This is a genomic window from Streptomyces sp. NPDC056883, from assembly GCF_042788835.1.
Taxonomy (GTDB): domain Bacteria; phylum Actinomycetota; class Actinomycetes; order Streptomycetales; family Streptomycetaceae; genus Streptomyces; species Streptomyces stoeckheimensis.
This window is the reverse complement of the sequence record NZ_JBHUBS010000001.1, coordinates 788,350-845,078: the sequence shown is the minus strand read 5'-3', so window position 1 is coordinate 845,078 and position 56,729 is coordinate 788,350. Positions and strand designations below refer to the sequence as shown.

The window sequence follows — 56,729 nt, the reverse complement described above, 5'->3', positions numbered from 1 at the left end:
GCTGACCATCAGGATCCGGCCCCTGAGCGGGAGCTGCCCGCTGCGCAGCGCCCAGCCGACGACCTTGTCCACCGCGTTGTGCCGGCCCACGTCCTCACGGGCGCAGAGGAGCTCCCCGTCTGCGGTGAACAGACCGGCCGCGTGCAGACCTCCGGTCGCGTCGAAGGTCTTCTGCCGCGCGCGCAGCCGTTCGGGCAGGGCGTACAGGACCTCCGGAGCGAGCCGTACCGGATCCCCGGCGACGTTCCAGCGGGACGCGGTGCGGACGGCTTCGATGGTGTCCTTGCCGCAGACTCCGCAGGCGCTGGACATCAGGAGGTTGCGGTGGGTGGACAACGGCAACGGGGCTTCCCCGTCCCGCAGTTCCGCACTGATCACGTTGTAGGTGTTCTGGCCGTCGGTGCCGGTGCCCGAGCAGTAGCGCAGGGACACCAGGTCCTCGGTCGTCGCGGCGAGGCCCTCGGAGACCAGCAGTCCGGCCACCAGGTCGAAGTCGTCTCCGGGGGTGCGCATGGTCACCGTCAGCGGTTCCTTGCCGAGACGGATCTCCAGGGGCTCCTCCCCCGCGAGCGTGTCGGGGCGCGTCGTGGAGGTGTCGCCGCGCAGCTTGAGGACGGGGCGTCGTCCGGTGACCCGGCTCATGGCGGCTCTCCTTCAGATGACGGCGACGGCGTCGGGACCGCTGTCGGGTTCGAACCGGATGACGACGGCCTTGTAGACGGGGGTGTTGCTGATGTCCGAGGTGGCCTCGAGGGGCACCAGAACGGTGGCTTCGGGCATGTACGCCGCCGCGCAGCCCCTGGCCGTCGGGTAGGAGACGACCTTGAAGTGGGCGGCCCGGCGCTCGCGGCCGTCGGGCCCTTCGGAGACCAGGTCGACGTAGGCGCCCTCGCGCAGTCCCAGACCGTCGATGTCCGCGGGGTTCACCAGGACGACGCGGCGCCCGTCGCGGATACCGCGGTAGCGGTCGTCGAGTCCGTAGATCGTGGTGTTGTACTGGTCGTGCGAGCGCAGGGTCTGCAGCAGCAGCCGGCCTTCCGGGATGGCGAGGACCACCATGTCGTTGACGGTGAAGTTCGCCTTGCCGGTGTGGGTGGGGAAACTGCGGCTGTCGCGGGGTGCGTGCGGGAGGGCGAACCCTCCGGGCCGGCGCACCCGTGCGTTGAAGTCCTCGAAGCCGGGCACCACGCGCTCGATGCGCTCGCGCAGGGTGTCGTAGTCGAGGGCGAACTCCTCCCAGGGCACGTCGTCGCCGGATCCCAGGGCGGCGCGGGCCATGGCGCAGACGATGGCCGTCTCCGAGCGGAGCGCGGGCTCGCCCTTCAGGCGGCCGCGCGAGGCGTGGACGAGTCCCATGGAGTCCTCGACGGTCACGAACTGCGGGCCGGCCTCGGTGCGGTCGGCGTCCGAGCGTCCCAGCGTGGGCAGGATCAGGGCGCGCCTGCCGGTGACGAGGTGGGAGCGGTTGAGCTTGGTGGAGATCTGCACGGTCAGCGCGCAGCGCCGTACCGCTTCTTCGGTGACCGGGGTGTCGGGGGCCGCGGCGACGAAGTTGCCGCCCATGCCGACGAAGACCTTGACCTTGTCGTCGCGCATGGCACGGATGGCGTTGACCGAGTCGTAGCCGTGGTGTCGCGGCGAGGTGAAGCGGAACTCGGCGTCCAGAGCCTGGTGGAAGGCCTCGGGCATGCGCTCGAAGATGCCCATGGTCCGGTCGCCCTGGACGTTGGAGTGCCCGCGTACGGGGCAGACGCCCGCGCCCGGCCGGCCCACGTTGCCGCGCAGCAGGAGGAAGTTCACGATCTCGCGCAGGGTGGGCACGGAATGCTTGTGCTGGGTGAGCCCGAGGGCCCAGCAGACGATGACGCTCTCGGCCTCGCGCACCATGCCCGCGGCCTGCTCGATCTGCGTGCGGGGCAGCCCGGTGGCCGCCAGTACGTCGTCCCAGCGGGTCGTGCGGGCGTCGCGTTCCCAGGCCTCGAAGCCCAGGGTGTGTTCCTCGATGAAGGCCCGGTCCACGACGGAGCCGGGGGCCGCGTCCTCCTCTTCGAGGAGGAGCAGGTTCAGGGCCCGGAACAGGGCGAGGTCGCCGCCCGCGCGGATCTGCAGGAAGAGATCGGTCAGCTTGGTGCCGTCACCCACGACGCCGCGGACGTGCTGCGGGTTCTTGAAGCGCTCGAGGCCCGCTTCGGGCAGCGGGTTGACGCTGATCACCTTGCCGCCGTTGCCCTTGGTCTTCTCCAGGGCGGCCATCATCCGGGGGTGGTTGGTGCCCGGGTTCTGGCCGGCGACGATCACCAGGTCGGCGTGGTGGATGTCGTCGAGGGAGACGCTGCCCTTTCCTATGCCGAGGGTCTCGACCAGGGCCGATCCGGTCGATTCGTGGCACAGGTTGGCGCAGTCGGGCAGGTTGTTGGTGCCCAGGCGCCGGGCGAAGAGCTGGAGGGCGAAGGCGGGCTCGTTGGGCGTGCGGCCCGAGGTGTAGAAGACGGCTTCGTCGGGAGAGTCCAGGGCGGCGAACTCCTCGCCGATGATCTCGTAGGCCCGCTCCCAGCTGACCGGCGCGTAGTGGCTCGCGCCCTCGTCGAGGAACATCGGCTCGGTGAGGCGGCCCTGCTGGCCAAGCCAGTACCCGGACCGGCCGAGCAGTTCCTCGACGCCGTACCGGGCGAAGAAGGCGGGGGTGACCCGGCGCCGGGTGCCCTCCTCGGCGACGGCCTTCGCCCCGTTCTCGCAGAACTCGGCCTTGTGGACCTTCGACTCCTCGGGCCAGGCACAGCCCGGGCAGTCGAAGCCGTCGGGCTGGTTGACCCGTAGCAACGTACGCGCACTGCGCACGACGCCCATCTGCTGCCGGGCCATGCGCATCGCGTTGGTGACCGCGTGCACGCCCACCGCGTGGTGCTCGGGCGGGGTGATGCGGGGGTCGTCCTGAACGGGATCGGACCCGGGTGCGCGGCCGGCCATCATGCTCCTCGATGCGGTCGCCGTGCCCGCACCGGTCCCCTTCGGGTCCCGTGGGACCGGCGAAGCGATCACAACCCTTCGAGGCTACGGCGGCCGGTGTCCTCTGTTCACGGGACCAAAGCACCTGGTCGGCCGGCTGAAGGTCGCGGGGCCGGCCGGCCGAAGGTCCACGGCCGGAAGACCGGGAGGGGTGCCGTCAGCAGGTCTTCCGGTAGGGGAGGTCCGGGAGGTAGGTGCTCCAGTCGGACCGGGAGAGGCCGGTTCCGGAGCGGGTGCAGACGGACTCTGCCAGGCGGTCCGGGGTCACCTGGTGGGTGCGGACGGTGCTGTGTTCGCCCGCGCTGTGCAGGGTCCGGCCGTCGGGTGAGAAGGCGACGGCGACGATTCCGTCGCCGGGGGTCGGCAGCGGTGGTCCCAGCGGTTGGCCCGAGTTCACGTCCCAGAGCCGGAGCGTGCCGGAGGCGCCCGCCACGGCCAGCGTGCGGCCGTCGGGGGAAAAGGCCAGGGCGGTGACGGCCTTCGCGGAGTCGAGGCCGATCGCGTCCGCGCCGGCCGGGAGGGTGGCCAGGCGTCGCTCGGCCTCGCCGTCCCAAAGGGTGACCCCGCCCGTCGTGTCGCCGACGGCCAGGCGCGTGGTGTCGGGGCTGTAGGCCATCACCCCGCCCTGTTCCGTGGCGGGGCCCCGTTCGGTGCGCCGGCCGGTGGTGATGTCGAAGGTGTCCGAGGAGGTCGTGAGCAGGCGGCCGTCAGGGCGGACCGTGACCCGGGCGGACCGGTCGCTCCGCGGGTTCGGCACGGGGGTGGTCCGGTCCTTCGTAAGGTCCTGGGCGAGGGTCTTCCGCTGTCCGCTCGCCACGTCCCGGACGTCCAGGGTGTCGACGCCCGCCCGCGTCGTGAGCAGGGACCGGCCGTCGGGTGAGACGGCCATTCCCGTGATGGGCATCCGGGCGGCGAAGGGCGGTTCCGGGTCGGTGGGGAGGGGGCGGGCCGTGTTCGCCGGCACGTCCCACAGAGCCGGCTCCTGGGAGCGCTTCGCGGGCGTCTCGCCCGCCGGCCGCTCCTCCCCCGCGTCGGAGCCTTCGGCGAAGTCGGTCCGGGCGTGGGCGAGGGTGCGGCCGTCGGGGCTGAGCGCGAGGAGGACTCGGCAGTCGTGTCGCGCGGGAGTTTCGGTGGGTTCCGGTAGGGCTTTCGGGCAGTCGGCCGGCGGCGTACGGGCCGTGCGGCGGCCGTCGGCGACGGCGTAGGCCTCGAACCAGGTGCTGTCTCCCTGCCGGCGGTCGACCGCGACGGTCGTGGCGTCCGCGCTGAAGGTGCCCGTCGACGCGGGTTCGGGGTTCCAGTCCGCCGTCGCGGCCGTTCCGTAGGAGATCGTGCGCACCACGGTGTCCCCGAGCCGGCGTTCGGTCAGGTACCTGATGACTCCGTCCTTCGGGTCGATCCGGAGCTGGGAGGCGGCCCCGTTGGTGAGGGAGTACCGGAAGACCGGCCTTTCGGGCGCGGAGAGCCGCCACATCAGGATCTCCCGGCCGTCGACGGCCGCGGCGAACCGGCCGTCGGGGCTGGTGGTCATCTCGGTCAGGCCGGGGTGGTTGATCCCGGCCGGTTCCCGGCCCGTGACCGGGTCCCACAGGCTGAGGCCGCCCGGTTCCTGGGCCGCGAGGACGGCGCCGTCGCCGGTGAAGCGGAACGCGTCCACGGCGCACGCTCCGGGGCGGGACGCGGGGAGCTCGGTGCGCCGGGCGACGTCCCAGACCTTCAGGGGCACGTCGGCCCGTTCGAAGGCGCCGACCGCGTCCCCTCCCCGGGCGCACAGGGCGAGGTGGCGTCCGTCCGGGCTGAGCGCCCACATCGGGTGCCGCCCGGTCGGCACCTCGAGCAGGGTGCGGCCGCTCCGTAGGTCCCGGAGCGAGAGCCTGCCGGTGGCACCGTCCATGTCCAGGTCGGCGACGACCTGTTCGGCGGCCGTCCAGCCGATGGAAGCGCCCACCGGGTGGGGCACGGCGTCGAGCGCCGTCCCGGTCACCAGGTCCAGCCGTCGCGCCCCGCTCTCGGATCCGGGCTCCGGCTTCGCCTGGCCCCCCTGCACCAGGGCGGTGCGGCCGTCCGGGGAGATTCCGCGGAACAGGGACAGCGGGTCGAGGGCCGTCTCCGGTCCGACGGCCGTCTTCTTCGTGACGTCCCAGGCGCGCAGGGAGTCCACGTCGACGGTGACCGCGATCCGGCCGTCCGCGCTCAGCCGGACCGGGGACGCGGGGTGGGAGGTCCAGGGGCCCGCCTCGTCCGGTACGTCGTAGGCGTCGGACTCGGCCTGGACGGACGCCGCCAGCAGCGCCGACCGGGTCTCGGCGGTCTCGGCGACCCGCCAGGCGGCCACGCTCAGCCGCATCGCCAACTCGGGGTCGGAGCCCCGTAGGCCCTGGGCCACGGCTGCCAGCTGCGCGGCGGCCAGTTCCTCCCCCTTGGCCTTGCGGATCTCGGCGTCGACCCGCTGCCGTACGTTGTCGCGGCCCTGCTGCCAGGCGGTCGTGCTCGCCATCGTGAGGAGGACCAGGAGGAGGCCGACGACGGAGGTGACGCCGCGACGGATCCGACGCGTGCGGGCGCGGGACGCCAGGCCCGCGCGCAGGAACTCCCTCTCCGCCGGTATCAGTTCGGCGGAGCGGTCCGCGTCGGCGGCGAACGTGGCCTCGGCCTCGGCCAGTTCGCCTCCGCGCAGGAGCGCCCCGGTGTCGCGTCGGCGGGTCAGCCAGTTCTGGGTGGCCTGGGTGAGCCGGCGGTGGCGCCGCAGTCGTTCGCGATCGGTGTCGATCCAGCCGCTCAGCCGTGGCCACGCGGTGATCAGGGCCTCGTGCGCCAGGTCCACGACGTCCTGGTCCAGGGTGACGAGCCGGGCCCGGGCCAGCCGGTCGAGCACGGCCCCCGCTTCGGCGGCCTCCGGCGAGTCCGGGGGCACGAGGATGTCGCGGGGTACGGGCCTGCGGGTGTCGGGGGCTCCGTCGCCGGGGGCTCCGTCGCCGGGAGTGATCAGGTTCAGCAGGAGGCGACGCGCGACGGGGGCGCGGTCGGGCCCGAGTGCCGCGTACACCTCCTCGGCGGTCTGGGCCAGGGCGCCGCGCAGACCGCCGGCCGCCTCGTGTCCGGCCAGGGTCAGCGTGCGCCCGCGGCGGCGCCGCCAGGTCTCCAGCAGGGCGTGGGAGAGCAGCGGCAGGCTGCCGGGTTCGCGGGTGACCTCTTCCACGAGCCGGGCCGTGAGGGCGCGTTCGACGGTGAGGCCGGCCGCTGCCGCGGGGCGCACGATCGCGCCGCGCATCTCCTCGGCGGTCAGCGGGCCCACGGGGAGGGCCGCGGCCCGGGCGGCCTCGGCCAGGGCGGGGTGGGCCAGGCAGTTCGCGTAGAAGTCGGCGCGCACGGCGAGCACCACGCGGATCCGGCTTCCGGGGTGGCGGGCGGCGAGGAGGGCGGCGAGGAAGTCGCGTCGTTCGCCGGGGTCCGTGCAGAGGGTGAAGACCTCCTCGAACTGGTCGACGATCAGCCAGGTCTCGCCGTCTCCGGCGGCGGGGGCGAGAACCGGTGCGTGGGTCCGCATCGGGTGTTCGCCGGGGGTGAGGACGCGCAGGGCCGCGGCGGGTGGCAGCGGTGGTGCGGAGCGGCGCAGTCGCGGGATGAGACCGGCCCGCAGCAGGGAGGACTTGCCGCTGCCGGAGGGGCCGAGGACGACGGCGAAGCGGTGTTCGGCGACCAGGGCCGTCAGGTGGTCGGTCAGCCGTTCCCGGCCGAAGAACACCGCTTCGTCCTCGGGTTCGAAGCGCGTCAGGCCCCTGTAGGGCGCAGTGCCCCCGCTGTCGGCGCCGAGTTCGAGGGAGGCCAGGGCTTCGGTCGCGGCTTCTGCTTCGGCCGCGGCCTCGGCCTCGTGCCATCTGCGTTCCCATTCCGTCCGGGCGCCGCCGCAGACCTCGGCGTAGGCCAGCGTCACGGGCAGGCTCGGGAGCCGCTTTCCGGCGGCGGCCTGGGAGAGCGCCGTCACCGAATAGCCGGCCCGCGCGGACAGTTCCCGGTAGGGGACGGAGCCGGCCGCGCGGCGCAGTGCGCGGAGCTCGGCGGCGAACCGGGCGGTGGGACCGGCTTGTGGATCGAGCGCCTTCTCCGGCCTTCCCGCACCGCGTCCCATGGTGTTCCCTCCCCCGGGATCAAGATCTTTTCCACCGTATGCGGGGGCATCAGCAGCCACAAGGGCCTCTTCAGCCACGGAAAACAATTGTTCAGCCCCCGAATCGACGCTGCTGAACAATCCGCGAGCCGGTGGACTGCTGCCGTACCCCGGTCGCCGAGCGGCCCGGACGGCCGGCCCCGCCCACCCTGCTTCTCCCCCTGGGGGCTGGTGGGACACGGGCCGTCCGGGCCCCGGCGACCGGCCTCACCCCCAACGCCAGGCACACACCGCACACACCACGTACGCCACGTACGCCACACGACGGGGCGCGCGCCATGGCTCCGGCCGCCGTGCGCGCCTTCCACAGGAGCAGAGTTGTTCACACGGACCCACATGCCTCGACGCGCCACGGGGGCCCTCGCCCTCGCCACGGCCGTCGTCGCCCTCAGCACGGGGCTGACCGGCCCCGCGGGGGCGGCACCCGCCGCCTCCCCCACCAGGAGCACCACGGCCGCCCCCGTGACCGTCACGCTGATCACCGGCGACCGCGTGACCGTGAACGGCAGCGGCGCCGTCGTGCGCTTCGAGCCCGGCAAGGGCCGCGAGCGCGTACCGGTCGAGATCGAACGCGCCGACGGCCGCACCCTGGTCCTGCCCGCAGACGCCCGGGCCCTGCTCGCCGCCGGCAAGCTGGACCGGCGCCTCTTCGACGTCACCACGCTCGCCGACCCGACCCTGCGCGCACTGCACCGCGGTGGGCTGGGCCTGATCGTCCAGTACGAGGGCTCCGCCGGGGCGGCGCGTGCGGAGCTGCGGTCCGCCGCCGGCAACGGTGCGGGGCGCACCCTCCAGACCGTCAACGCCGAAGCCGTCAAGGCATCGCCCGCTGACGCCACGAAGGTCTGGGAGGCCCTGACGGAGCCCACCGCGCGGGGCCTGCGCGCCACCGGCGCCGGCATCGGCAAGGTCTGGCTGGACGGCGTGCGCAAGGCGAGCCTGGACAAGAGCACGAAGCAGATCGGCGCCGACCGGGCCTGGCAGGCCGGGTTCGACGGCACGGGCGTGAAGATCGCCGTCCTGGACACCGGTGTCGACAAGACCCACGCGGACCTGAAGAGCCAGGTCGTCGGGGAGAAGAACTTCTCCGACTCCCCCGACACCACCGACCGCGTCGGCCACGGCACCCACGTGGCCTCCATCGCCGCCGGGACCGGTGCCGCGTCCGGCGGGGCGATGAAGGGCGTGGCGCCCGGTGCCAAGGTAATCAGCGGCAAGGTCCTCGACGACCGGGGCTACGGCTCCGATTCCGCGGTCATCGCGGGCATGGAGTGGGCCGTCGCCGAAGGTGCGGCCGTCGTCAACCTCAGCCTCGGAAGCCGCGACTTCCCCGGCGTGGACCCGGTCGAGGCCACCGTCGACCGGCTGTCGGCGGAGAAGGGTGTCCTGTTCGCCGTCGCCGCGGGCAACGACGGTGCCGGCGAGTCCACGGTCGGCTCGCCCGGCAGCGCCGACGCCGCCCTGACCGTCGGCGCCGTCGACTCCAAGGACGTCCTCGCGGAGTTCTCCAGCCGGGGCCCGCGCGTCGGCGACGGCGCGGTCAAGCCCGACCTCACCGCGCCCGGCGTGGGCATCGCCGCCGCGGCGGCCCCGGGGAGCAAGCTCGACACCGACCCCGGCGCCCAGCACCCCGCCCCGGGATACCTGCAGCTCAACGGCACCTCCATGGCCACCCCGCACGTGGCCGGAGCGGCAGCGCTGCTGAAGCAGAAGAACCCAGGCTGGACCGGGACCGAGCTCAAGGGCGCCCTGACCGCGTCCACGAAGGACGGCTCGGTCGGCGTCCAGCAGCAGGGCACCGGCCGCGTGCAGGTGGACAAGGCCCTCACCCAGACGGTGATCACCGAGCAGCCGTCGGTGTCCCTCGGCACGGCCCAGTGGCCGCACTCCGACGACAAGCCCCTCACCAAGAAGATCGCCTACCGCAACCTCGGCGCGACCGACATCACGCTCGACCTCGCGGTGACCGGCACCGACTCCCACGGGAAGCCCGCCCCGGCCGGGTTCTTCGCGCTCGGCGCCACCAAGGTGACCGTGCCCGCCGGGGGACGGGCCGAGGTCGACCTTGCCGCCGACACCCGGCTCGGCGACGTCGACGGCGCGTTCTCCGGCTACGTCACCGCCACCGGCGGCGGCCAGTCCGTCCGTACGGGCGCGGCCGCCGTCCGTGAGGCCGAGGCGTACGACGTCACCATCACGACCGTCGACCGCGACGGCGCCCCTGCCCGCGAGTTCTCCCACTCCCTGTTCGGAATCGGCGGCGCCGCCGACGGCATATGGACGGGGGTCAGCAACGAGTCCGGCTCCGGCACCCTGCGGCTGCCCAAGGGCACCTACGCCCTCCACGGCGCCGTGTACCAGGACGGCTCGGACCTCACCAAGGGCGTCGACTGGCTCGTCCAGCCGCGGCTGGAGGTCGCCGGAACCACCAAGGTCACAGTCGACGCACGCACCGCGAAGCCGGTGGACATCACCGTTCCCGGTCTGGCCACGGCCGACTTCGCCCTGCCGTACTACCAGCAGAAGGTCGGCGAAGGCCACCTCGGCAGCGGCTGGGTCCTCCCCAAGGGGTACACCGGGTTCCGCTCCGCCCACATGGGGCCGGCCGTGACCGACGGCTCGCTCACGCAGAGCTGGCTGGCGACCTTCCTCAAGGACCCTGCCACCCAGTACAACGTTGCCCTCGGCGGTGTCACGAAGCGTCTCGCCACCGGGTACAAGCGGCACCTGAAGGCGACCGAACTGGCGAAGCTCTCCGTGGAGATGGGCGCGTCCGCCCCCGGCAAGTCCGGCTACGCCTACGCCGCCCCCACCCTGCCCGGCATGTCCCAGGGCGACTTCTACGGGGCCAACCAGCCCGCTCCCGGCACCCGTACGCTCATGCTCTCCGCCCTCGACGGTGCCACCTGGCGCAGCGGGTTCTGGCAGCTCGGCGCCCCGAACGCGGACGGCGACCAGCGCATCGAGGCGGACCAGGCCGCCCTGGAGCCGAAGCGCTACGCGGCGGGCTCCACCCATCGCGAGACCTTCAACACCGGCGTCTTCTCACCGCTCCTGGGCGCCCCGGGCCTGGGCGTGTTCCGCAGCGCACCCGACCCGGAGACGGGCAAGCAGACCATCACCGGCGCGGTACCGCTGTTCGGCGACGGCGCCGGCCACGCGGGTTCCTCGGCGCTCACCAAGACCGCCACCACCCTGTACCGCAACGGCGTCAAGGTCGGCGAGAACGAGGACCCGCTGAGCGGCTGGGAGCCCTTCACGGTCGACGCCGCCGATGCCGAGTACCGGCTGACGACCTCCGTCGAGCGGTCCGCGGACGTCTCCGCCGTCTCCACCCGCATCGACACGAGCTTCACCTTCCGCTCGCGTCAGGTCGCCGCCCACACCGCGCTCCCGGTCTCAACGGTGCGCTTCGCGGCCCCGCTCGACATCGCCTCCCGCGCCCCGGCGGGCAAGGTCACCCGGATCCCCGTGACCGTGCAGGGAGCGGCCTCCGGGAAGAACCTCAAGGGGCTCACGGTCTCCGTGAGCCTCGACGGCGGCACGACCTGGAAGCGGGTCAAGGTCACCGACGGCGCCTTCTCCGTCCGGAACCCCGCGAAGAACCAGGGCATCTCCTTCCGGGCCCAGGTCACCGACAAGCAGGGCAACGTATCCGAGGTCACGATCGTCAACGCCTACCTGGGCAAGTGATCCCGGTTCCCTGAGCCCCGTTTACCCGTTCGCCCGTCCGCCCGCCCGCCCGCCCGCCCGTCACGACACGTGGCGGGCGGGCGCTCGGGCGTCCGCCCGGCTCGGATCACGCGCGTGCAGATGTTCCGGCCGGCGCCGAACTCCACCCCCCTTTCCACCCCTGGGTCCAGGTGTCGCGGGCCGCCCCGTAGCAGCCTTGGGGGCATGACAACGACCGAGTGGATCACCGACATCGCCCTCATCCTGATCGTCTTCCGGCAGCTCCGGGAAGGGCGGCTCGACCTCAAGTCCTTCCTGCTCCCGCTGGGGATCGTGGCCTTCGTGGCCTACTCGTACCTGGACACCATCCCCACCGCGGGCCATGACCTGGCGCTGATCGCGGTCCTGGTGGGCGCGGGCGCCGCGCTCGGCATCGCGGGCGGCGTCTACACCCGGATCCGGACGGTCGACGGGCACGTCCTCATCAAGGCCGGAGTGGTGTCGGCGGTCCTGTGGGTCGTGGGCATGGGGGCCCGGATGGGCTTCCAGCTGTGGGTCGAGCACGGCGGCGCCGCCGATGTCGCCCGGTTCAGCGTCACCCACCAGATCACCGGCGACAAGGCCTGGGTGGCGGCGTTCGTCCTCATGGCCCTCACCGAGGTGGTCACGCGGCTGGCGACGATCTTCATCCGGAGCCGCGCCCACACGGTGGTCCGCCCCGTGCCGGTGCTCGACCGCACGGCCTGACCATGCAGTATGTTCTGCGCATGCCCCCGCGCGAGAGCCCTCCGTCCCCCGGGACGGCAGCGTCCCCGGAGGCCGCCCAGCGTCCGGTTCCCGGACAGGATCCGCGGGTCCGGTGGGCCATGACCCTGGCGGTCATCGTCGTCGGAGTCCTGACGATCCGGCCCATGGGCTTCAGTGGCCAGGGCTTGGCCGTCCTCGTCCTCTTCGTGCTCAACACGGCAGCACTACTGGGGCGGGGCCTGCCCGAGAACGCCACGACCCGGCGGTTCGCCCCCGCCTGGCTGGCCGCCGGCGTCCTCGCCGCGGCCGCCCTGATCGGCGTCAGCAGCAGCGGAACGGGCTACCTCTTCGCCTTCTTCCTCACCGGCCACATCGGATTCCGGCTGGAGACCAGGTGGGCCCTGGCCCTCGCAGGACTCTGCAGCGCGCTCTGCGCCGGCGTCCTGTACCTCCACCTCGGTCCGGGAGACCAGGAACTGCCCTGGGTGCTCGGCCTCGCCACCGGCACACCCGTCCTGATCGGCATCCTCAACCGCAGTCAGCGCCAGGCCGTACGGGCGGCGCTCGCCGCGTCCGAGTCGGCCGAACGCGCCGCCCGGGCCGAGGCGCGGACGGCCGTGCTGAGCGAACGCGGCCGGATCGCGCGCGACGTGCACGACGTACTGGCGCACTCGCTGGCCGGGATCAACATGCAGCTGGAACTGACCGACGCACTGATCGACACCGGCGACCTCGAGAAGGTGCGGGAGGCCAACGCCAAGGCCCACGCCCTGGTCAAGGAGAGCCTGAAGCAGGCGCAGTGGACCGTGCACGCGCTGCGCGAAGACGCGCTGCCGCTCGTGGAGAGCCTGGCCGCGATGGTCGAATCCTCCGGTCACCACGACGCCCTCACCGTCCTCGGTACGGCCCGTGAGCTCCCGGCCCGCGTGACCCAGAACCTGCTGCGGATCGCCCAGGAGGCACTGACCAACGCCGCCCGGCACGCACCCGGCGGAGACGTCGGCGTGGAGCTGAGGTTCGCCGCGGCGTCGACGACGCTGACGGTCCGCAACCGCCCCGGCACCCGCGAGGTGCACACGGGGCCCGGCAGTGGGATGGGGCTGATCGGCATGCGCGAACGCGTCGCGCTCCTGGACGGAACCGTCACGGCGGGACCGGTCACCGAAGGGCCGGACCGGGGCGGCTGGCACGTGGAGGCAGTGATCCCGGGATGAGCGAACCGACCGAAGAGCAGCAGAAGTTGAGGGTGGTCGTCGCCGACGACCAGGCCGCCGTCCGGGAGCCGCTCGCCGCGGTGCTCGGCCTGTCCGGGGACATCGACGTCGTCGCGGCCGCAGCGGACGGAACCGAGGTGCTGGCGGCAGTCGCCGCCGGGCCCGTGGACGTCGTCCTGATGGACCTGAGGATGCCGGTCATGGACGGGATCGAAACGACCCGCCGCCTGAGCGAGCAGTACCCGCAGGTGGCCGTGGTCGTCCTCACCACCTTCGCCGACGACGACTCGATCCTGGGCGCACTGGGCGCGGGAGCCCGCGGGTACCTGACCAAGAACGCGGGACGCCAGGACATCACCCGGGCCATCCGGGCCGCTGCGGCCGGCCAGTCCGTGCTCGACCGCGAAGTGCAGGACCGGCTGCTCGCCTCCGCCAGGAGCACGACCCCGAAGGCCTCCGAGCCGGGGCCCGCCCTGCCCGCGGACCTCACTCCCCGCGAGCGCGAGGTGCTCGCACTGATCGGCCAGGGCCTGCCCAACCGGGGGATCGCCGAGAGGCTCTTCATCAGCGAGGCCACCGTCAAGACCCACATCAACAACCTGTTCGCCAAGGCGGGCATCCGCGACCGGGCGGCCGCCGTCCGGCGCGCCATCGAGGCCGGTCTGGCCTGACGCCGTCGCGTCCCTCCTCCCCGGGGCATCTACGGGCGGGCCTTCCACGGGCGGCTCCTACGGGCGGCATGTCGGTGAAAGCGCACTCGAAGCCCGCTGGAAGGCGTGCCGCAACCCTATTCACGCCATTTACCTGCTGGTAACTTACGGCGCGGTTACCACTGGTAACGCATATCCCCCTGTGATCCATCGAGCGAATCCGAGGGACTCATGCACCGCATCGCCATGGGGAAGCTGGCAACCGCACTGGCCACCACTCTGGCCGTCACCGCCGTGACCGCCGCTACCGCCACGGCCGCCTCCGCGGCCCCTGCCGCCTCGCCGACGGCAACGGCCGCGGCGGCGGACGACCCGTTCTACACCTACGACGGCAGCGCGCCCTTGTCCTCGTACGCACCCGGCACCGTGCTCAAGACGCGGACGCTGCAGTACCACGTCGTCGGCATCCCGACGCCGGTCAAAGCGATCCAGCTGCTCTTCCGCACCGCGGACGCACAGGGCCGCCCGTCCGCCGGGGTGACCTCGGTCGTGCGCAGCCTCACCGGGGACGGCAGCAGAGCCGTGTCGTACCAGTCGTTCTACGATTCCCTCAACCCGGCGGACTCACCGTCCCGGGCCATCGCGGGCGACGTCTCGCTCGGGGGCCTGATCGCGAACGGCGAGTCCCTCCTGCTGGTGCCGCTGCTGCTGTCGGGCTACAACGTCATCATCCCGGACACCGAGGGGCAGAGCGCCGACTTCGCGGCCGGCCCGGAGTACGGAACCACCACCCTGGACTCGATCCGGGCCGCGAGCCGGTCCCCGGAGACCGGCCTGAACTCCGACACCCGGATCGGCCTGGCCGGCTATTCGGGCGGGGCCATCGCCACCCACTGGGCGGCCGCCCTCGCACCGGGCTACGCGCCGGACGTCGACCAGAGGCTCGTGGGCTACGCCGAGGGCGGGCTGCTCGTCGCCCCCGCGCACAACCTCAAGTACGTCAGCGGCAGCACGATCTGGGCCGGTGTCGCGCCCATGGCCGTCCTCGGGGCCGCGCGCTCCTACGACATCGACTTCGCGCCCTACCTCAACAGCTACGGCACGCAGGTGTTCAAGGAGCTCGAACGCGGGTCGATCGTCAACGCCCTCGGTCAGTACCCGGGACTGACGTGGAAGAAGATGGTGAAGCCGCAGTACGCGAACCCGAACTCGGTGCCCGCCTTCGTCGAGGCGGTGAACAAGCTCAACCTCGGCTCGGCCCCCACCCCCACCGCCCCCGGGTTCATCGTGCAGGGCGGCGGAGGCGTCTTCGAGGGCACCTTCAGCAACCTCCCGGGCATCGGGCGCGGTGACGGGGTCATGGTCGCAGGAGACGTGCGCGCGCTGGCCCGGCAGTACTGCGACAAGGGCAACACCTCGCTCAAGTACCAGCAGTACGACCTGCTCAGCCATGTCGGCGCCGCCGTACCGTGGGCACCTTCCGCGCTGGTCTGGCTGAACGACAGGTTCGCGGGCAAGACGGCCCCGTCCGACTGTGGCCGTATCCCTGCGGGCAACTCGCTCGCGCCGGAGGTGGCCACGACGGCGCCCTAGGGGCCCGTCGCGTCACGCGACCGCGGGAGGGGCGACGGCCGAGAGACGGTCCGTCACCCCTCCCGCGGCGTTCGCCAGTCGGCAACGATTCCATTCCGCCGGAGGTAATCCGGCCAAAAGACTTCCGGCGCGATGCGACATGTGAAATTTTACATGTCACACATCAGTCGCCCGTGCACTTCAGCACGCGGCCACAACGGCCCCGGAGGCCCCCGCAGATGCATCCCTTCCGGATATCGAAGGCCACTACGCGCAGACTTCCCGCGCTGGGCGCCGCCGTCTTCCTCGCGCTCGGCCTGTTCGCGCCCCAGAGCCAGGCCGCCTCCGCCGGCGCCACGCCCCCGGCCGGTGCGTCCGCACGGGGCACCGCGGCCCCGGCGCCGCGGTCGATCCCGGTCCCCAAGTCGCCCGATGCGATGAGCAACGGCTCGCGTTTCCGGATCTCCTCGCAGGACAGCACCGAGGAGTCCGCCACCGCCCCCGCCCCGACCGTCAAGCCCGTACAGGCGTCGAAGTCCGGCAAGGACGGCCGGCTGTCTTCGGCGGCCGCCGGCGACGAGTGCGGTGACCTCTCCGGCGTGATCAACGCGACCGGCAGCACCCTGGTCCAGCAGCTCAAGGCGCTCCCCCGGATCACCTGTACGTACCCGCTGTTCAGCCTCACCGGTGAGAACGCCCGCAAGGCCTTCAACGAAGCCCAGATGGTGACCGTCGCGGGCGCGCTGCGCGATGCCTCGGCGACCTACTCGGGCAGCAACAGCGCCTCCGTCGGGCAGTTGGTGCTGTTCCTGCGGGCCGGCTACTACGTGCAGGACAACAACGGGGACGTCGTCGGCCCCTACGGCTCGGCGCTCGACGGTGCCGCGCGCGGCGCGCTGGACGCCTTCTTCGCCTCCCCGCGCAGCAAGGACGTCACGGACGCCAACGGCGAGATCCTCAACGAGGTCGTCACCCTGATCGACAGCACCCACGCCGCCGGCCGCTACGCCGGCGTCGTCAAGTGGATGCTCGGCAGCTACGACGGCACGTGGCCCGGCCAGATGAACCTCGCGATGCAGCACGTCGAGTGGGTCGTCGAGAACGGCTTCAAGGCCAAGAACGACGACCGCGGCTGGCGGGCCGCCCTCAAGGCCGACCCCGCCATCCTCGACACCTGGGCCGGATTCATCACGCGCAACGGCGCCCAGCTCAACCGTCTGGACGTGGTCAGCAACGTCGGCCGCTTCCTCGGGTACGCCCTCGACGTCCCCGAGCTCAAGGAGCGGGCCCGCCCGCTGCTGAAGGACCTGATCAACCGTTACCCGAACGTCGGCCCCACCGCGCCGATCACCATGAACCTGGGCTGGTACACGCGCCAGTACGACCGTGGCAACTGCGCGGCCTACGGCATCTGCGACCTGGGCGAGCGCGTGCTCCCGTCGATCCTGCCGATCCAGCACACGTGCACCCCGGGCCTGAAGATCCGCGCCCAGGACATGTCCCCCGGGCAGCTGGCCGCCACCTGCACCAGCCTCGTCAACCAGGACGCCTACTTCCACCGGGTCATCGGCGACAAGGGAGCGATCCCCGGTGACGTGAACACCAACCTCGAGGTCGTCGTCTTCGACGACTACACCAACTACTCGCTCTACGCCTGGGCCATCTACAACATCGACGTGGACAACGGCGGTATGTACGAGGAGGGCAACCCGGCCGCCGCCGGCAACCAGGCCCGGTTCATCGCCCACGAGGCCCACTGGCTGCGTCCGGACTTCCAGATCTGGAACCTCAACCACGAGTACACCCACTACCTCGACGGCCGCTACAACATGGCGGGCGACTTCGAGGCCGGCATCGTCACGCCGACCATCTGGTGGGTCGAGGGCATCGCCGAGAACATCTCGTTCGGCTACCGGGGCGAGCGCAACGCCGACGCGATCGCCGAGGCCCGCAAGGGCACGTACAAGCTCAGCGACCTGTTCGACACCGTCTACGGTCAGGACGCGGACCCCGAGGTCAACTCGAACCGGGTCTACCGCTGGGGCTGGCTCGCGGTCCGCTACATGCTCCAGGCGCACCCCGCCGACGTGCAGACCGTGCTCGACAAGTACCGCGCCGGTGACTGGAACGGTGCCCGCACCTTCCTGAAGCAGACCATCGGCACCACCTACGACGCCGGTTTCGCCACCTGGCTGACGACCGCCTGCGCGACCAACGACTGCGGCCCCCTGCCGGAGGCCCCGTCCACCCCGCTGTGCACCATCAGCGACCCCCGCCAGTTCGACAAGAACTGCCGCCGGGACAACCTCGCGGCCACCGCCGGGAACTACAGCTACCACTTCGTCTACCTGCCGGCCGGCGTCAAGCAGCTGACCATCACCAGCAGCGGCGGCACCGGCAATGCCGACCTGTACTACGGCGGCAGCAGCTGGGCCACCACGAGCAGCTACCAGGCGAAGTCCACGAACGCCGGCAACGGCGAGACCCTGACGGTGGACAACCCGCCTTCCGGGTGGGTCTACTTCAGCCTCGCCGCCGCGCAGAACTTCAGCGGGGTGAGCGTCTCCACGCAGTCCAAGTGAGCCTGCCCGGCCGGTCCGCCCCGTCACGGGGTGGACCGGCCGAGTGCCTTACGGACGCCAGTCGGCCTCCAGGTCATGGGAGCCGGTCTTGGTCAGCTGGGTGAGTGCGGTGCCGTCCGCCCCCACCAGGTAGAGGTGTTCGGGGTCCGCGTCGTCCGCTCCGCCCCGGGTGAAGACCAGACGGCTGCCGTCCGGAGACCAGGAGGGGTTCTTGTCGTTGAAACGGGACCCGGTGACGCGGTGGACTCCGGTGCCGTCGGGGCGGATGAGGTAGATGCGGGCGTAGCCGGAGGAGTCCACCCGGCTGAAGGCGATGAGCCCGCCGCGCGACCAGTCGGGAGTCCAGTCGCGGGCACCGGCCGGTGTGACCGCGGTCTCCGTCAGGGTGGACAGCCGGATCCGCATCACCCTGCTGTGTCCGCTCGCGTCCGCGCGGTTGAAGGCGAGGTGCTTCCCGTCCGGGGACCACGTCGGGTGGAGGTCGTCCGCCGCGGTGTGGGTGAGCCGGGTGGCGGACGTGCCGGCCACCACGGCCACGTAGATCTCGCGCTGGGTGCCGACCGGTTTGGAGTAGGCGATCCGCTTGCCGTCCGGGGACCACGCCGGATCGGAGGCTCCCTTGGTGCCGGGGACGGCCTTCAGGTCGCCGCCCGCGGCCGTCATCGTCCATATGCCGTCGATGGCGCCCCCGGATCCGTACCGGACGAAGGCCACCCGCTTGCCGTCCGGGGACCAACTGGGCATCACGTCGCTGACGGTCGGGGTGTGGGTGAGTTTGACGGACGTGCCACCGCTCGGAGAGATCGCGTAGAGGTCCTCCGTGGGCGCTGCCGCCGTGTAGCGGGCATAGACGATCGATTGGTCGCCCGCCGCGCCCGCTTCCCCTGCGGCGCCGAGGGTCAGGGGTACCACCAGGGCGGCCACGGCGGCGGTCACGGCCGCCCGGCGGCGCCGTGCCGTGCCGCGTCCGCCGGCTCTCCGAGCCGTTCCGGCGGTTCTGTCGTCGCCGGCGTGGTCGTGCCGGTGTCTCGAGGTGTCCACTGCGCTCCCTCCCTGCGGCCTGCAGCGGCTGCGGGCCGATCCAGCCCGTAAACATCTCACCGCCGGGGCTCCGGGGGAAGCAACGGCGCCTGGCGCCCGGCACGTTCAGCAGCCGAGCGTGACCTCGTGGACCACCGGGTTGGCCGCGCGGGGGAACGCGGCCACACCGAAGGTGCCGCGGACGGTCGAACCGCACGGTGCGGTGACGGCGGGAGCGCGTACCTCGAGGGTGGCTCCGGCAAACAGGAGCGGCTTGACCTGCGTCTGAGGCGGGGCGGCTCCCACGACCTCCACGGACAGGGTGGTGAGCAGTTCCTTGACCCCGGGTTGCGGGCTGCCCGGGGAGGGCGGGCCGGCCAGTCCGGCCTTCCCGTAGAACGTGACGGTCGTACCGGTGATCTCCGCGCACACCCGTGTGGCCAGTCCAGCCTGGAGGCCGGAGTTCCCGCAGGAGGTGACCGTCTCCATGACGTCTGCCGGCGGGGCGGCGGCGGCCGGGGTGATCGTGCAGAGGGCCAGACCCAGGGCGGTGGATGCGAGCAGGGCCGATCGGTTCATCACGGTTCGTTCTCCTTGTCAGGGAGCACCGTCCGAGGGGTTCTCGGCCGGCGCTTATGGCATGTGATATTTCACATGGTATTGGAACGGAACATGTTCGCGATCTGAACTCCGCCGGGCCGTATCACGACACTCTGGTCAGGGCCGGCCCGATACGGCAGCAGGGCCCGGACCGCGCGTCGCGGTCCGGGCCCTGCCCCGTGCGGTGCCGCCCTGCGGCGGCGGTGCGTCAGCTCTGTGCGGTGGCGGCGTCCGCCGACTCTGCGGCCTCGGCCACGCCTGCCTTCTCGCGCATCTTGCGCACGAGCTCCGCCTTCTGGTCGGCCGCACCCTGGCGGTCGAGGTTGCGGTGCGGACCGTTGTTCTGCCGTTCGGCGCGCGACTGCCTCTTGCGCTGGCCGCCACCCTGGCCGACGGGGTTGTTGATGTTCTTGCTGACAGTCACGGGTTCTCCAGGTAATGGTGTGAACGTGACAACGTTACCCGGTTCCGTCGGCCCCGCGCACCAGCCCTGACCAGCACCCGCCGGTGGTCGCCGCACGCCTGGGGCGGCGGGGTTACAGCGGGTCGCCGAGGGGTCCGTACTCCTCTTGGAGGTTCTCGGCCCAGTGCGCCGCGAAGTCCGGCTGCGTGCCGTCGGCATCGGTGAAGCCGTACTCCTCGTACAGGCCCCAGGTGGCCAGGGCCCGCCCGGTCTTGGCCATGACGTCCGGGTCCGCGGCCAGTGCGGCGACGGCCCGGCCGAGGTAGGCCGGGGTCTCGGAGTGGGCGAAGTTCGGGTCCTGGGCCGCACCGTCGCGCCAGTTGGCCTCGGTAACGCCGAAGTGCTCCAGCAGGGCTTCGGAGCGCAGGAAGCCGGGCGTGATGGCCACGGCCGCGACGCCGTGGGGCCCCAGTTCGGCGGCCTGGGCGACCGCGAGGCGGATGACCGCGGACTTCGCCAGGTCGTAGAAGAACGTGCCGCGGTAGCGGGCGGTGTTGCCGTCGGTGACCTCCACGACCAGGCCGCCCTTGCGGGCGACCATGAGGGGGAGCGCGAACCGGCTGGTGATGACGTGGGTCTCCACCGCCTGCCGCAGCAGCCGTAGACCGGTGTCCAGGTCCTGCTCCCACAGGGGGCGTTCCCAGTCGGTCAGCGGGTCTCCGCCCCACACGGAGTTCACCAGGATGTCGAGCCGTCCGTCCTGTTCGGCGGCGATCTTCTCGACGAGGGCCCGGACCTCGTCGGGGCGGCTGTGGTCGGTGCGTGCGGGAATGCCCAGGCCGCCCGCCGCGGTGACCTTCTCGGCGGTCTGCTCGATGGTTTCCGGGCGGTCCAGGTCGGAGCGGCCGCCCGTACTGCTGCGGCCGGTGACGTACACCGTGGCGCCGGCGGCGCCGAGCTCGACGGCGATGCCCCGTCCGCCGCCGCGGGTCCCGCCGGCAACGAGGGCCACCTTTCCGGCCAGCGGGCGTGCGTCGGTCTTCATGATTCCTCCAGGTCGTGGCCGTCTCGGCGCGGAAGGTGAGGGGACAGTGCGGCATCGAGCTCCTGCCGGAGCCGTTCTTCGAGGGTGCCTTCGCGTTCGAGTGCCCAGGTCAGGCCCGCGCCGGCGGTGACCACCTGGACGGTGCGGGCCAGCGCCGCCGTATCGGTTCCGGAGCGGAGCTCGCCCGTGCCGGCCGCCTCCGTCAGCAGTTCCTCGATCGCGCGCCGGTGAGTGCGGTGAATGGCCAGTGCACGCTCGTAGAGCTCCGGATCGGCAAGATCCATGCACAGGAACGCCAGATGATGGGCGAAGCTCTCCGGCGTGGCCATCACGGCCGCCGACTCCACCGTCAGCGCCGCCAAGGCCCCGAGCGCCGAGTCGTGGGACTGACGCACCCGCCCGGCCGCCTCGGTCGCGTCCTTCTCGGACCGGTCGGCGAGGGCCAGGAGCAGACCGCGCTTGGAACCGAACCGCTGCACCAGAGTCCCCGGCACCAACCCGACCTCGCGCGCCACTACGGCCAACGTGAGACCGGCCGGACCCACCCGCCCCATGACCTGCGCCGCCGCCCTCAGGATGACCACATCCTCGATCCCTCGGGGACGCCCCATCACCGCCACCTCCATAAGTAAATGCACGTTCATTTATTAAAGCACGCAGGTCCTTCCCCCGGCTACGGCGTGGGAAGGCCTACGGTGCGGGTGGCCCGCGGTCAGCGGCGGCCGGCGGCCAGGACGATGAGGAACTGCCCGCCGCCGGACTGGATGTCGGCGGTCACCGGCATCCCCGGCACCAGCCGGGAGAACCGGTCCACCAGCCAATCCGCCGCTTCCTGGGCGTCCTTCTTGGTCGGACAACGGCCCACCATCTCGCGGCCCCCCTTGCGCTCCAGCCTCTCGGCGACGGCGATCAGCGGCGCGGGTTCGACCACGTACAGGCGCTCGGGCCAGGCGATGACCACCTTGACGGCACCCTTGCGGGTGTTGCATCCGCGGTGCGCGAGCCGTTCGGCGACCTTCGCCTTCCGGTCGGCGGTCCGGCTGTCGACGCTGGGCCCCCGGGGGTCGTTCACCGACTCGTCGGGGTCGACCGGTTCGTCACACACCCAGCACCGCCAGCCGTCACGTTCGGCCACATCATCAAGGAGACTCATCCGAGCAAAGTACCTGCCCGGCCACCACCCCGCGCACCAGGGCCACGCGACGACTCAGCTCGGCGGCGGCGGGGGCGGGGGCGGTGGGGTCATCGCCCAGCGGATCGACCGGGTGAGGGCCCGGCCGGAGAGGCGTACGCAGGTGTCCACCGGGGCGGGTGCGGGGCGCAGGCCGAGCAGGGCCGGCGCCCACGGGGGCAGCAGGGCGATCGCGTTCGCGGCGAGCAGCGCGTACGGAACCCGGGCCGGCCAGGGCAGGGGCGGGTGGCGGAGCAGGAAGCGTGCTGCTTCGAGCGCTTCGGGGGTGGCCCGCAACTCCGGCCGGTATGCGGTCAGGAGGGCGAGGAGCGCGGACCGGTCGCGGGGCGGGTCCACCACGCCGAGGGCCGTTGCCACCCTCGCGGTGTCCGCGACGTAGGCGTCGTATCCGGCTGCGTCCCACGGGTGCGCGCCGAAGCGCTCGTGTGCGCGGAGGAAGCTGTCGACCTCCGCCGCGTGCACCCAGCCCAGCAGGTGGGGATCGGCTGCGCGGTACGGCTCGCCCTCCTCCGTGGTGCCCCGTACCCGCTCGTGGACCGCGCGGACGCCGTCGACGGCGAGCTGCGCGTCCTGCGCCGTGCCGTAGGTGGTGACGGCGAGGAAGGTGCTGGTGCGCTGGAGCCTGCCCCAGGGGTCGCCGCGGAAGCCGGAGTGCGCCGCGACGGCGCTCATGGCGAGGGGGTGCAGGGACTGGAGCAGGAGGGCGCTGAGGCCTCCGATGAACATCGAGGCGTCACCGTGGACCGTGCGGATGGGGCGGTCGGGGCCGAACCAGCGGGGTCCGGGTGTGGTGTGGATCCGTGCTCGGTTGGCGGGGCCCGAGGGTCCCGCCACCCGGCTGAACAGCGTCGAGCCGAGCCTCTCCCGCAGGGTCCGGCCACCGGCCGAGGACGTGTCCATGGTGGTGTCCTGCCCGCCCGGTGCCCGGTTCAATGCTTGTCCGCGGCGCGGCTGAGCGCGCCCGGCCACCATGCGGCCGGGCCGATGTCCCGGACGAGGGCCGGTACCAGGAGGGACCGGACGACGAGGGTGTCGAGGAGCACGCCGAAGGCCACGATGAAGGCGATCTGGAGCATGAACGCCAGCGGGATGACGGCGAGCGCGGCGAACGTGGCGGCGAGGACGACACCCGCGGAGGTGATCACGCCGCCGGTGGCCACCAGGCCTCGGAGCACTCCCCGGCGGGTGCCGTACTGAAGGGATTCCTCGCGGACGCGGGTCATCAGGAAGATGTTGTAGTCGACCCCGAGCGCCACGAGGAAGACGAAGCCGTAGAGGGGTACGGAGGAGTCGGTCCCGCTGAAGCCGAGGAGCTGCTGGAACACGATCGCGGAGATGCCCAGGGTCGCGACGAAGCTGAGGGCGACGGTGGCCACCAGGAGGAGGGGCATCAGCAGCGAGCGCAGCAGCCCCACGAGGATGATCAGGATGATCGCCAGGACGACGGGGATGATGAGCGCACGGTCCTGCGCGGCGGTGCGCTGGGTGTCGTACTGCTGTGCGCTGTATCCGCCGACGATCGCGTCGGCATCCGGTACGGCGTGGAGCGCCTGACGCAGTCGGACGACGGTCTCCTGCGCCGCCCTGCTGTCCGAGGCGGCTTCGAGCGTGGCGTCGAGGCGGACCCTCCCGTCCGCCACGAGCGGTGCGCCGCCCGCCGGGCCCGGTGCGGTGAAGGGGGTGACCGCGGCGACGCCTTCGGTACGCTCGGCGGCGCGCGCGACCTGGTCGAGCCGGTCGGCGTCCGCGATCACGACGGCCGGGTTGCCCGATCCGCCGGGGAAGTGCTCGCTCAGGGTCTGCTGGGCAGCCACCGACGGGGCGTCGTTCACGAAGATCTCGTCCAGCGGCACGCCCTTGGCGTTGAGCGTGGGGGCGAAGGCCGCGCAGGCCAGGAGGGCGGCGAGGCTGAGGGCCCAGACCTTGCGCGGGGCACGGTCCACCACGGCCGCCACCCTTGTCCAGATTCCGTGGCCGGCACCGTCCTCGGCGGTGTGCCCGATCTTGGCGGGCCAGTAGGCGGCGCGGCCGAGCAGGACGAGGACGGCGGGCAGGAAGGTGAGGGTGCTCAGCACCGCGCACACGATGCCGATCGCCCCCACCGGGCCGAGGGCGCGGTTGTTGGTGAGGTCGCTCAGCAGCAGGGCGAGCAGGCCGAGGGCGACGGTGCCCGCGCTCGCCGTGATGGGGCCGACGGACCGGCGCAGGGCGGCCCGTACGGCGGCGAACCGGTCCGCGCGGGACTGGAGTTCCTCTCGGAAGCGTGCCGTGAGAAGCAGGGCGTAGTCGGTGGCCGCGCCGATCACGAGGATCGAGAGGATGCCCTGCACCTGTCCGTCGACGCGGACGATGCCGCGGTCGGCCAGCACGTAGACGATCCCGCAGGCGAGTCCCAGGGCGAACACGGCCCCGACGATGATCACCACGGGGAGCAGCAGGCTGCGGTAGACCAGCAGGAGGATCAGCAGGACGGCGACGAGGGCAACGGCCAGCAGGAGTCCGTCGATTCCGGCGAAGGCATCGGCCAGGTCGGCCCGGCTCGCCGCGGGACCGGCCAGCTGCGCAACGGTGCCCGGGACCTTCGCCGCGGCCGCCGCGATCTCCTCAAGGGTGCGGGGCAGCTCCTCCCCCAGATCGGGCGCGAGCGGTACGACGCCCTGCAGCGCGCGGCCGTCGGCGGAGAGGACGGCGGCGGAGGCGGCCGGAGCAGGGCCGGGCGGCAGGCCTGCGCCGCTCAGGCCGGCCAGGGCCCGCGTGGCATCCTCCTGCTGCCGGGGGCCCAGCTTCGCGCCCGGTGTCTTCGCCGTCCACACGACGATCACCGGCAGGCTCTCGTCCTGCCGGAAGGCCTTCTGCGCCTCGACGACCCGGGTGGACTCGGCGGTGCGGGGCAGGAAGGCGGTCTGGTCGTTGGTGGCCACCTCGCCGAGCTTCCCCGCGTACGGGCCCAGCCCGCCTCCGACGAGCAGCCATGCCACGACGAGGACGGCAGGGATCAGCCATCGGGTGAAGCGTGGTGAGGCGGACATGGCGCTCCCGGGGTATCCATCGATCTATCTCGACAGTTAACAATCTCAATGATTGAAATAGATTAGACGACCGGAGCTGTCGCTCGCACCCGACCACCCCTGTATTCACCCGGAAGGGCCGGGACGGATGCGTCCCGGCCGCGGATTCAGCGCCCCGGCGCTCGCAGGTCGCCGAGTTCCTCGTTCATGGCGGCGAGGAACCGCAGGGCGACCGCGAGTTCCTCCTCGCTGAACCGCTGCCGCGCGTGGTCGGTGGCGTCGGCCAGGGGCTTGAACGACGAGCGTGCCGCCGCCCTGCCTCGTTCCGCGTAGCGGATGTGGATGACGCGGCGGTCCTCGCTCTCCCTGGAGCGGGTGATGTGCCCGGCACGCTCCAGCCTGTCGAGGCAGGCCGTGACGGCGCCCGAGGTGAGGCCGAGGTGCTCGCGCAGCCGGCCCGGGGTGAGGGGCTCGGCGCTGTCGAGGATGACGGACAGGGCCTGGACGTCCGTCGGGTGCAGGCCCTGACCGTGCGCGAATCCGTGGACGAGCCGGTTGATCTCGCCGTTCAACCGTCTCAACTGCACGGCGAACGCATGGAGACTCGCCTCGCCCTTCCCTTCCGGGACACCTCCGCTGGAACTTCGCACATCCGTATTGGCCACCGGACCAGCGTATAGAAGCCGGCCCGTCGGCCCACGTCCGCGGCCGGCCCGCTACCGGCCTCCCGCAGCCGGTCCTTCCGCGTTGCGCCGGAGGGCGTCGCGGAGGCGGGAGGCCTGGGTGACCAGGCGGGAGCGGCCGGGGCGGGACGCGGCCTCGGCGAGGCCCGCCGGCTCGGGCGACGCCGCTCCCGACTGCTCCACGCAGTCGGCTGCCGTCGCGAGGAGGTCCCCCGTACCCCTCGGGTCGGCCGTGCCGGTGAGCGGCACGGGGAGTACGGCGGCCAGGACGGCCCAGGTGGTCGTACAGGCTCCGGTGGCGGCGGCGGTGCGCAGCGAGTCGGCGAGCCGGTTGGGTTTGACCGTGCCGAGGTTCAGGAGTTCGCCCAGGTCGCCGCCCAGGCGGCGTGCGTCCAGTTCCGCCCGGGCCGCGAGGGTGAGCAGCGCGTCCACGGCCCGGAGCCGGTCCTCCGGGTGGCGGGCGCCGAGGCCGGTGGCCACGGCGAGGTGCAGGGCCGGTCCGGCGGGTCCGCCGGCCGCGGCGAGCTCCGGGAGCGCGGCGAGGCCGCCGCGCCCTTCGTGGACGGCGCAGGCCGTGACCTCGGGGAGCCACCAGGCGGCCAGGGTCTCCCGGTCCTCGGGCCAGGCCGCGATCAGCAGGGCGTCGGGGTCTTCCCCACCGTCCCAGCAGCGGTCGGTGGCCTTGCGCGCCTGCGCCAGTTCGTGGAACGCGGCCGGGAACTCCCGCAGCAGAGTCGTGCGTTCCGCCGTGTCGAGCACGAGGTGCGCGGGGGTTTCGCCGTACGCGTACGGTACGGCCGACGCGGTGCGGCGGGTGATGGCCGCGGGCTCGCCGGCCTCTTCGAGCCAGGCCGCCAGCCTGTCCCCCTCCGGTGTGCCGAGAGCTGCTGCGGCGGGAACGGCGGCGGGGTCACGGCGTACCCGCAGCAGGGCCTGCGCGAAGTCCACCGGGGCGGGCTGCTCGCCGAGGCCCCGGTACGCGGCGAGGCGCTCGACGAGCACCCGGGGATCCAGGGTGCCGGTCTGCCCGGTGGGTGTGGCGAGCAGGAAGGGCAGCGGCCGGGTCTCGATGTGCCGGGCCGCCTCGACCACGCGGGCGTGGCGGGCGACGGCGAACGCCGTGTGGTGGCAGTCGCTGCGCCAGCTCACGAACGCCTCCGGCAGCTCCCCCGTCGGATGCGCGTCCAGGACGGCGGCGGCGACGTGCGCGAGTCCGGCCAGGTCGCCGCCGTACCGGCGGGACCGGACGGGGCCGAGCCACCACTGGCCGGCGAGCGCCGGGCGCAGCGCTTCGGCGAGGGCGGAGCGGTCCCGGTGCGCGTGTCGGACCAGGCCGTCCAGGGCTCGCTCGAACTCCTCGACGGTCGTGGTACGGGAGTTGATGACGGCCGCGACGAGTTCCACGGTCTCCGCGACCGTCCCGGGGGCCGGGGCGAGCGGGACCGCGGCCGGGGGCGGCGGAAGGATCTCCCGGTAGGGGGCGGTCTCCTCGGCGGGGGCTGCCGCGTCCTGCCCGAGGATCTCCACGGCACGGGCCCGGTGTGCCGGACTCAGCGACCTGGCCTGCTCGGCGAGTTCGGCGCGCAGGGCGGGGTCGTCGGTGAGGTGGAGGGCGGTCAGTTTGAGCGCCCGCTCCTGGATGTCGGTGTCGGGGTGCCCGAAGGCTTCGCCGAGCACCGGCAGCAGCTCGGGGGCGGCCGCCGGGTCACGGCGCAGCTCCTTGCCGATCAGCACCAGCTGGGCGCGGACGAGCTTCTTCTCGGGGCGGAAGAGGACGGCTGCCGACATCTCGGCCAGCAGTCCGGGGGTGAGGTGGCCCGCCGCGGCGAGCCGGGCGAGTATCTGCTGGGCGTACCCGGCCACCGGGGACGGGGCGTCGGCGGTCAGCGCGATCCAGTCGGCGGCGCGCTCGCGCTCTTCCTCCTCGGTCGGCCGGAGCGCCTGCCAGATGGCCTGGTAGGGCTTCAACTGCGTGTACTTGCCGCCGCGCAGCAGGCGGGCCGTACATCCGTCGAGGAGGACGGCACGGTCCACGATGCCGTCAGCCGCCAGGCCGGCGAGGGCTGCCGGCCAGTGGTGGGGATCGTCCGGGTCGCAGCGCCAGCCGAAGAAGCGGACCGGCTCGGCGGTCTCGAAGAGGCACGGCACGAGGGTGCCGACGTGGGGGTCGCGGCGCAAGGCGAGGGCGAGCGGGGCGCGGGAGGTGCCCACGGCCGCGGCCCATCCCTCGACACAGCCGTCGGTGGTGGGCATCGGACAGCCGGCGAGCCGGACGAGTTCGCTGATCAGCGCGTAGTCCTGCTCGGCGGTGGAGGCCCGGGCGGCCAGCCGGTGGGCGAGGTCTCCGAGCCATTGCCCGTCCCGGTCGGCCAGGACGTCGAGCATGATGGCGACGGGCACTTGCTGCCAGCGCCGCATGTCCCGGGCTCCGATCCATGCGGCGGCTGCTGCCGCGCCGGTGTGGCAGCCGGCTCCGGCGACCACCAGGGCCGGACTCATCAGATCCCGTTGCTGCCAGCCGTCCCAGCCCTCGGCCCGCAGGTCAGCGCGCAACTCCTTCAGGCCGACGAGCAGTTCCCGGCGCTGCGTACGGTCCAACAGCATGAGGAGGCTGGGCAGTTCGGCGGTACGCCCGTTGCGCACCGCCGCGAGGGCGGCTTCGTGGCCGGGAGCCTGCTCGGGGGCGGAGGTGAGGTTCATCGTGCGGCTCCGGTGGAAGCGGTGGCAGCGGCAGTGGCGGTGGCGGTGGCGGCCCGGAGGGCCATCCGGGTGGCGAGGGCGTGCTTGCAAGGGCCTCGGCGGCCCCGGTGGTCGGCCCACCACTGGCAGGTGCAGCTGAGGGCGCCGCCGGACTCGCGTACCTGGTAACGGCGTTCGCCGGAGGCCACGACGGAGGTGCCGCGGCGGTCCAGGGTGACCGCGCCGGCCGCGAGCAGCGCCCGGGCGGCGACGAGGCGCGGGTTGTGGCGTTCGGCGCGCCGGGCGTCGTAGGGCAGCTCCCGGTGGAAGTAGGCGGCTTCGGCGATGTCATAGCCGACCCGTCCGGCGGTGCCGAGGCGGGTGAGTGCGGCCCTGACCCGTGCGACCGGGAGGCCCGACTGGTCGGCGAGGTCGGCCGGGTCGATCCGCGGTTCCCAGGCGAGCAGCACGGAGATCAGCTCGGCGTCCTCGGCCGCCGCATCGGTCGCGAGGGCCTCCAGGACGGCGCCTTCGCCGGAGAATCCGCGGTCTGCCTCCGGGGAGAGGGTGAGGGTGAGCCGCATGCCGGGCAGGCCGATCTCCCACGCGGAGGCGGTGGGGTTGGCTCCGTCCGCCGCAGGGCCGTACACGCGCAGGCCGGTGGCCTGTCGCAGTACCCGCTGGAGGGCGGCGAGGCGCTCGGGGCCGGGCAGGCAGACCGCACCGGGGACGGGGCGGGTGGTGGGGCGCAGGGTACGGCCCGCGGGCACCACCCAGAGGGGGCCGCCCGCTGCCCCGCCGCCCGCCGGGGTGCGCGGGAGGGAGCGCAGGAATCGGGCGGTCTCGGCGGGTTCCAGTTCGGCACGCAGGTCGAACCCGGTGGTGATGGCCTGGGACTCGGCGAAGCCGCGCAGCCAGCGGTCGGGCAGCGGCACCTTCTTCTCGACGACCGCGCCGTCCAGGGTGGTGACCGCCATCTCGTCGGGGCCGACCCGCAGGTGCAGCGGGTCGTCTCCGGTGAGCCGGGACAGCGCCTCGCGCAGCGGGTTGTTGACGTCGACGTTGGTGGTGCCGTGGCCGGTGTCGGCGCCGCGCAGCCCCTCGGGCAGCACGTCGAGCCGGGCGTACACACCGCAGCAACCGGAGAAGGATTCGAAGCGCAACCGGTCGCCGTTGCCGGTGACCACCGGGTCGAGCGAGGCGCGCAGGGTGCGGCGGAAGTAGCGGGCCGCGGCCACGTCCGCGACGGCGAGCAGCGCGCGGGCGGCCGCCTGAGGGGCACTCAGGAACCCGGCGAAGAACTGCGGGTGGGCCTCGGCCCCGGCCGGGGTCAGACCGCCCGCGGTCTCCAGGCCGAGGGCCCGGCCCGCCCCGGCGGAGGTCAGCGAGGAGGGGCGCGCGTAGGCGAAAGTGTGTGCGGTTCGCGTCATGAACGGGACGTTAGGCGGAGCCACTGACAACGCCGCCGAGGCAGTGGACGGGGACCGCCCGGCCGCCTAGACGGGCTCCTCGTACAGCTCGAACTCGCAGGGCCCGCGACCACGTAGCAGCCCGAGACGCTTCTCCATGGCGGCGAACCACTGGTCGAGGTCCGCATCGGTGTCGTGGAAGTACCAGGAGTCGAAGCTTCCCGCGGCGTCCAGGGCGGGTTCGGGCTCGTAGCGGAGCTCGCAGTGCACCTGTACGTAGTGGTCGTGCTCGCCGTCGTCGTCGTTGACGCCGAACTGCCGCGTGAGGTCCAGCGTGAACATCGGACGCCCGGTGAAGGCGTACGTCCCGTACTGGAAGAGCAGGCCGTCGGACTCGGGGGACGGCACCGCGCCGAAGCGGTGCTGTGCGAAGCGCACCCAGGCCAGCCATGCGGCCCGAGTGGTCAACTCGGTCGTGGCCGAACGGCCCGCAGCGAGCTCGGCACGCAGCAAGGCGAGGGCTTCTTCTTTCCGTTGGCTCCTGGGCACGCCGGCTCTCCTCGCATCGTGAACCAGCACCTTAGCGGCGTGGAGACGGTTCACATCCTGCTCCGGTCACGGAGGCGTCCGCCGAAGGGCGGGCGGCGCGAGAATTCGTTTGGCGGGCCGCGACGGCCGCTGATACCTTCCCGGAGGCCGTGCAAGAGAACGAGGAGGTGGTACCCGTGAACGCAGTATCGACATGGGTGCTCCCCTCCGGGGTCACGGTCGGACGATAGGTCGTCCGGGAGCGCCTCTCCGAGCACTCCCGAAAGGCACGACCATGGAATTCACTTCTGCGCAGCGTCTCGACGACGGCGTCCTCGAGCGCGAGTTCACCCTCGGCGAGATCCCCGGCACCCTGTGGATGCCCGAATCCGCCGTACCGGTCCCGCTGATCCTGATGGCCCACAACAACGGCCTGCCCAGGAACCAGTCCCGGCTGGTGGCCCGGGCCCGGCACTCCGCGGCGGCCGGCTACGCGGTGGCCGCCATCGACGCCGCCGGGTGCGGTGACCGGCCCCGTTCCGCCGCCGACGAGCAGGCGCGCGGCGAACTTCGCCGGGCGATGCAGGCCGGCGAGCCGGTCGAGGAGATCTTCGAGTCCCTGGTCGGCTCGCTGGTCGAACAGGCGGTGCCGGAATGGCGGACCACCCTGGACGCCCTTCTTGCGCTGCCCGGGATCGGCGGCCCGGTCGGGTACTCGGGATGGATGGCCCTCGGCATCCGCCTGGCCGCGGTCGAGCCGCGCATCGCCGCCGCCGGCTTCTTCGCCGGGGGGTTCGTGCCCCGCGCCCAGCGCGAGGAGGCCCGGCAGGTCACCGTTCCGCTGCTCCTGCTGCTGCAGTGGGACGACGAGGGGAACCCCCGGCAGCGGGCCCTGGACCTGTTCGACGCCTTCGGCAGCAAGGAGAAGACGCTGCACGCCAATCCGGGCGGGCACACCGGTACCCCGTGGTTCGAGGTGGAGGACGGCACCCGGTTCTTCGACCGCCACCTGAAGTAGCACCGGGCCGCCGAGAAGCCGAGCGCCCCCGTCTTCCTCGGGGGCGCCTTCTCGATCACGTCCCGCCAGTAGTCGGCCACCCCCGCCCCCGCCCCCGCCCCCGCCCCCGCCCCCGCCCCCGCCCCCGGAGCGACAACGCCCGAACGCGTTCGAGGTGACGCCTGTTGGTGCGTACGGCCGTCCGAATCGGTGCGGCGGGCTAGCGCAAGGGCTCGCTCAGCTCCATGGAACGCAGCGCTGCCGCGAGGGCTGCTTCGTCGCCGATGTCGAGCGCCGTGTCGGTGAGTTTGATGACGTGTTCGTCGCCGTGTTCCAGGGCCCGTTCGAAGACCTCGTCGGGGGTGAGGACGCCCGGCGGGGTGAACGCGACCGGCGTGCCGGGTGCGTACATCGCGGTGACGGCTGCGGAGGCCGTCCAGGCGGCTCGCAGGCTGGGTGCCCACAGGGTGCGCGGGAGGGCCGGCAGGGTGCGCAGCACGGCGTTGGGGGCCGTGGCGGCGTGCACCAGCATGATTTCGTCGCCGTGGCCGTGGGTGGCGTAGCGGTGGGTGGCCGCGCGCACCAACTCGGCGAGGTGCAGCCGTGCCTGGTCGGGGTCCGTGCACGTGGCCGCCCACACCGGCAGGCCCGTGACACGAGCGAGGCGGTCGGGGAAGGTTCCTTGCATCTCGGCGATGGGCGGTACCGCGTCGAGGGCGGCCGCCGCGCTGTCGGCGCCGGGCAGCGCGACGAGCTCGGCGACGGGGTGGTGGCGGGCGGCCCAGTAGCCGAGGCCGTGGGCGAGTTCGGCCAGGCGTGGTGCGGTGCTCTCGCCGGCCAGGAGGGTGCGCACGGCGTGGCCCACCCGGATCAGCGGATGGGTCGAGCCGCCGTACAGGCCGGGGAGGAGGCGCGGCCACCACTGGGCCAGCACGTCGCGCCAGGGCCGGTCGGCGATCTCGCGCTCGAAGTGGCCGATCCAGTCGGCGGCGCGGCGCGGGTCACCGAGCGCCGTGTGCCAGTTGGCGGCCGTGACCGGCTCGACGCGCGACGGGAACTCCTCCAGCTTGCGCGCGTAGAGATCGAGCCAGCGGTGCACCGAACTCGCCTGCCCGTGAACGGAAAGGGCCTCGACGGCCATCGGTGCGTGGTTGGTCAGCCGCCCGAGCCGCTCGGGGCCGGAGGTGTGCAAGCGCTGAAGCGCCTCGTCGAGAGTTCCCGTCGTGTCCATGACGGCGACCGTACGTCGGCCACGAGGAGCCCGTAACCGGCTGGAGGCCTAGGACCAGGCCTAGGTCCGGCGGTGTGGGGAGGTGGGTGCGGTCGGGCCGGCGTCTGTGCTCGGGGTGGTGCACCGGTGGTGGTCATGGGGGGCGCGGCGCATTCCAGGGCGGTGGAGAGTTCCTCCAGGGCGGCGAGGAGGAGGGGTCCGGCGCGGTGCAGCATGCGGTCCGTCTCGCCTCCGGCAGTGACTGGTCGAGGCCCACGCCGGCCACGGGGAGGGCGAAGACGGTGTACGCGGAGCCGGCTGCCTGGACGGGTGCGTAGCCGGTGTACATGAACAGCAGGATCAGGCCGCCGCAGATCACGGAGAGGGTCCCGGATGCGAGGGGTCCGGGGTGGGCGAGCTGCACGATGGTGCCGGAGATGATCAGGCCGAAGACGGTGCCGCCGAGGCGGGCCGCGGCGCGGCCATAGGTGTGGGAGAAGCCCGGGCGCAGGATCAGGACGGCGACCAGCGGGACCCAGTAGCCGTGTCCGAAGGGCAGGGCGCGGCCGATGAGGTCGCCCACCACCACGACGACGGTGGCGCGGACCGCGTGCCGGAACACCGGTGAGTCGTGGTGCAGTTGTCCGCGTACGGTCCGGAGGGCGTCCTTGGCCTCGGCTCGGAGGGGCGGGCGGGCGGACGGGCGGACGGGCGGACGGACGGACGGACGAGCGTGTCCCCGCCGTCCGGCCGGCGCTTCTCGCCGGTCCGGGCTCCGTCGTCGCTGCGGGCCGTCTCGGCCACGTCGCGCAGCAGGGCGCGGAGCCGGGTGGCCGACTGCTCGGCCGCGCCGGTGAGTGCGGGGCCGCCCGGGGGGATCTCGATCGCGGCGAGGGCCCGGGGCGGGAGGTGCGCCGGGCGGCCGCGGCGGATCGCGTCGGCCGCCGTCTCCAGGATCGCGGCCGACGCGGTGAGCAGTTCGTGGGCCCGGGCGCGGGCGGGGCCGTCCTGGGGACCGTCGGTGACGGCGGGATCGGCGAGCGACGCGAGGACCGGGCGCATCCGCTCGGCCAGGCCCCGGGCGGCGGCGCATCTGGCGGGGGCTGAGCGAAGCCGCTTCCCGGGCCTGGGCGAAGGGGCCCGGGGTGAACGGGGCGGCGGGGTCCTCGCACAGCCGGCGGGCGTAGTCGGCTTCGGCGGCCAGGGCGTCGGCGAGCGCGTCGCGGGGTGGCCCCCCCAGCGGCGGATGGGGAAGAGCACCACCAGGGCCGCCTGCACGAGTCCGCCGGCCGTCATCAGCGCGGCCTGCCCCAGCGACTGCCCGACGGTGGCCGGCAGGGTCACGGTCACCAGCATCACCGAGGCGTTGGTCGTGCCCAGACTGCCCGCGTTGCCTCCCAGCGACCAGGTGAGCAGCGGTTCGAGCCTGGTCCGCTCGATGCGCAGGCCGGCGCGAGCAGTGTCCTTCAGTGTGCTCGTCCAGCCCATGGGGCGAGATTACGGCGCACACCCGGCGACATCGCGGACTGCCGCGATCCCCCTCGGCGCGCAGCAGGTTGCGGCGCTCGCGCCGGGTGAGGGGGGACGCCGTCAGGCGCGGTCAGGCCCTGAGCCGGCCCGCCGCCAGGGCGTCCTTGACCTCGCGCGCCACGCGGGCCGCGTCGTCCGGGTTGTGCACCACGTCCGTGTGGTTCATGTCGATGACGAGGACTTCGCTGGCCGAGTAGTGCTTGTTCACCCAGTCGTCATAGCCGGCCCACAGCGTCCGGTAGTACTCGACGAGGTTCTCGTCCTGCTCGAAATCACGGCCCCGCAGCCCGATGCGGTGCAGCACCGTCTCGAAGTCCGCCTTGAGGTAGACCATGAGGTCGGGCGCCTTGCGGTAGGGCAGGCCGTCGATCTCGCGCATCATCTCGCCCAGCAGTCCCTCGTAGACCTGCATCTCGAGGGAGCTGATCCGGCCGAGGTCGTGATTGACCTTGGCGAAGTACCAGTCCTCGTAGATCGACCGGTCCAGGACGTTGTCGCCCTGCTTGTACGCCTCCTTGATCGCGGCGAAGCGCGTCTGCAGGAAGTACAGCTGGAGGAGGAAGGGGTAGCGCTTGGCCTCGATCTCCTCGGGGCTCGCCGTGTAGAAGAGCGGGAGGATCGGATTGTCGTCCACGCTCTCGTAGAAGACTTCGCTGCCCAGCTCCTTGGCGAGCAGCTCGGCCACGCTCGTCTTGCCGATTCCGATCATGCCTCCGACGCAGATCACTGGCATTCCTCACTTCTCCCTGGGGGTCTTCTGTTCGCGGGCGCGTGGGCCGGACGCCCCACCCCACTGAGACGCGTGTCGGCGGTCGCCCGATTCCCCGTGATCTTCGGATCGTCGAATTTTCGTGATCGGCGTCATCTGGTCCCGGTCCGGGCCTGGGCCCGGACGCAGGACATCCTCCTCGACGAGCCGGACCGGCCGTTCCGTAGGTGCCGCGGACAGCGACGAGCCACCGCCCTGCGGCCGCCATGAAGCATAAATGATGTTCGGCCGGAGAACGTCTCGCGTGTTACTTGGCGGTAGGCAATGATGGCGGGCGACCATCCACACGGCGGAGGCTGAGGCAGCGGTGACGACTTTCGACGGACCGACGATCGTGCACGCGTTCCGGGACGACGCCCTGGGAGAGCACGACGCCGTCGGTCTCGCGGCGGCGATCCGGCGGGGCGAGGTCTCCCCCGCCGAGGCCGCCCGGGACGCCCGCGCGCGGGTGCGGGCGGTCGACGCACGACTGGGTGCGGTCCAGGTGCACGCCGAGGGCCCGGCCCACACCGCCGGGACGGGCGGCGCCTTCGCCGGGGTGCCGACCTTCGTCAAGGACAACACCGACTACCAAGGCCTGCCGACGGGCCACGGCAGCGCCTCCTTCCGTCCGAGGGCCGCCAAGCAGCACGCGCCGTTCACCCGGCAGCTCCTGAGCAGCGGCGTCACGGTCCTGGGCAAGACGCGGCTGCCCGAATTCGGGTTCAGCCCGACCACCGAGTACGACGGTGCGGAGCCGGTGCGCAACCCGTGGCACACGGACTACTCGGCGGGCGGTTCCTCGGGCGGCAGCGCGGCCCTGGTGGCTGCCGGTGCCGTGCCGATCGCGCACGCCAACGACGGCGGTGGCTCGATCCGGATACCCGCGGCCTGCTGCGGGCTCGTCGGCCTGAAGCCGAGCCGTGGACGGGTCGTGGCGAGTGCCCTGGGCCGCCAACTGCCGCTCGACATCATCTCCGACGGAGTCGTGAGCCGTTCCGTGCGGGACGCCGCCGCGTTCCTCGCCGCCGCGGAGACGTACCTGCGGAGTCCCGGACTGCCGCCCGTGGGTCTGGTCGAAGGACCCTCGGCGCGACGGTTGCGCATCGGGTTCGTCCTGGACTCGCCGAACGGTGTGCACTCCGACGCCTCCACCCGGGCGGCGGTCACGGAGACCGTGGCGACGCTCGAACGGCTCGGACACACGGTGGAGCCGGTGGAACTGGGCATGGATCCGAGCTTCACCGACGACTTCCTCACCTACTGGGGGATGCTGTCCTTCCTCCTCGGCGTCACGGGCCGGACCCTCGGCGCGGACTTCGACCGGCGCCGCATGGACGGCCTCAGCCGGGGGCTGCGCGAGGAGTACCTGCGGAACTGGCGGCGTACTCCCGGCGTACTGCGCCGGCTGAAGCGTACGAAGGAGGCCTACGCGGCGTCCTTCCGCGGGCTCGACCTCGTGATGTCGCCGGTGCTCGCCCACACCACGCCGCCGATCGGCCACCTCAGCCCGACCGTTCCCTACGCGAAGCTGATCCAGCGGATCCTCGCGTACGTGGCGTTCACGCCGGTCGACAACGTCGTCGGCACGCCGTCGATCTCCCTGCCCTCCGCCGGCGCGACGCCGGACGGCCTGCCCGTCGGCGTCATGTTCGCCGCGCGCCCCGGCGGTGAGCGCAAGCTGCTGGAGATCGCGTTCGAGCTGGAGGCGGACCGGCCCTTCCGGCGCATCCAGGACCAGTGACCTCGGCACGCGGAGTGGGACGGGGCCCGCGCCCGCTACCCGGCGGCGGCGGGCGGCAGGTGCTCCACGCGGAGGGGCTCGAAGGCGATCCGGGTCAATGACCCGTCCTCCGCCCATCGCACCTCGATGGAACCTTGGTCCGCCGTCACCCCGGTGACCACCTCGCTGCCCGCCTCACTCATCGACTCGCTCATCGGCTCCGGACCGGTTTCGCCGGTGAGCGCGACCAGCGCCGCGTAGAGGCGCGTTCCACCGCCCTCGGCCGTCAGGCGGGGCACGCTCGCCCACCGCGTGAAGGCGGTCCCGGCCGGCGCCCTCGCCTCGTCGCGAGCCTCCCAGCCGTGCACCGGGTGGAGCTCGGAACGCAGCGGCTCCTCGGGTCCCGTGGCCCAGCCCGTCTGTTCCACGCGGGCTCCGTACGGGGCTCCGTACACCCGGTGCACGCGCAGCTCGTGCCGGCCGCGGACGAAGGTGACGCTCTCCACGCGCAGGCCCGGGACGGTGGGCGGGCCGCCCGGGAACACCGGCCGGTGCCAGGAGGCGGCCCAGCCCCAGCCGCTGCCCTGACCGGTCCCCAGCGGGTGGATGCGCCGCCGGACGCTGCGGGCGCCCGCAACGACCACGGCGAGGTGGTTGTCCGGGGTGTTGGCGCTCGCGGTGGGGCCGCTGCGGGTGGAGTAGGCCTGGCGGGAGTAGAGCGGGTCCTCGTCTCGGGCCGCTTCCGGCTGGTCCGGCCCGACGTGGTCGCTGCCGTGGTTGTGCAGTCGTACGATCCCGTCGGCGCGGGTGCTCTGGACGAGCAACCCGGGCGCGGCCAGGGCGAGCACCTGGTCGGGACCCTCGCTGGGCGCGGGCTGCTCCGTCTCCGTCCACAGCGGGTGCGTCGCCGGGGCGAGCAGGCAGACGAAGGCCTTGGAGGCCCAGTACGGCGAGGCCGGACCCGAATAGCGTTGCAGGGTCGCCCCGTGCGGGCCGTGCCAGCCGAGGCCCAGCAGGCCGTCGGCGCCGACGGCGCCCCGGTCCAGGAAGTAGCGCAGGGATCCGCTGATCAGACGGCGCGAGGTGCCGGGGGTGAGCGGGGTGTGGCCGGTGACCGCGCCGAGGCCGACGGCGGATGCGGCGGCGAAGCGGTAGGTGAGGGAGCGCCCGAAGTGGATCGGCGCCCCGTCCGCCCCGAAGAGGAGGGAGAAGCTGTCCAGATGGGCCCGCAGGCGGTCACCGTGCGGGGCCGGCCCGTCCGGCACGGCGGGGAGGGGGCCGTCGAGTCGGGTGTCGAGGTGGGCGTCGAGCACCGGATACAGGTGCAGCGCCCAGCCGTTGTAGTGGTCGAAGGCCCTGCCGTCGCCGTCCGCGTACCAGCCCTGGCCGCCGTACCAGCCCTCCAGGAGGTCGAGGGCCCGGCTGCGGGCCCTGGCCGTCTCGGCGTCGCCGCGGCCCACGGATTCCAGGAAGCCGGCCACGGTGTACGGGAAGAGGTACCAGTTGTTGGGGCTGGGCACGTGCCGCAGGGCTCCGCGCAGCCACTCCTCGGTGCGGTCCCGCACCGCGCCGTCGAGGCGGTCCCACAGCCACGGCCGGGTCAGCCGGAGCCCGAGGGCCACCGACGCCGACTCGACCATCGGCTGGCCGCCCGCGTGGACGTCGCGGATGACCGGCCAGGACTCCGCATCGTCGCGGCCCGGCGTCCGGGTTCCCGCCGCCAGCCCGTCCGCGTACCGCTCCAGCCAGCCGTACGGGTCCGCTCCCCCGGCCCCCGACACCCGGAACGCCGCGGCGAGGAAGGTGCGTGCGTAGCCTTCGAGCCCGTCGGAGCGTACGCCCGAGGCCGACGGCCGTCCGGGCAGGTCGAGCAGGGCCCCGCGCGGCGTGGCCCACCGCCAGGCCGCGCGCAGCAGTCCGTCGGCCACCGCCTCCCAATGCGCGCGGGTGTAGCCGGTGTAGGGGCTCGACGCGCGGTCTTCGCGGGGCAGTCCGGGAAGGGTCATGCGGGGATCTTGATCGAACGGCCGGACCGGGTCAAGGGAGCGGATCAAGGGGCAAGGGCCAAGGGTCCAGGGCCGGTCGAAACGATCCGCCGGGGGCGGGCCTCGACGATCGGACGGGCCTCAGGCCGCGGCGTCCCAGGCCGTCGTCAGCCCGTCCAGCCACGCGGGCGGCAGTTCCGCCGCGTCCCACTCCTCGCGCAGCGCCTGCGGCTCGGCGGCGAGCCGTTCGAGTACGGCGATGCTCGTGGCGGAGTGGACGAGCGAGAAGCGGCCGTGCACCGTGATGGCGCTGCCCGCTCCGAACGTCGCGAACAGCCGCCCCAGCCGGGCCCGGTGCTCCTCGGTGAACTCCGTCAGCCGCCCGGCGTACCGGGCCCGCTGCCGCGGGCTCATCGTGGCGAGGACGGCGGTGAGCACCTCCTCGGTCGCCTCCGGATCCAGTTCGGAGACGTCGGCGAACGACAGGTACAGGGGCGTCAGCGCCACCTGTGTCCGCTCCACCTCCATGCGCCTGGCCCGCGGGCGTTGGCCGGCCGCCTCCTCGTCCCCCTCCGGGCTGACCACCCGGAGCAGCGTCCGCTCGGTGACGGCGCCCAGCTCCGCCAGCACGTCCCCGGCTCCGTCGAGCCACCCCGAGTCGTACGGCTCGCCCTTGTCCCCCGGCGCACTCCGGTCCCCGCCGCCCAGTTCCTCGTACGCGAGCGCCAGCGCTCCCGCCTCCAGCAGGCCGATCAGTTCGCGCGCGTCATCGGAAGGGACCCCTGCTCGCGCGAGGAGTTGCAGGAGCGTCGTCCTCGCGTTGTCGACGCTGATCTCGTCCGGCCACTGCCGTCCCTCGTCGGCCCCGCTCATCAGATCTTCTCCGTTCTCGGCCACCGCACCGCCCAGCACTTCATTGTGACCGAGCGCCGTCGAGGACGGCCGGACCCCACGTTCCCCGGTTCGTTCCCGCAGCCGCGGGCACCGGCTTCCTGAGCTGGGACTCTATGCGCCCGTGCGCTGTTGTCGAGCAGTTTCCCTGCATCCGGCAATCTACCCATAACCTGCACCCGGACCGCGGCGCCCACCCTCGCGCCCGCCCTCACGCCCACCCTCGCAGGAGCAGCCGCTACACCTCCCGTACGTACGCTCCGGCGCGCGCGGCCGCCGCCGCTGCGGCCGCCGCGCGGTCGGCCGCGGCATCGTCGAGCGGGAGGGTCGTGGTCAGGAGGCGGTAGTAGAGGGGGGCGGACACCGCGCGGATCACCTCGTGCGGGTCGGTACCCCCGGGCACCTCTCCACGGGCCACGGCCTCCCGGACGCACTGCGCCCACTCCTCCACGCGCACGGCGTAGAAGCCGTGCAGGGATTCGGCCGCCTTCGGGTCGCAGGTGGCCGCCGCGATCACCGCCTTGAACAGGGCCCCTTGCCGCGGGTCGGCCAGAGTGCGGCACACCAGCCGGGCGTTGGCCGTCAGGTCCCCGAGGAGCGAGCCCGTCTCCGCCCGCGGTACGGACTGTTGCGCCATGTCCAGCAGCACGTCGGCCACGAGGCCGGCGACGGTGCCCCAGCGGCGGTAGACCGTCGTCTTCCCGACGTCGGCGCGCCGCGCGATGTCGGCGAGGTCCAGGTGCGCGAAACCCCGCTCGGCCAGGACGTCCTCGGCGGCCCGGAGCACCGCTTCCCGCACCCGCGCCGTACGCCCTCCGGGCCGCGCGCTCCCCGGCCCGGACCCCGGTCCGGCCGGGCCGGCCACCCGGTCCGGCTCTACTGCGGCGAACTCCATAACGGGACTCCAGTTCCCTTAAGCGACAGGACTTGATACGCTCGGGCCATCTTAACGGAACCGCAGCCCCATTAGATGGAGTTGCGGGTGATGAGGGGATGCGTCATGGAGTACAGGCGGCTGGGGACGTCCGGGCTTCTGGTGCCGGAACTGAGCTTCGGAGCGGGCACCTTCGGCGGGCAGGGGCCGCTCTTCGGTGCCTGGGGCGACACCGGCGTGCAGCAGGCGCGCCGCCTCGTGGACATCTGCATCGACGCCGGGGTCACGATGTTCGACACCGCCGACGTCTACTCCGCCGGCGCCTCGGAGGAGGTCCTGGGAGCCGCCCTCAAGGGGCGCCGGGACCAGGTGCTCATCTCCACCAAGGCCGGTCTGCCCATGGGCGACGGCCCGGACGGGGCGGGGACCTCACGGTCCCGTCTGATCACGTCCGTCGACGACGCGCTGCGCCGCCTGGACACCGACCACATCGACCTCTTCCAGCTGCACGCCTTCGACGCCGGCACTCCCGTCGAGGAGGTGCTGTCCACCCTGGACGACCTGGTCCGGGCCGGAAAGATCCGCTACACCGGCATCTCCAACTTCTCCGGATGGCAGGCGATGAAGTCCCTCGCCGCGGCCGACCGGCACGGCCGCCCGCGCTACGCCGCCCATCAGGTCCACTACTCCCTCGTCGGCCGCGACTACGAATGGGAGCTCATGCCCCTCGGACTCGACCAGGGGATGGGCGCGATCGTCTGGAGCCCGCTCGGCTGGGGCCGGCTCACGGGCCGGATCCGCCGCGGTCAGCCGCTGCCGGCCGGAAGCAGGCTGCACGACACCGCCGACTACGGCCCGCCGGTCGAGGAGGAGTACCTCTACCGCGTGGTCGACGCCCTGGACGAGGTCGCCGGGGAGACCGGCAGGGCAGTCCCCCAGATCGCCCTGCGCTGGCTGCTCCAGCGGCCGACCGTGTCCTCCGTCATCATCGGCGCCCGCAACGAGGAGCAACTGCGGCAGAACCTCGGCGCCGTGGGCTGGACGCTCACCGCGGAGCAGATGGCGAAGCTGGACGCGGCGAGCAGCCGGACGGCCCCCTACCCCTACTTCCCGTACCACCGGCAGGAGGGCTTCGCCCGCCTCAACCCTCCAGTGGTCTGAAACGCGCCCCGCGCGCGGGCCTTCAGCCGAGCCACAGGATGTTCAGCACGGACAGCCGGTGCAGGGGCCGGTTGATCCAGTAGGTGAGCGACAGCCGGCCGACGGAGGCCAGTCGCACGTCCCGCCCTTCGGGGTCGTCCGGGTTCCACTGGCGGAACCCCCAGGGGTCGGCCACGGCGGCGTCCAGGACGTCCCAGACCGCGTTCTCGGCGTCCTCGGGCAGGCTGTCGAGAACCTTTGCGGCCGGCCCGGAGAACCGGATCGCGTACGGCTGTCCGGTCACCGGCGCCTGCTCCGCGGTACGGCCGTCTCCACGAAGGCGCTGTCGTCGTAGCCGGATGCGACGAACGCGTCGACCTCCGGGGCGGAGGCGAGGCGGGCCTGCCAGACCTGGAGGGTCTCGTACAGCACGGCGAGGGAGAAGGTGGCGCGGGACTCCTCCAGAGCGGCGGTCCACTCCCGCTCGAAGGCCGGCACCCACTGCGGGGCCCGGCGGTCGGCACGGAGCCGGCCGAGGAGTTCGGCCGGGGCTCCCGGAGCGGGGGCGTACGGCGTGACGGTGGCGTGGTCGGGCTGCGCGCTCATCGGCTGTTCCTCCCGGCGGGTCGTACCGCCACGGTACGCGTACCAGGACGCCCGGGATGCGGGCATGGCGGGATCCCGCGGCGGACGGGCAGCCGTCACGCTCCGGGTACCTGCACGAATGCGTCCACCGCAGCCCTGGTGAGGGTCCGGTAGCGGTGCTCCGCCGTCTCGGCCGTGAAGTGGCCCGCGAGCTCCAGGGTGATCGAGCCGTGGGCGGCCGCCCAGATGATGTCCGTGACCTCGTCGACGTCCACGTCCGGGCGGAAGACGCCGGCCGCCACGCAGGCCCGTACGGCTTCGCGGAGCACTTCCAGGCTGGCGGCGGCGATCGCGCGGGCCTCGGGAGTGGGGGTGAAACCGGGGATGAGGCCGGCGAACATGACCTGGTAGAGGTTGCGTTCGGTCAGGGCGTTCACGCGGTAGGCCCGGCCCAGATCAGCCAGGTGGGTGGGCGGGTCGGCGGACGGGGGGACGGCCTCCAGGCTGCGGCGCAGGCGGGCGAAGCCCTCCTGGTACAGGGCCTCGGCGATGCCGTCCTTCGCGCCGAAGTGGCGGTAGAGGACCGTGGTCGAGCAGCCGGCCGCGGTGGCGATGCGGCGCATGGTCAGGGCGGCCGCGCCCTCTGCAGCGAGGAGCTGGGCGGCCAGGTCGAGGAGGGCGGCGCGGAGCGCTTCCTGACCTTGGGCCTGGGTGCGGGTGTAGAGGTCGCCGCTCATGCCGGCTGCCAGTCACCGAGGGGGCGGTAGATCGGGATGCCCGCTTCGGTGAGCGCGGTGCGCTTGGCGAAGTACTCGTCGCCCATCGGGTCCAGGCCGCGCAGGGGCATGGTCCCGCGCCAGATCGTCAGGTCCTCCGGGGCGAGCTGCTCGGCGCGTGCGAAGTGCGCTTCGGCTTCCGTCGCGCGGCCGTCCCGGTGGAGCCACAGGGCCAGGGCCGCTTCGGTACGGGCCGACTGCTGGGTGGCGGTGGCACGGCGGGTGTGCCGGGCGACGTCCTCCTCGGACAGCCCGCTGTCGCCGGTGAGGACCCAGCGGTCGAGTGCGGCCAGCGCCGCGCCGGAGTCCAGGCCGGACAGTTCGCGGAACAGGTCGGTCGCGAACTGCGTGTCGTTCGGACGGGCCACCTTCCCCTCCTCGTCGATCCACAGGACGGTCGGGACGTTCAGGACGTCGTAGAGGTCGGACACGACGCCGTCGACGTCGATCAGCGCGGGGTGGGTCACCGCGGCCTCGGCGATCCACGGCGCGGCGTCCGCGGCGCGGCGGTCCACGGCGACGCTGAGGACGCTGAATCCGTGCTCGGCGAGTGCGGCGTGGCGGCGCTCCCATTCGGGGAGGTCGTAGCGGCAGCCGCACCACGAGCCCCAGAAGACCAGGGCGACCTTGCGACCGCGCAGGTCGCTCAGCGAGTGCGGCACGCCGGCGACGTCGGGGAGGGTGAAGTCGGGGGCGGTGGCGCCGGCGAGGGCCTGCGAGCGCTCCTGCGCGGAGACTCCGAGGGCGATCACCCCGGCGTCGGTCGCGACCGGGCGGTCGAGGATCCCGGCGAACGCCACCGGGTCGAGCAGGCCGTCGTGTTCGGCCCGGGCGGCGGCGGAGACGGGCACGCACAGGTCGCCCCGGCACCATCCGTGCGGCTTGCGGACCCAGCCGAGGGCCTCTTCGACCGCCTCGGGGGCCAGGAGGACACGGCCCGCCGGGCCCGCCTGCGCGGCCACGACGGTTTCCCTGCCGTCGTCCAGGATCGTGACGTGCATGCTGTCCATGACAACCCCCGCTGCACTCGTGAAAAAACCTCGTGATGAGAAAATAACACTGTTATTCCCTGTGCGGCAAGGGCATCGGGGCAGCAGCTTCGGGGCTTCCGTACGCTGGCGGCATGCGTACGCGTCCCACCTTGAGCTGGACCCCGACCGCGGACCTGCCGCCCGGCACCACGGACCCGGGGCCGGTCGCCGACGCGCTGCGGGCCGGCGGGGTGCTGGTGCTCAGCGGGGCCGGGATGTCCACGGAGTCGGGCATCCCCGACTACCGGGGCGAGCGCGGCAGCCTGCGCAGGCACACGCCCATGACCTACCAGGAGTTCACCGCCAGCGCTCAGGCCCGGCGCCGGTACTGGGCGCGCGGCCACCTCGGCTGGCGCACGTTCGGGCGCGCCGCGCCCAACGCCGGACACCGGGCCGTCGCGGCCTTCGGGCGAGCCGGGATCCTGGCGAGCGTGATCACCCAGAACGTCGACGGGCTGCACCAGGCCGCCGGCAGCGAGGGGGTGGTGGAACTCCACGGAAGCCTGAACCGGGTCGTCTGCCTCTCCTGCGGCGCCCTCAGCACCCGGCAGGAACTCGCCCGTCGGCTGGAGGAGGCCAACAGGGGCTTCGAGCCCACGCCCGCCGCGCTGAACCCGGACGGCGACGCCGACCTCACCGACGACCAGGTCCGCGACTTCCGCCCGGCGCCCTGCGCGCCGTGCGGCGGCATCCTCAAACCGGACGTGGTGTTCTTCGGCGAGAGCGTGCCGCCGGAGCGGGTCGGACACTGCCGCGAACTGGTCGACGCGGCCACCTCGCTGCTGGTCCTGGGCTCCTCCCTGACGGTGATGTCCGGGCTCCGGTTCGTCCGTCAGGCGGCGCAGGCCGGGAAGCCCGTACTGATCGTCAACCGGGACCCCACCCGCGGCGACCGCCACGCCGTCACCCGGGTCGCACTCCCCCTGGGAACGACCCTCGCCGCCCTTGCCGACGGGCTGGGCCTCCCCCTCGACGAGCAGGACGAGCAGGACGCGCGCCACTGACCCGGCCGGGGCCGGCGCGTCAGGCCAGCGGGCCGAGCACCTCCTGGGATTCGATGAGTCCCTGGTCGCTCGGGGGCTTCCCGTCGCCGAAGACGCGTACCGCCTGGCGCGCCCTGAACTCGGCGTGCGCCTCGGCGGGCTTCGCGTAGCCGTGCCGGGTACGGGCCTGTTCGGGGGTGAGGACCTCCTTGGTGCGGGGAGGAACGCCGAGCTTGACGGGCGCGACCACCTTGACCGTGGAGGGGGAGAGCATCCCCAGCAGGAACAGTTCGACCCGGGGGCTGAGGTGGGCGAGCGCGAAGGAGATCCGCATGACCGGGACGACGAGCACGTCCAGGAGGCGCGACTGCCGGATCTGCGCCATCTCCCGCATCCAGCGCGGCATGGTGGCGACGGTGGCGATCCGGTGCGTCCGCGCCACGACCGTCCGGGCGGGCTTCATCCACCACGCGGTCGCCGGGAGGACCAGGTCGGTGTTCAGGAGGTGGTTCATGGCCTGCCGGGCGATCGGGCTGGCCTCCAGCTGCGGGCGCATGCGCTCGAAGTACGCCCGGATGCCGGCCCGGTCGCGCGGGACGTCGTCGGGCGAGCAGGTCTGGAACTCCGCGGCGAGGGCGCAGGACTCCCAGTACTCCTTCTCCTCCTCGGCGGTGAGCTTGCCGGGCCCGTACTTCTCGTAGGCGTAGAGGATCGAGTGCCAGCCGGTGAGCTGGATCCACAGCTGCGAGGCGGGGTCGTTGGCGTCGTAGGTGCCCTCTCCGTAGGGCAGGTGGCCGATGGCCTTCGAGTGGACCTTGACCAGGACGTCCGCCGCCTTGCACACCTGGTCCGAGCCGGCGAAGGCCACCATGGCGAAGTAGCGCAGCGTGCGGTCGTAGCGGGTGCGGGTGCGCTCGTAGATGCCCTGGGTGCCGTGGACCGCGGCCACCAGCGGCGGGTCGAGCTCCTCCACGACCACGGAGCGCTGGAAGCCCACCGTGGGCGCCGTCGGGTAGCTCCACACCTTCCAGACCACCGATCCGGGACCGAAGAACCCGTAGTCCGCGTGCGGTTCGACCTCTTTGCCGTTCAGTCGGGCCATCAGGCCGCTCCCTCGTGTTCCTGGCAGCGGGTGCGTACCGCTCCCCCGGCAACCAATAAGACAGGACTGTCTTAAATTAAGACACGACTGTCGTAAGATGCCAAGGTGTCGACACCGACGTCTCCCACCGACAGGCCGCGCAGGCGGCGCCCCTACGCTCCGCGCGTCCCGATCGCCGAACGCCGCGAGCAACTGCTCGACGCCGCCCTCGCCGTGATCGTGAGCGACGGCTACGGCCGGGTGTCGATCGACGCGATCGCCAAGCGGGCGCAGGTCGCCCGCTCCGTGGTCTACGGGGCCTTCGAGGACCTCGACGACCTGCTGCTCACCCTCCTCGACCGGCAGCAGGAGCGTGCGTTCACCCGCCTGCTCGCGAGCGTTCCCGACACCCTCCGCACCCACGACCCGGTCGACTTCGCCTGCGAGGCGGTCCACCGGATGGCGGCCATGCTGCGCGAGGACCCGGACACCTGGCGCCTGATCCTGCTGACTCCCGCGACCACTCCCTCGGCCGTCCACGCGCGCATCGAAGCCGACCGGGAGCGGTTCCGTCGCCGGGTCGCCGCATGGATCGAGTCCGCGCCCCCGGCCACGGCAGGGCCCGCACCGGACCCCGAGGTCCTCGCCCACGCGCTGGTCGCCTCCGCGGAACACTTCGCGCGCCTCGCGCTGACCTCCGCCGAAGCGATCGACGCCACCCGGCTCGCCGGCCAACTGCGGCTCCTGCTCGGCGGCATCTGGTCGTAGGGAGCGGAACGGACCGGCCCGGTATCGGCCCTGCCGCCACGCCCGGTGCCCCGGTCCGCGCCGGATCGGCCGCATCCGTCCCATACTGGGCGGGCGCGGGAACCTGGCCGCGCGATCCGCCGACCGCCCGGGGACCAGGCCCGCAGCCCGCCCCACCCCGTGTTCCGGGGGTGCTCGACCCGTCGGGAGCAGGAGTCGACTCCGCAACTGCGGCCTCCGCCTGAAGGTCCGCCTCCGCCCCGCAGGCGCTACGTCGTCGCGGCCGTGGGGTGCGCCGCGGGAATGGTCGGACTCGACCAGACCATCGTCGCGGTCGCCCTCGATCCGATGGCGCGCAGCCTCGGGCTCACCACCTTCATGATGCACGGCGTGGTGCTCGTCTACGTCCTCGCACTGGCCGCGTTCGTGCCGGTCGGAGGCATGCTGGCCCGCAGGATCGGCCGGCTGACCACCTTCCGGGCCGGCACCGCCCTCTTCGCCCTCGCGTCGGGGCTCTGCGCGCTCGCCCCGGCGGGCGACGCAGCCGAGCCGTACCTGATCGCGGTCAGGGCCGTGCAGGGCGTCGGCGGCGCGCTGATGACGCCGGTGGCCACGTCCGTGATCACGGACGTCTACGAGGAGCGGTCCCGGGGCAGGGCCCTGGCCGTCTACGCCGGTCTGGCACAGCTCTTCCTCGTCCTGGGCCCGATCGTGGGCGCGGTCCTCTCGCAACTCTTCGGCTGGCGGTCCGTCTTCCTCGTCAACCTGCCCGTCGGCGCCGCGTGTCTGTGGATGATCTCGCGGGCGCGGCTGGGCAACCGGGCGGGGGTCGGCTCGCTGTCCGTGGTGCAGCCCCTCCTGGTGATCTTCTCCCTGGTGGTGCTCATCCTCGGGCTCTACCAGTGCGGTGTCTGGGGTTTCACCGACGTCAGGACGCTCACCGCGCTCGCCATCGGCGCCGGGGCGATGCTCGTGGCGGTGCGGCTCGTCCTGAGGTCCCGCCGGCCCCTTCTCGACCTGCGGCTCCTGGGCATCCGGCCGTACGCCGCGGCCGTGGCGCTCACCTTCCTGGTGCAGGGACCCCAGCTGATCGTGCTGGTGCACGGCACGGTGTACCTGCGCCGGAGCATGGGCTTCTCGCTCCTCGCCACCGGGACCGCCCTGCTTCCCCTCGTCGTGGCTTCCGCGGCGGGAACCTTCCTCTCCGGGTACCTGCTGGACCGCTACCGCTCGGTCCGGGTGCCCGTCCTGCTCGGCCTGACGGCGGCCACCGTCGGCGCGGTGGCCTGGACGGCCGTCCTGCCGTCGCTCGCGTACCCGTGGCAGGTCCCCGCGATGCTCCTGGCGGGGTTCGGGATGGGCCTGCCGGTCCCCGCCCTGAGCGCCGAACTCATGCGCGTGGTCCCCCCGGACAAGAGGGCGGACGCCTCCGTCCTGCGCCAGTGCATCCGGCAGCTGGGCGGAGCGGTGGGGCTCGCGGCGGCGGGGGCCGTCGCTCTGGCGGTGAACGAGAACTCCGCCGACGAGGCCGGCGTCATCACCGTCGCCGCGACCTCGGCGTCCTTCGTGGTCGCGATCTGCGTCCTGGGCTTCGCCCTGCCGCTGGCGGCCGTCACCCTGCCGCGCAGGGCGGCCCGTACGGGCGGGTACCGGAACGCGGACGGGCGGCCCGGCCCGCCGTCCCCGTAGCGGCGCAACGAGCCGGCACGACCGCTCCTTCAGCTCAGCCAGACCGCGGTGTCCCGGGGCAGGGCGCCGTTCTCCACGGGGCCGCTCGCGATCAGGACTTCGGTGTTCTCCGGCAGCGGAACCGGGCCGTCCGAGAGGTTCACCAGGCAGCGCACGGAGGACCCGGCGACGGTCCGGGCGAAGGCGAGTACGCCCGGCAGGGCGGGCAGCCAGGTGAATGCGCCGTCGAGCAGGGCCGGTTGGGCGGACCGCAGCGCCAGTGCCCGGCGGTAGAAGCCGAGCATCGAGTCCGGGTCCGCGTTCTGCGCGCGCACGCTCCGGGCCTCCCACTCGGCCGGCCGGGGCAGCCAGCTCCTCGCGTCCGGTGCCTCGTCCCCCCACGGGAGGGGTACCCGGCAGCCGTCCCGGCCGAGGTCCTCGCCTCCGCTCTGGAAGAACGCCGGGTCCTGGCGGAGCGCCGGCGGGATGTCCTCGATCTCCTCGAGGCCCAGCTCGTCGCCCTGGTAGACGTAGATGCAGCCGGGCAGGGCCATCGTCAGCAGGGCCGCGGCCCGGGCCCGGCGCCGCCCGAGGCCGAGGTCGGCGGGGACGCCGTGCACGCGGCGGCCGTCGAGCGCGTACGAGGTGTCGGGGCGCCCGTAGCGGGTGACGTGGCGGGTGGTGTCGTGGTTCGAGAGGACCCAGGTGGCGGCGGCGCCGACCGGGGCGTGCTCGGCGCGCGTGGAATCGATGACCGTGCGCAGCGCCGTCGCGTCCCAGGGGCTCTGGAGGAAGGGGAAGTTGAAGGCCGTGTGCAGTTCGTCGGGGCGCAGGTACCGGGCGAAGCGCTCCGGGTCGGAGGTCCACACCTCGCCCACGAAGATCGGTTCGTGGGCGTAGGAGTCGAGGACCTTGTGCCAGGCGCGGTAGATGTCGTGGACGCCGTCCTGGTCGGCCCAGGGGCTGGGCCCGCCCTCGTGGTCGGGTAGTTCCGGGTCCTTGACGAGGTTGTCGGCGACGTCGATGCGGAAGCCGTCCACGCCCCGGTCGAGCCAGAACCTCAGGATCGACTCGAACTCCGCGCGGACCTCGGGGTTTTCCCAGTTGAAGTCGGGCTGTTCGGGGGCGAACCGGTGCAGGTACCACTCGCCGGGCGTGCCGTCGGCCTCGGTCACCTGCCGCCAGCCCGGGCCGCCGAAGGCGGACTGCCAGTTGTTGGGCGGCAGTTCGCCCTGCTCTCCGCGACCGGGGCGGAACCAGAAGCGCGCACGTTCGGGCGAGCCGGGGCCGGCCTCGACGGCCGCGCGGAACCAGGGGTGCCGGTCGGAGCAGTGGTTGGGAACGATGTCGACGATGACCCGGATGCCCGCGTCGTGCGCCTCGGACAGCAGCGCCTCGGCCTCCGCCAGGGTGCCGAACATCGGGTCGATGTCCCGGTAGTCGGCGATGTCGTACCCGCCGTCGGCCATCGGGGACGGGTACCACGGGCTGATCCACACCGCGTCCACGCCGAGCCGCCGCAGGTACGGAAGGCGCGCACGGATCCCGGCCAGGTCACCGATCCCGTCGCCGTTGCCGTCCGCGAAACTGCGCGGGTAGATCTGGTAGATCGCGGCGCTCCGCCACCAGTCGGAAGGTGCCGGGGAACGGGGTGCGGAAGCCGCTGGAAGGGCCTCGGGGGTCGCCATGCGGCGAATCTAGGGAGGGTTTTTCGGCCGCGTCAACGGTGCTGCCGGAATCTCATGATCGCAATCGATCGATGTGATCGGATACGTGACGGGATCCCCCTGCGCCGTCGTACGGACCGGGGCGGTCCGTAGCGGTCCGGGAGCGGAAGGTGCGACGGTAGGCGTCCGGCGGGACGCCCACCGTGCGGGCGAAGTGGCGGCGCAGAGTGGTGGCGGTGCCCATGCCGGTGGCCGTCGCGATGGTGTCGACCGTGTCGCCGGTGGTCTCCAGCAGCTCCTGCGCCCGGCGGATGCGCTGGGTGAGCAGCCACTGCAACGGGGTGGTGCCGGTCACCGATTTGAAGTGGCGGCCCAGGTGACGTGAGCTCATCCGGGCCCGGCGGGCCAGGTCTTCCACGGTGAGCGGCTCGTCGAGCCGTTGCAGCGCCCAGGGGAAGAGGTCGGCGAGCGGGTGGTTGCCGGGGGCGGGCACGGGGGTGGTGACGAACTGGGACTGGCCGCCGTCGCGGTGCGGCGCCACGACCAGGCGGCGGGCGATCTTGTTGGCGACGGCGGAGCCGTGGTCGAGGCGCACGAGGTGCAGGCACAGGTCCATGGCGGCGGCCTTGCCGGCGGAGGTCAGCACGCTGCCGTTGTCCACGTAGAGGACATCGGGGTCCACGGTGACGAGGGGGTGGCGCCTGGCCAGTTCGTCGGTGTGCGCCCAGTGCGTGGTCGCGCGCTTGCCGTCCAGCAGGCCGGCGGCGGCCAGGACGAAGGCGCCCGTGCACAGGGAGGCCACGCGCGCGCCGGCTCGGTGGGCCGCGCGTACCGCGTCGATCAGCTCGGCCGGCGGGTCCCGGTCGACGTCGGCCCAGCCGGGGACGATCACGGTGTCCGCTCCCGCGAGGTGGTCGAGTCCGTGGTCGGGTTCCAGGCTGAAGCGGTCGATCCGTACGGCGCCCGGTCCGCAGAGCGAGAAGTCGTACCAGGGGTCCACGAGGTGGGTCAGGTCGGAGCCGAAGACCTCGCAGGCCAGGGACAGCTCGAAGTGCAGCATGCCGTCGGTGACGGCCAGCGCGACGGTGGTCATGTCCGGAAGTGTACGGGTCATGTCGTTCCAGACAGTGGTCTCCGGGTGGAGTTCCGCGACAGGATGTTCATGACAGAGCGCGGCGGGCCTGAAGGGCCCGCGGCGGGTCATCCGGGTACGGGCGAACGACGGGGAGCGGGACCATGGGATCAGGTCAGACGGTGGCGGTGTTCGGGGCGTACGGGCACACCGGGCGGTTCGTGGTGGCGGAGCTGGTGGAGCGCGGGTTCGTGCCGGTGCTCTCGGGCCGCGACGGAGAGAAGCTGAAGGCGCTGGCGTACGAGACCGGCCTGGAGGCCCGGCCTGCGACGGTGGGCGATCCCGACGCGCTGGACCGGGCGCTGGCGGGCACGGCTGCCGTGATCAACGCCGCGGGGCCCTTCGCCTCGACGACCGGCCCCGTGATCGAGGCGGCCCTGCGGGCCGGGATCCCGTACCTGGACGTGGCCGCCGAGCTCGAGGCCAACATCGACACCTTCGCGCACTTCGCCGACCGGGCGCGGGAAGCCGGGGCGGTGATCGTGCCGGCGATGGCCTTCTTCGGCGGCCTCGGCGACCTGCTGGCCACCGCGGCGATGGGCGACTGGACCGAGGCCGAGGAGGCGCACATCGCGTACGCCCTGAGCAGCTGGCAGCCGACCGCCGGAACCAGGCTGTCGGGCGCGGTCTCGCGGGAGCGGCGCGGTGAGCGGCGCATGCGGTACGCGGGCGGGCAGTGGGAGTACCGCACCGACGCCGCGCCGACCCTCGAATGGCGGTTCCCCGAGCCGATGGGGGCCCGGCAGGTGATCGGGGAGTTCACGATGGCCGACGTGGTGACCGTGCCCAGCCACCTGTCGATCCCGGACGTGACCACGTACATGACGGTCGAGGCGGTCCGCGACATCGCGGCCCCCGACACGCCGGCGCCGACGGCGACCGACGACAGCGGACGGTCCGACCAGACCTTCCTCGTCGACGCGGTCGTCCGCTCGGGCGGCGCCGAACGCCGCGCCGTGGCCCGCGGGCAGGACATCTACGCCGTCACGGCCCCCCTCGTCGTGGAGGCCCTGGACCGGGTCCTGACCGGTCGCACCCGCACGGTCGGCGTCGCCTCCGCGGGCGAGATCTTCGACGCGCCCGACTTCCTGCGCGCCCTGGCCCCGCACATCACCCTCGAGCTGCTTCCGTAGGGGAAGAGAATGTGACGTCTTGCGAACGGACGGGGTCGAGGTCGCCCGCGGATGGTCAAGGTGATCGACAATGGGCCGGCGCCCTGCCTGCACGGTTGAGAGGAACCCTTGATGACCACACCGCGGGACTTGTTGATCATTGCCATGGACCCGGAGTCCGGTCGGGCCGTCGAACAGGGTGACCTGTCGCTCGCACTCGCGGGGGCCGAGGTGGTCGACCTCCTCGCCGCTCGGGCCATCGGGCTGGACGGCGATCACATCGTGCCCGGCGAGCAGGCGGCGCCGGGTGACCCCCTGCTGGAGGCGGCAGCGGCCTCGCTCGTCCGCGAGGAGCCCTACGAGTCCGTCGCCGACTGGCTGTGGCGCAGGGGGCTCGGGCTGTCCGCGAGCTATCAGGCCGTGCTCGAGGAGGAGGGACAGCTCGTACGCCGACGCCGCCGCGGGTTCTCCCTCCGGGCCGGTGAGCTGGTGCCGGCCGATTCGGCTGCCCGACGGCAGGCCGAGGAGCGGTGGCGGTCGAAGGAACCCGTGCTCGTGCTCCTGGCGGAGGCGCTCGAGGGCGGCGGCGACCGGGGCGCGGACGCTCCGGACGTGGCCGACGACGCCGTCGCGACGGTCCTGGCCGCCGTCAACGACGCGTTGGTGGAGCTGGCGGGCGTACGGCAACGCCGGGCCATCGAGAATGCGGCCTTCGACAACATCTGGCGCGGCAGCGGGGGTTGAGGACTCAGGGAGACGCCGGCGGGGCGCCGTCGACCGCCCACCACCACGCGATCGATGCGATCGGCGGGGGTGTGAGGGGGATGTCGTCCGGTGGGCCGTACCCGGCTCCGGCTCCTCGGGGCTGGTGGCGGGCGCCGCCCGGTTGCCCGGAGTGGTAGCGGGAGGTCGCCGCGCACCAGTCCCGTACGCCGCGGACGTACTGGGTGAGCACGTCCAGATACCGCTGGATCCGCGGGTCCGCCGGGGCCTTCGCGGTCTGCTCCCCCAGGTGCAGGAACCGACGCATGATCAAGTCCCGCAGCTCGGAGGCGGCTTGTAGGCCCTGCCCGGGTCCGGGTCTGTGCGGGCCGTCCAGGAGGGCGATCAAGTTGCCGCTGCGGCTGCCGCGTTGGTTCTCCTTCGCGAAGGAGTGGATGTCGGTGTCGAGCACGACGATGCCCGCCGCCATCTCGGTCAGCGCGCGGATCCGGGGATCCTCCCACAGGGGTGCGGGCAGCGCGGCCCCGACCGCGTCCAGGAGCACGGGAACGGCCAGGGCGGCTCCCGAGTGCAGGCGGGTGAGCAGGTAGTCGCTCACGTCCTGTGGACTTCCCGGCCCCGTCGGGGCAGCGCCGGCGCCGGCGCCGGCCTCGGCGAGGAAGTAGCCGCGCATCGCGTCGACCCATCTCCTGACCTGCACCGGGGTCGCGATCGCCTCCACGCGGAGCCGGATGTCGCGCAGGGCCAGGCCGAAGGGGTCTTCGCCGAGGGGAACCCCGGGGGCCTCGATCGTCCGCTGGAGGCGCGCGACCATCGTGAGCATCTCCGTCGGGGTGAGGCTCGGGACATCCTCGTCGCAGTGGTCGTCGAAGGCGAACACCCACACGGCGAGGTCGCTGAGCAACTGGGCCGCGAACGGGTCGGCGTAGGGGGCGATCCGCACCGCGATCCGGTTCAGGCCCGCGGTCATCCGCGCGCTGCGCTCAGGCCCTCCGCCCAGGCCGAACCGGTTCATGAACTCCGCTGAGCGTACGTCGAAATCGGCCCCGCCCGGGCAGGGGACCTTCGGGCGGGGCAGGCGTTCCGGCGGGGCGTGTCCGCCACGGCCGTCGGTGTGGTCGGCTTCGTGCGTCCGCGTTCCTGGCATGCGTCGTGCTCCCGGGTGGCGGTGTTCTGCGGAGTGGGCGCTCGGTCGCGGCCCATCTCATTGAACGCAGAACGTTTTCTGGGCCACAATGGGCAACCGGGAGCACGCGCGGGGCGCCAGGAGCGCGACGCGCGCCGCCCGCGCCCCGGCTGCCGCCCGCTCCGCCGGGAGCTCCGCACACGGGGTCCCCCGAGCGAGCGACAGCGCACCGGGGCCGGAACCTGCCTAGGCTGGAAGGGTCCACTGCGAGGTGAGGCCATGGCAACGAAACACGGAGCCGCAATCCGCCCAAGACGTCGGCGTCGGATGCCCGTGGTCGCCACCGTCGTCTCCGCCGTTGCCGCCACCTGTCTGGTCGCCGCCGGTCCGCAGGACGGTTCCTGCCGGACGGCTCCGCCGGACAGCTTCTGGCACGCCCCCGTGGACACGCTTCCCGTCCACCCGGACTCGGCCCGGTACGTCGCCTCGATCGGTGCCGCGCAGCCCCTGCACCCGGACTTCGGGGCGGGGCTCGTGGACGGTCAGCCGTTCGGCATCCCGATCACCGTCTCGGACACGGCGGTGCCGGAATCGAAGGTCACGCTGGACATCGCCGAGGAGAGCGATCCGTCCGGGTACCGGATCCCGCAGGACGCCCGGATCGAGAACGGTCCGGCGAGCACCGGGGACCGTCACGTCGTCGTCTGGGACCGCGCCCTGTGCAAGTCCTACGAGCTCTGGAACGCGACGCAGCAGGGCGACGACGCCTGGCACGCCGGCTCGGGCGCGGTCTTCGACCTGCGGAGCCACGCGCTGCGGCCCGCCGACTGGACCTCGGCCGATGCCGCCGGCCTCGCCATCCTGCCCGGGCTCGTCCGCTACGACGAGGCCGCGGGCGGGCTGGTCGACCACGCGATCCGGATGACCGTGCCCCGCACGGATCAGAGCTACGTCTGGCCGGCACGGCACCAGGCGGGTGCCGCGGCGGACGACTCGCTGCCGCCCATGGGACTGCGGCTGCGGCTCAAGAGCTCGGTGGACACCTCGGGCCTGGGCCCGCAGGCCCTGGCCGTCGCCGAGGCGCTCAAGAAGTACGGGGCCATCGTCGCCGACAACGGCTCGGCCTGGTACCTCACCGGCGAGGAGAACCCCGGCTGGGACAACGACCAGCTGGGCGCGCTCAAGGGCTTCAAGGGTTCGGACTTCGAGGCGGTCGACGCGTCAGGACTCCGGCAGTCCCCGGACTCCGGAGCCGTGGCACCCCGCTGACGGCGGACGCCCGACGACCCGACGGCGGACGTCGGACGGCGGACCGCAGACCGCAGACCGCAGACCGCAGACCGCAGGGAGGAACGCTCCTCATGCGCGGAGAAGCATCCGCGACGGCGCGGAAAGGGGCCTTCATTGCGGTCGCCGTCGCCCTGTTCTGCATCCAGCTCGACTTCTTCGCGCTCAACCTCGCCATCCCCGGTATCGCGGCGGAGCTCGGCGTCACCGTGTCGGCGGCGCAGTGGACCTTGTCCGCGTACATGCTCGCCATCGGCTGCTTCTTCATCATCGGCGGCCGGGTGGGCGACGTCTTCGGCCGGCGGGGCACACTGCTGGCCGGAATCGCCCTGTTCACCGCGGGAACCGTGGGCTGCGCCCTGGCTCCCGGCCTCGGTCCGCTGGTCGTGGCCCGGATCGCCCAGGGGGTGGGCGCGGCGTTCGTCTTCCCGGTGGCCGTGTCGGTGATGACCAACACCTTTCCCGAGGAGTCCCGCGCCAAGGCCTTGGGCGGCGTGTTCGGCGTCGCCAACATCGGCACCGCGATCGGCCCCTTCGTGGGCGGCGGGTTCACCGAGGGGCCCGGCTGGCGCTGGATCTTCTGGCTGATGGCGCCGCTGAGCCTGCTCTCGCTGCTCACCGCCCTCGCGTACGTACCGGACTCGCGCGATGCGGCGGCGCCGCGCGAGCTCGACGTGCTCGGCTGCGCCCTGATCGTCGGTGCGCTGGCCGCCCTCACCCTGACCGTGGAGCGCGGTGACGCCTGGGGGTGGAGCAGCGCCCGGGTCTTCCTCGGCTTCGCGGTGGCGGTGGTGAGCGGCGGGCTGTTCCTGGTACGGGAGCGGCTGGCCCGGCACCCGCTGGTGGATCTGGGGCTCTTCCGCGACGTCCCGTACGTCCTGGTCACCGGGATGGGCACGCTCACGAACATGGGCTACGGAGTCACCGTCTTCCTCGCCACCCTCTACCTCCAGGGCGTACGGGGGCTCTCACCGCTCCTGGCCGGCACGGTCTTCCTGGCCCCGGCCCTGCTCGTGGCGCTCAGCGGGCCGCTGGGGGCGCGGCTGGGACGGCACATGCGGCCGACGACGGTGATGGCACTGGCCGGGCTCGTCGCGGGCACGGGGATGTACGCGCTGACCCAGGTCACCGCCTGGTGGCTGTACGTACCGGTGTTCGCGTGGTGCGGCCTGGGCCTCGGGCTGGGCTGGACCTACGCCAGCGTGGCGACGCAGCAGCTCGTCGCTCCGGCCAGGGCCGGGGAGGCATCGGGGGTGCTCCTGACGTTCCTGGTCACCGGAGGTGCGATCGCGCTGGCCAGTACGGCCGCGGGGATCTCGGCGATGACGCCGCAGCGCTCGCCCGAGGAGGCCTACGACGTGATCCTGCGGCTGGGCGGTGCGGCCGTCCTCGCCACGGCGGCGCTCGTCGTGGCGGTACGCCATCGGATCGCTGCGCAGGGCGGTACCCGCTGACACGCCGCGGGGGGGGGGGGCGTCCCCGTCCCACCCCCCCCCCTCTCCCGCCCCGGTCGGGGGGGCCCTTTCTCTTCTCCA

At 72.9% G+C, this 56,729-nt stretch carries 46 protein-coding genes (1 of these 46 running past the window's edge); 16 read left to right on the top strand and 30 right to left on the bottom strand.

Annotated features, from left to right (window positions below; genetic code table 11):
* From fdhD to ACFRU2_RS03975, 3 genes are all read right to left on the bottom strand, one after another.
* A protein-coding gene (gene fdhD, locus ACFRU2_RS03985) for a formate dehydrogenase accessory sulfurtransferase FdhD (RefSeq protein WP_382967264.1) crosses the window boundary here: on the bottom strand, positions 1-642 show its 5' portion. It extends 183 nt beyond the left edge of the window; 642 of the gene's 825 nt are visible here — the first part of the coding sequence; the start codon lies at positions 640-642; its stop codon lies beyond the left edge, outside the window.
* A gap of 12 nt (positions 643-654) precedes the next feature.
* The gene (locus tag ACFRU2_RS03980) at positions 655-2,967 is read right to left on the bottom strand and encodes an FdhF/YdeP family oxidoreductase (RefSeq protein ID WP_382967262.1); all 2,313 of its coding nucleotides are present in this window, start codon (positions 2,965-2,967) and stop codon (positions 655-657) included.
* A gap of 196 nt (positions 2,968-3,163) precedes the next feature.
* Positions 3,164-7,135, bottom strand: coding sequence for a DNA-binding protein (locus tag ACFRU2_RS03975; RefSeq protein ID WP_382967260.1), 3,972 nt, complete (start codon positions 7,133-7,135; stop codon positions 3,164-3,166).
* Positions 7,136-7,510: 375 nt separating this feature from the next.
* Here ACFRU2_RS03975 and ACFRU2_RS03970 point away from each other — a divergent pair, with 375 nt between their 5' ends.
* The 6 genes from ACFRU2_RS03970 (at position 7,511) to ACFRU2_RS03945 (ending at position 17,611) form a co-directional block, all read left to right on the top strand.
* Positions 7,511-10,867, top strand: coding sequence for a S8 family serine peptidase (locus ACFRU2_RS03970; RefSeq protein ID WP_382967258.1), 3,357 nt, complete (start codon positions 7,511-7,513; stop codon positions 10,865-10,867).
* A 204-nt stretch (positions 10,868-11,071) separates the two neighbouring features.
* The gene (locus ACFRU2_RS03965) at positions 11,072-11,593 is read left to right on the top strand and encodes a hypothetical protein (RefSeq protein ID WP_382967256.1); all 522 of its coding nucleotides are present in this window, start codon (positions 11,072-11,074) and stop codon (positions 11,591-11,593) included.
* A 2-nt stretch (positions 11,594-11,595) separates the two neighbouring features.
* Complete coding sequence (locus tag ACFRU2_RS03960) at positions 11,596-12,807, top strand: sensor histidine kinase (RefSeq protein WP_382967254.1); 1,212 nt, start codon at positions 11,596-11,598, stop codon at positions 12,805-12,807.
* Positions 12,804-13,478, top strand: coding sequence for a response regulator (locus ACFRU2_RS03955; RefSeq protein WP_382967252.1), 675 nt, complete (start codon positions 12,804-12,806; stop codon positions 13,476-13,478). Before ACFRU2_RS03960 ends, ACFRU2_RS03955 begins: the two co-directional genes overlap by 4 nt.
* A 210-nt stretch (positions 13,479-13,688) precedes the next feature.
* The gene (locus ACFRU2_RS03950; protein WP_382967250.1) at positions 13,689-15,050 is read left to right on the top strand and encodes a lipase family protein; all 1,362 of its coding nucleotides are present in this window, start codon (positions 13,689-13,691) and stop codon (positions 15,048-15,050) included.
* 218 nt (positions 15,051-15,268) lie between these two features.
* A complete protein-coding gene (locus tag ACFRU2_RS03945; protein WP_382967248.1) occupies positions 15,269-17,611 on the top strand; it encodes a collagenase in 2,343 nt (780 codons plus the stop codon).
* A 48-nt stretch (positions 17,612-17,659) separates the two neighbouring features.
* Here the strand turns inward: ACFRU2_RS03945 and ACFRU2_RS03940 are convergent, their stop codons facing one another.
* From ACFRU2_RS03940 to ACFRU2_RS03885, 12 genes are all read right to left on the bottom strand, one after another.
* The gene (locus ACFRU2_RS03940; RefSeq protein WP_382967246.1) at positions 17,660-18,652 is read right to left on the bottom strand and encodes a hypothetical protein; all 993 of its coding nucleotides are present in this window, start codon (positions 18,650-18,652) and stop codon (positions 17,660-17,662) included.
* Between the two features lie 105 nt (positions 18,653-18,757).
* Positions 18,758-19,213, bottom strand: a complete 456-nt coding sequence (locus ACFRU2_RS03935) for a hypothetical protein (protein WP_382967244.1) — start codon at positions 19,211-19,213, stop codon at positions 18,758-18,760.
* Positions 19,214-19,439: 226 nt separating this feature from the next.
* Positions 19,440-19,655 (bottom strand): DUF6243 family protein, encoded by a 216-nt coding sequence (locus ACFRU2_RS03930; RefSeq protein ID WP_382967242.1) that lies wholly within the window; start codon positions 19,653-19,655, stop codon positions 19,440-19,442.
* Between the two features lie 112 nt (positions 19,656-19,767).
* Positions 19,768-20,679 (bottom strand): SDR family oxidoreductase, encoded by a 912-nt coding sequence (locus ACFRU2_RS03925; RefSeq protein WP_382967240.1) that lies wholly within the window; start codon positions 20,677-20,679, stop codon positions 19,768-19,770.
* On the bottom strand, positions 20,676-21,290 hold the full coding sequence (locus ACFRU2_RS03920; protein ID WP_382967238.1) for a TetR/AcrR family transcriptional regulator: 615 nt from the start codon (positions 21,288-21,290) through the stop codon (positions 20,676-20,678). The genes ACFRU2_RS03925 and ACFRU2_RS03920 overlap by 4 nt, the downstream gene beginning before the upstream one ends.
* A 101-nt stretch (positions 21,291-21,391) precedes the next feature.
* Positions 21,392-21,832, bottom strand: coding sequence for a hypothetical protein (locus ACFRU2_RS03915; protein ID WP_382967236.1), 441 nt, complete (start codon positions 21,830-21,832; stop codon positions 21,392-21,394).
* Positions 21,833-21,886: 54 nt separating this feature from the next.
* Positions 21,887-22,771 carry an oxygenase MpaB family protein gene (locus ACFRU2_RS03910; protein ID WP_382967234.1) on the bottom strand — a complete coding sequence of 295 codons (885 nt, stop codon included), beginning with the start codon at positions 22,769-22,771 and terminating at the stop codon, positions 21,887-21,889.
* A 29-nt stretch (positions 22,772-22,800) separates the two neighbouring features.
* Positions 22,801-24,900 carry an MMPL family transporter gene (locus ACFRU2_RS03905; RefSeq protein ID WP_382967232.1) on the bottom strand — a complete coding sequence of 700 codons (2,100 nt, stop codon included), beginning with the start codon at positions 24,898-24,900 and terminating at the stop codon, positions 22,801-22,803.
* 146 nt (positions 24,901-25,046) lie between these two features.
* Positions 25,047-25,544: a MarR family winged helix-turn-helix transcriptional regulator gene (locus ACFRU2_RS03900; RefSeq protein WP_382967230.1), complete on the bottom strand. Its 498-nt coding sequence runs from the start codon at positions 25,542-25,544 to the stop codon at positions 25,047-25,049.
* Between the two features lie 51 nt (positions 25,545-25,595).
* Entirely contained in the window at positions 25,596-28,262 is a 2,667-nt protein-coding gene (locus ACFRU2_RS03895) for a DUF6493 family protein (RefSeq protein ID WP_382967228.1), read from the bottom strand.
* Positions 28,259-29,671 (bottom strand): SWIM zinc finger family protein, encoded by a 1,413-nt coding sequence (locus ACFRU2_RS03890; RefSeq protein WP_382967227.1) that lies wholly within the window; start codon positions 29,669-29,671, stop codon positions 28,259-28,261. The genes ACFRU2_RS03895 and ACFRU2_RS03890 overlap by 4 nt, the downstream gene beginning before the upstream one ends.
* 66 nt (positions 29,672-29,737) lie before the next feature.
* Complete coding sequence (locus tag ACFRU2_RS03885) at positions 29,738-30,199, bottom strand: hypothetical protein (protein ID WP_382967225.1); 462 nt, start codon at positions 30,197-30,199, stop codon at positions 29,738-29,740.
* Between the two features lie 274 nt (positions 30,200-30,473).
* On the opposite strand from ACFRU2_RS03885, the gene ACFRU2_RS03880 reads away from it, so the two are divergent.
* Positions 30,474-31,196, top strand: a complete 723-nt coding sequence (locus ACFRU2_RS03880; protein WP_382967223.1) for an alpha/beta hydrolase — start codon at positions 30,474-30,476, stop codon at positions 31,194-31,196.
* A 199-nt stretch (positions 31,197-31,395) separates the two neighbouring features.
* Here the strand turns inward: ACFRU2_RS03880 and ACFRU2_RS03875 are convergent, their stop codons facing one another.
* The 4 genes from ACFRU2_RS03875 to ACFRU2_RS03860 form a co-directional block, all read right to left on the bottom strand.
* Complete coding sequence (locus tag ACFRU2_RS03875; RefSeq protein ID WP_382967221.1) at positions 31,396-32,406, bottom strand: questin oxidase family protein; 1,011 nt, start codon at positions 32,404-32,406, stop codon at positions 31,396-31,398.
* 133 nt (positions 32,407-32,539) lie between these two features.
* A complete protein-coding gene (locus ACFRU2_RS03870; RefSeq protein WP_382967219.1) occupies positions 32,540-32,971 on the bottom strand; it encodes an FUSC family protein in 432 nt (143 codons plus the stop codon).
* Positions 32,899-33,873, bottom strand: coding sequence for a hypothetical protein (locus ACFRU2_RS03865; protein ID WP_382967217.1), 975 nt, complete (start codon positions 33,871-33,873; stop codon positions 32,899-32,901). Before ACFRU2_RS03865 ends, ACFRU2_RS03870 begins: the two co-directional genes overlap by 73 nt.
* A gap of 112 nt (positions 33,874-33,985) precedes the next feature.
* Positions 33,986-34,648, bottom strand: coding sequence for a deoxynucleoside kinase (locus ACFRU2_RS03860; RefSeq protein ID WP_382967215.1), 663 nt, complete (start codon positions 34,646-34,648; stop codon positions 33,986-33,988).
* 343 nt (positions 34,649-34,991) lie between these two features.
* Between ACFRU2_RS03860 and ACFRU2_RS03855 the strand changes: the two genes are divergently transcribed.
* Positions 34,992-36,407 (top strand): amidase, encoded by a 1,416-nt coding sequence (locus tag ACFRU2_RS03855; protein WP_382967213.1) that lies wholly within the window; start codon positions 34,992-34,994, stop codon positions 36,405-36,407.
* A gap of 35 nt (positions 36,408-36,442) precedes the next feature.
* Here the strand turns inward: ACFRU2_RS03855 and ACFRU2_RS03850 are convergent, their stop codons facing one another.
* The 3 genes from ACFRU2_RS03850 to ACFRU2_RS03840 all read right to left on the bottom strand — a co-directional run bounded on the left by ACFRU2_RS03850 (position 36,443) and on the right by ACFRU2_RS03840 (position 40,157).
* Positions 36,443-38,392, bottom strand: coding sequence for a DUF2264 domain-containing protein (locus tag ACFRU2_RS03850; protein WP_382967211.1), 1,950 nt, complete (start codon positions 38,390-38,392; stop codon positions 36,443-36,445).
* A 120-nt stretch (positions 38,393-38,512) separates the two neighbouring features.
* Positions 38,513-39,244, bottom strand: coding sequence for a hypothetical protein (locus ACFRU2_RS03845; RefSeq protein WP_382967209.1), 732 nt, complete (start codon positions 39,242-39,244; stop codon positions 38,513-38,515).
* A 256-nt stretch (positions 39,245-39,500) separates the two neighbouring features.
* On the bottom strand, positions 39,501-40,157 hold the full coding sequence (locus ACFRU2_RS03840) for a TetR/AcrR family transcriptional regulator (RefSeq protein ID WP_382967207.1): 657 nt from the start codon (positions 40,155-40,157) through the stop codon (positions 39,501-39,503).
* 105 nt (positions 40,158-40,262) lie between these two features.
* On the opposite strand from ACFRU2_RS03840, the gene ACFRU2_RS03835 reads away from it, so the two are divergent.
* On the top strand, positions 40,263-41,297 hold the full coding sequence (locus tag ACFRU2_RS03835; RefSeq protein ID WP_382967205.1) for an aldo/keto reductase: 1,035 nt from the start codon (positions 40,263-40,265) through the stop codon (positions 41,295-41,297).
* 22 nt (positions 41,298-41,319) lie between these two features.
* Here ACFRU2_RS03835 and ACFRU2_RS03830 read toward each other — a convergent pair whose 3' ends face one another.
* The 4 genes from ACFRU2_RS03830 to ACFRU2_RS03815 all read right to left on the bottom strand — a co-directional run bounded on the left by ACFRU2_RS03830 (position 41,320) and on the right by ACFRU2_RS03815 (position 43,647).
* On the bottom strand, positions 41,320-41,580 hold the full coding sequence (locus ACFRU2_RS03830) for a hypothetical protein (protein ID WP_382967203.1): 261 nt from the start codon (positions 41,578-41,580) through the stop codon (positions 41,320-41,322).
* Complete coding sequence (locus ACFRU2_RS03825; protein WP_382967838.1) at positions 41,577-41,882, bottom strand: DUF6247 family protein; 306 nt, start codon at positions 41,880-41,882, stop codon at positions 41,577-41,579. Before ACFRU2_RS03825 ends, ACFRU2_RS03830 begins: the two co-directional genes overlap by 4 nt.
* Before the next feature lie 95 nt (positions 41,883-41,977).
* Positions 41,978-42,598, bottom strand: a complete 621-nt coding sequence (locus ACFRU2_RS03820) for a TetR/AcrR family transcriptional regulator (protein WP_382967201.1) — start codon at positions 42,596-42,598, stop codon at positions 41,978-41,980.
* Positions 42,595-43,647, bottom strand: a complete 1,053-nt coding sequence (locus ACFRU2_RS03815) for a redoxin domain-containing protein (RefSeq protein ID WP_382967199.1) — start codon at positions 43,645-43,647, stop codon at positions 42,595-42,597. The genes ACFRU2_RS03820 and ACFRU2_RS03815 overlap by 4 nt, the downstream gene beginning before the upstream one ends.
* Before the next feature lie 113 nt (positions 43,648-43,760).
* On the opposite strand from ACFRU2_RS03815, the gene ACFRU2_RS03810 reads away from it, so the two are divergent.
* On the top strand, positions 43,761-44,672 hold the full coding sequence (locus ACFRU2_RS03810) for an NAD-dependent protein deacetylase (RefSeq protein WP_382967197.1): 912 nt from the start codon (positions 43,761-43,763) through the stop codon (positions 44,670-44,672).
* Between the two features lie 19 nt (positions 44,673-44,691).
* On the opposite strand, the gene ACFRU2_RS03805 is transcribed toward ACFRU2_RS03810, so the two are convergent.
* Entirely contained in the window at positions 44,692-45,753 is a 1,062-nt protein-coding gene (locus ACFRU2_RS03805) for an oxygenase MpaB family protein (protein ID WP_382967195.1), read from the bottom strand.
* A gap of 105 nt (positions 45,754-45,858) precedes the next feature.
* On the opposite strand from ACFRU2_RS03805, the gene ACFRU2_RS03800 reads away from it, so the two are divergent.
* Together ACFRU2_RS03800 and ACFRU2_RS03795 are read left to right on the top strand one after the other, a co-directional pair.
* The gene (locus ACFRU2_RS03800; protein WP_382967193.1) at positions 45,859-46,500 is read left to right on the top strand and encodes a TetR/AcrR family transcriptional regulator; all 642 of its coding nucleotides are present in this window, start codon (positions 45,859-45,861) and stop codon (positions 46,498-46,500) included.
* A gap of 282 nt (positions 46,501-46,782) precedes the next feature.
* A complete protein-coding gene (locus ACFRU2_RS03795) occupies positions 46,783-48,168 on the top strand; it encodes an MFS transporter (RefSeq protein WP_382967192.1) in 1,386 nt (461 codons plus the stop codon).
* Between the two features lie 29 nt (positions 48,169-48,197).
* On the opposite strand, the gene ACFRU2_RS03790 is transcribed toward ACFRU2_RS03795, so the two are convergent.
* Both ACFRU2_RS03790 and ACFRU2_RS03785 read right to left on the bottom strand, forming a co-directional pair.
* Positions 48,198-49,835: a glycoside hydrolase family 13 protein gene (locus ACFRU2_RS03790; RefSeq protein WP_382967190.1), complete on the bottom strand. Its 1,638-nt coding sequence runs from the start codon at positions 49,833-49,835 to the stop codon at positions 48,198-48,200.
* A 52-nt stretch (positions 49,836-49,887) separates the two neighbouring features.
* Positions 49,888-50,907 (bottom strand): helix-turn-helix domain-containing protein, encoded by a 1,020-nt coding sequence (locus ACFRU2_RS03785; protein WP_382967188.1) that lies wholly within the window; start codon positions 50,905-50,907, stop codon positions 49,888-49,890.
* A gap of 143 nt (positions 50,908-51,050) precedes the next feature.
* Between ACFRU2_RS03785 and ACFRU2_RS03780 the strand changes: the two genes are divergently transcribed.
* Both ACFRU2_RS03780 and ACFRU2_RS03775 read left to right on the top strand, forming a co-directional pair.
* Positions 51,051-52,079 carry a saccharopine dehydrogenase family protein gene (locus ACFRU2_RS03780; RefSeq protein WP_382967186.1) on the top strand — a complete coding sequence of 343 codons (1,029 nt, stop codon included), beginning with the start codon at positions 51,051-51,053 and terminating at the stop codon, positions 52,077-52,079.
* 111 nt (positions 52,080-52,190) lie between these two features.
* The gene (locus ACFRU2_RS03775; protein ID WP_382967184.1) at positions 52,191-52,802 is read left to right on the top strand and encodes a GPP34 family phosphoprotein; all 612 of its coding nucleotides are present in this window, start codon (positions 52,191-52,193) and stop codon (positions 52,800-52,802) included.
* Positions 52,803-52,806: 4 nt separating this feature from the next.
* On the opposite strand, the gene ACFRU2_RS03770 is transcribed toward ACFRU2_RS03775, so the two are convergent.
* A complete protein-coding gene (locus ACFRU2_RS03770; RefSeq protein ID WP_382967183.1) occupies positions 52,807-53,928 on the bottom strand; it encodes a hypothetical protein in 1,122 nt (373 codons plus the stop codon).
* 306 nt (positions 53,929-54,234) lie between these two features.
* Between ACFRU2_RS03770 and ACFRU2_RS03765 the strand changes: the two genes are divergently transcribed.
* The gene (locus ACFRU2_RS03765; protein ID WP_382967181.1) at positions 54,235-55,176 is read left to right on the top strand and encodes a hypothetical protein; all 942 of its coding nucleotides are present in this window, start codon (positions 54,235-54,237) and stop codon (positions 55,174-55,176) included.
* A 92-nt stretch (positions 55,177-55,268) separates the two neighbouring features.
* On the top strand, positions 55,269-56,648 hold the full coding sequence (locus tag ACFRU2_RS03760; protein ID WP_382967179.1) for an MFS transporter: 1,380 nt from the start codon (positions 55,269-55,271) through the stop codon (positions 56,646-56,648).
* Positions 56,649-56,729: the final 81 nt, after the last annotated feature.

Excerpts from the sequence above, each read along its gene's own strand:
- ACFRU2_RS03980 (WP_382967262.1), bottom strand. The coding sequence starts at position 2,967 with ATGGCCGGCCGCGCACCCGGGTCCGATCCCGTTCAGGACGACCCCCGC.
- ACFRU2_RS03975 (WP_382967260.1), bottom strand. The coding sequence starts at position 7,135 with ATGGGACGCGGTGCGGGAAGGCCGGAGAAGGCGCTCGATCCACAAGCC.
- ACFRU2_RS03970 (WP_382967258.1), top strand. The coding sequence starts at position 7,511 with ATGCCTCGACGCGCCACGGGGGCCCTCGCCCTCGCCACGGCCGTCGTC.
- ACFRU2_RS03965 (WP_382967256.1), top strand. The coding sequence starts at position 11,072 with ATGACAACGACCGAGTGGATCACCGACATCGCCCTCATCCTGATCGTC.
- ACFRU2_RS03960 (WP_382967254.1), top strand. The coding sequence starts at position 11,596 with ATGCAGTATGTTCTGCGCATGCCCCCGCGCGAGAGCCCTCCGTCCCCC.
- ACFRU2_RS03955 (WP_382967252.1), top strand. The coding sequence starts at position 12,804 with ATGAGCGAACCGACCGAAGAGCAGCAGAAGTTGAGGGTGGTCGTCGCC.
- ACFRU2_RS03950 (WP_382967250.1), top strand. The coding sequence starts at position 13,689 with ATGCACCGCATCGCCATGGGGAAGCTGGCAACCGCACTGGCCACCACT.
- ACFRU2_RS03945 (WP_382967248.1), top strand. The coding sequence starts at position 15,269 with ATGCATCCCTTCCGGATATCGAAGGCCACTACGCGCAGACTTCCCGCG.
- ACFRU2_RS03925 (WP_382967240.1), bottom strand. The coding sequence starts at position 20,679 with ATGAAGACCGACGCACGCCCGCTGGCCGGAAAGGTGGCCCTCGTTGCC.
- ACFRU2_RS03920 (WP_382967238.1), bottom strand. The coding sequence starts at position 21,290 with ATGGGGCGTCCCCGAGGGATCGAGGATGTGGTCATCCTGAGGGCGGCG.
- ACFRU2_RS03915 (WP_382967236.1), bottom strand. The coding sequence starts at position 21,832 with ATGAGTCTCCTTGATGATGTGGCCGAACGTGACGGCTGGCGGTGCTGG.
- ACFRU2_RS03910 (WP_382967234.1), bottom strand. The coding sequence starts at position 22,771 with ATGGACACGTCCTCGGCCGGTGGCCGGACCCTGCGGGAGAGGCTCGGC.
- ACFRU2_RS03905 (WP_382967232.1), bottom strand. The coding sequence starts at position 24,900 with ATGTCCGCCTCACCACGCTTCACCCGATGGCTGATCCCTGCCGTCCTC.
- ACFRU2_RS03895 (WP_382967228.1), bottom strand. The coding sequence starts at position 28,262 with ATGAACCTCACCTCCGCCCCCGAGCAGGCTCCCGGCCACGAAGCCGCC.
- ACFRU2_RS03890 (WP_382967227.1), bottom strand. The coding sequence starts at position 29,671 with ATGACGCGAACCGCACACACTTTCGCCTACGCGCGCCCCTCCTCGCTG.
- ACFRU2_RS03880 (WP_382967223.1), top strand. The coding sequence starts at position 30,474 with ATGGAATTCACTTCTGCGCAGCGTCTCGACGACGGCGTCCTCGAGCGC.
- ACFRU2_RS03875 (WP_382967221.1), bottom strand. The coding sequence starts at position 32,406 with ATGGACACGACGGGAACTCTCGACGAGGCGCTTCAGCGCTTGCACACC.
- ACFRU2_RS03865 (WP_382967217.1), bottom strand. The coding sequence starts at position 33,873 with ATGGGCTGGACGAGCACACTGAAGGACACTGCTCGCGCCGGCCTGCGC.
- ACFRU2_RS03860 (WP_382967215.1), bottom strand. The coding sequence starts at position 34,648 with ATGCCAGTGATCTGCGTCGGAGGCATGATCGGAATCGGCAAGACGAGC.
- ACFRU2_RS03850 (WP_382967211.1), bottom strand. The coding sequence starts at position 38,392 with ATGACCCTTCCCGGACTGCCCCGCGAAGACCGCGCGTCGAGCCCCTAC.
- ACFRU2_RS03845 (WP_382967209.1), bottom strand. The coding sequence starts at position 39,244 with ATGAGCGGGGCCGACGAGGGACGGCAGTGGCCGGACGAGATCAGCGTC.
- ACFRU2_RS03840 (WP_382967207.1), bottom strand. The coding sequence starts at position 40,157 with ATGGAGTTCGCCGCAGTAGAGCCGGACCGGGTGGCCGGCCCGGCCGGA.
- ACFRU2_RS03835 (WP_382967205.1), top strand. The coding sequence starts at position 40,263 with ATGGAGTACAGGCGGCTGGGGACGTCCGGGCTTCTGGTGCCGGAACTG.
- ACFRU2_RS03825 (WP_382967838.1), bottom strand. The coding sequence starts at position 41,882 with ATGAGCGCGCAGCCCGACCACGCCACCGTCACGCCGTACGCCCCCGCT.
- ACFRU2_RS03820 (WP_382967201.1), bottom strand. The coding sequence starts at position 42,598 with ATGAGCGGCGACCTCTACACCCGCACCCAGGCCCAAGGTCAGGAAGCG.
- ACFRU2_RS03815 (WP_382967199.1), bottom strand. The coding sequence starts at position 43,647 with ATGGACAGCATGCACGTCACGATCCTGGACGACGGCAGGGAAACCGTC.
- ACFRU2_RS03810 (WP_382967197.1), top strand. The coding sequence starts at position 43,761 with ATGCGTACGCGTCCCACCTTGAGCTGGACCCCGACCGCGGACCTGCCG.
- ACFRU2_RS03805 (WP_382967195.1), bottom strand. The coding sequence starts at position 45,753 with ATGGCCCGACTGAACGGCAAAGAGGTCGAACCGCACGCGGACTACGGG.
- ACFRU2_RS03795 (WP_382967192.1), top strand. The coding sequence starts at position 46,783 with ATGGTCGGACTCGACCAGACCATCGTCGCGGTCGCCCTCGATCCGATG.
- ACFRU2_RS03790 (WP_382967190.1), bottom strand. The coding sequence starts at position 49,835 with ATGGCGACCCCCGAGGCCCTTCCAGCGGCTTCCGCACCCCGTTCCCCG.
- ACFRU2_RS03785 (WP_382967188.1), bottom strand. The coding sequence starts at position 50,907 with ATGACCACCGTCGCGCTGGCCGTCACCGACGGCATGCTGCACTTCGAG.
- ACFRU2_RS03780 (WP_382967186.1), top strand. The coding sequence starts at position 51,051 with ATGGGATCAGGTCAGACGGTGGCGGTGTTCGGGGCGTACGGGCACACC.
- ACFRU2_RS03775 (WP_382967184.1), top strand. The coding sequence starts at position 52,191 with ATGACCACACCGCGGGACTTGTTGATCATTGCCATGGACCCGGAGTCC.
- ACFRU2_RS03770 (WP_382967183.1), bottom strand. The coding sequence starts at position 53,928 with ATGCCAGGAACGCGGACGCACGAAGCCGACCACACCGACGGCCGTGGC.
- ACFRU2_RS03765 (WP_382967181.1), top strand. The coding sequence starts at position 54,235 with ATGCCCGTGGTCGCCACCGTCGTCTCCGCCGTTGCCGCCACCTGTCTG.
- ACFRU2_RS03760 (WP_382967179.1), top strand. The coding sequence starts at position 55,269 with ATGCGCGGAGAAGCATCCGCGACGGCGCGGAAAGGGGCCTTCATTGCG.